The sequence below is a fragment of the Kribbella sp. NPDC051137 genome (assembly GCF_040682535.1).
In the GTDB taxonomy this organism is placed as follows: domain Bacteria; phylum Actinomycetota; class Actinomycetes; order Propionibacteriales; family Kribbellaceae; genus Kribbella; species Kribbella karoonensis.
This window is the reverse complement of the sequence record NZ_JBFBBI010000009.1, coordinates 1-56587: the sequence shown is the minus strand read 5'-3', so window position 1 is coordinate 56587 and position 56587 is coordinate 1. Positions and strand designations below refer to the sequence as shown.

Sequence of the window (56587 nt, the reverse complement as noted above, 5' to 3'; positions counted from 1 at the left end):
CGCATTCGTCGATCGGACGACCCACGCTGAGGTACGGATGCGCTCCGTAGCCGTACGGCGCCGCGGATCGGCCGACGTTGGTGGCGGATGCCGTGACGGTCAGCCGGTCTGTCAGGTGGTAGGTGAGGCGGAGGTCGAGCTGGTGCGGGTAGCCCGGTTCGCCGTGGAGGCGATGGGTGAGTTCGACGGTGGACTCGTCGGAGGCGTCGTCGGCGCGCTGCCAGTTGGCCCAGCGGGTGAGGCCGTGGATGGCGTTCCGGCGCGCCGATTCGCTCAGCGGGAGGTGCTGGGTGACGCCGTCGAACGTGTACTCGCCGTCCGTGATCCGGTTCGGCCACGGGAACAGGTGCTGGCCGATCCCGGCGTGCGCCAGCTCGTCCTCGCCGTACCCGAGCAGCACCGGACGCCCCTCGTAGGTGAGCCCGCGCATCCCGCCGCCGACACTCACCACGGTCCCCTCGTACCCGCCGCCGCGCAGACCCCACTGATCACCTGAAGGCAAGACACTCATGCGGCAATCCTCACCCAACCTGTCCACAGAAGGCGAACCCGTTCGTGGTGATGGTGTAGACAGCCACCAAGGAGGTACGACGTGAAGTACATGCTGCTGGTCAACGCCGGGGAGCTCGACGAGCGGAACGCGCCGGTCGGGTGCGAGCCGGAGGACTGGATGCGGTTCGACAAGGAGATTCGGGACTCGGGCGTGGTGGTCGCGTCCGAGTCGCTGGCCGACCTCGTCACCTCGACCCGGGTGCAGGTCGCCGGCGACGGGAAGCGGACCGTGGTCGACGGGCCGTTCGCGGAGACCCGGGAGGTGCTCGGCGGGTTCTACGTGATCGACGTACCGGATCTGGACGTCGCGCTCGACTGGGCCGCGAAGTGCCCGGGGTCGCGAGGCGGCGGTTCGGTCGACGTCCGGCCGGTCGCGGAGTTCCCCGGAGCCTGACGATGGACCGGGTCGAGCACGTCTTCCGGGAGGAGCGCGGCCGGTTGCTGGCCGCGCTCTCCCGGCGGTTCGGCGACCTCGACCTGGCCGAGGAGGTGACGTCCGAGGCGATCGAGGCGGCGCTCACCCGCTGGCCGGTGGACGGCGTACCGCCGAACCCGGGCGGCTGGCTGATGACCACCGCCCGGCGCAAGGCGGTCGACCGGCTGCGGCGCGACCAGGTGTACGCCGCCAAGCTCGCGATCCTGCAGGTCGAGGCTGACCGCCCCGCGCCGCAGGCCGCCGGCGACGAACTGCCCGACGAACGGCTGCAGCTGTTCTTCACCTGCGCGCACCCTGCCCTCGCGCCGGAGGACCGTGGCGCGCTGACACTCCGCTGCCTGGCCGGACTGACCACGCCGGAGGTGGCCCGGGCGTTCCTCGTGCCGACCGCGACGATGGCGAAGCGGATCGTCCGCGCGAAGAAGAAGATCCGCGAGGCACGGATCCCGTTCCGCGTCCCCGGCCCGGACGAGCTGCCGGAGCGGCTGCCCGGCGTACTGCAGGTGATCTATTCGGTGTTCACCGAGGGGTACGCCGCCAGCTCCGGGCCGTACCTGCAACGGCTGGACCTCGCCGAGGACGCGATCCGGCTGGCGCGCATCCTGCACCGGCTGATCCCGGCCGAACGTGAGGTCGGCGGTCTGCTCGCGCTGATGCTGCTGATCCACGCCCGCCGTGACGCCCGCAGCGGGCCGCACGGCGCGATCGTCCTGCTCGAACACCAGGACCGCACCCGCTGGGACCCCGACCTGATCACCGAAGGCCGCGCGCTGGTCGTCTCCGCGCTCACCGGTGGCCCTGCCGGACCGTACGCCGTCCAGGCCGCGATCCAGGCCGTCCACGACGAGGCCCCCGACTTCGCCGCCACCGACTGGCCGCAGATCGTCCAGCTGTTCGACGTCCTCCTCGACATGGACCCCTCACCCGTGATCGCGCTCAATCGGGCGGCCGCGATCGCCTTCCGCGACGGACCCGGGGCAGGGCTCGCGCTCCTCGACGAACTGGCCGCCGAACCGCGGCTGCAGGAGTACCACCCGTACGCCGTCGCCCGCGCCGACCTGCTGGGCCGGCTCGGCCGTTTGCCCGAGGCAATCACCGCCTACGAGCAGGCTCTCGCGCTCGCGGGATCCGAACCGGAGCGTGCGCACGTCCGTGACCAGCTCGCCGAGTTGGGGCAGACTGCCGACATGGAGACCGTTTACGAAGCGGCGGGTGGGTCCGAAGGACTGTTGCGGCTGGCCGCCGCGTGGCACGAGCTGGTGATGGCCGATCCGGTCGTCAGCCACGCGTTCCACGGCGGGGCGAAGCCCGATCACACCGAACGGCTGGCGGCGTACTGGGGCGAGGCCCTCGGCGGACCGCCCGCGTACACGACGACGTACGGCACCGAGGCGGAAGTACAGCGCCGGCACGCCGGCAACGGCGAGCACGACGAGATGAACCGGCGGGCGATCGACTGCTTCGACCAGGCGATGACCAACGCGGACCTGACCGACCCGCGGGTCCGCCAGGTGCTGCACGACTACTTCGCCTGGGCGACGTTCAACACCATGTACCGGCACCGCACCGAGGACATCGACGACGGCCAAGCTGTCGTCCAGTGGTCGTGGGACGGGCTGCGGGCGTGACCGACCGGCTCTCGCGGCTGGCCCGCAGCTGGGACGAGGCCGCCGAGGGCTATGAGCAGTACTTCGTCCCGCGGTTCGCGCCGTGGGTCCGGGCCGCGGTGCAGACGATCGGTACGTCGCTGCCGGACGGCCCGATCCTGGTCCCGTGCTGCGGCACCTTCCCCGAACTCGACCTGCTCGCCCCACGCTTCCCCGACCGCAAGCTCGTCGGCCTCGACCTGTCCGCCGAAATGGTTCGCCTCGCCCGCGCCCGCGCGGCTGGACGAGCAGAGGTGGTGCAGGCCGATGCCACCGAGCTCGACCCGGCCTGGGCCGCGGCCGGCGTGGTGTCGGTCTTCGGTCTCCAGCAGCTTCCGGACCCGGCGGCCGGCATCCGGTCCTGGTACGACGTCCTGCGCCCCGGCGGCCGGCTCTGTGTCGTCTACTGGCCGGAGGTCGCCGAAGAAACCGGCCCGTTCGCGCTCCTCGACAAGGTCGTCGGCCGCGGCGACAGCACCTGGGAGGACACCCTCGTCCCCGCCCTCCACGGCGCGGTCATCGAGCGCGACGAACTCGTCTCCTTCCCGATGGTCCACCCCGACGCGGCCGCGTACTTCGACGCCGCCAACCTGCACGGCCCGCTCCGGGCGCGCGCCCTCGCCCACGGCGACGCCTACATCGCCGACCTCCGCCGGCGCTACCTGGCCGAAGCCCCCGCCGGGGAGTGGACCCACCACCCGCAGGCGCGCCTGATCGCGGTCAGGCGATGAATCTCAGGAGGCAGCCGAGTCGTGAGGCGGCAGCGCCACCGAGGTCGTGACCAGCTCGAGGGCCGGGTCGAACGGGAGCGACGAGTTGCCGTCCACGATCACGTGCGCCCGGGACCGGGTCGCCTGCTCGGCGAAGTGGTCGCGCTCCCAGCGCATCCACTCCAGCCAGTGGTCGCGGAGCGCCTCGCCGTCGCGTTCGATCCCGCGGTCCAGGCGGACCTGGTTGGACGTCTCCACCCACAGCCGGAGTGACTGCCAGTGCGCGGCGTCCCGGTCGCAGGCGGTGACCCCTTCGACGATCAGCAGGTCCACGGTGTTCGGTACGACGTGGAGCTCGTCGTACGCGCGCTTGTACCAGTCGTACCGACGGTAGCGTCCCTCGCGGCCGTCGGCCAGCCGCTGCAGGACGTGGTCGCGGAGCAGGGCGAAGCCGCGCTCGGCTCCGGTCCAGCCGTCGTACAGGTCGTCCATGTGGATCACGTACGTGTTCAGGTCGCGCAGTTTCGCGCGGGCCTCGAGGCGGGCGGCGACGGTGGTCTTGCCGGAGCCGGCCGGTCCGTCGACGCCGATCAGCCGGGTCCTGCCCAGGCGTGGGGGGCCGGCCTGGACGTTGTCCAGCAACGAGTCGATGGTCAGGGGGGAACCGTGGTCAGCGGTCTTCTCAGTTGATTCCATGGCGCTTCAGGATGTCCTCGATCTCGTCGAACTCCGACGATTCCTGCTGCTTGGCCTTCCCCTTTGACGGCCCCTTTGAGGGCGCAGCAGCTTGTGTGGTAGTCGCCGACGCAGGCGCTGGGCCTGTGCTGGTCAGCTCTCCCGCGGGCGAGGCGGGCTTCTTCGGTGCCTTCTCCTTCGGGGTGCGCCCACGAGCGACGCCGGAGACGACGTACAACACGACCGAGACGCCGAACAGCGCGACCCCGGCCCAGACGGTCGGTGAGAAGATCAGGTGGGCAGCCCAGCTCACGACCGAGCGGACTACTTCCCAGAGCACCTTGAGCAGACCGGTCATGTACAGGGACACCGGAAGCAGCGACCAGGCCACTCCGCGCGTCCCCGCCGCGATCCCGCGGCGCCGCCAGGCGAACCAGGAGCCGATCAGTCCGAGCAGCGTCAAGCCTGCGCAGAGCGGCAGGAGCGTCGAAGCGTCGTAAGTAGGCACATGTCCAGGCTCGCACAGATGGCCCGTGAACCAAGAGGGGAACAGCCCTGACGTACCCCTGAAACAGTGGACCGGGGAGAATGCTGGTGTGCAACCAGAGCGGCGTTTGGCATTCACCGGGTTCGACAACGACGACGGTACGGCGGATCCGGCGCTGGCGGCGGCGCTGGCCGCGGGGGACGACGGTGCGATGCTGGCGGCGCTCACCCGGGCCCGGCTGCTGGTGCCGGTGGTGGCGATGCTCGGCGAGGTCGAGCACGACGAGAACGGGCTCGCCCACGACAAGACGTCGGACATGGCCGTCGTACTGCTCCAGGGCCAGGACGGGCGGAACGCGCTGCTCGCGTTCACCGGCACCGAGAGCCTGGCCCGCTGGAATCCGGCGGCCCGCCCGATGCCCCAGCACACCCAGCTGGTCGCGACTGCGGCGGTCCAGGAGGGCGCGGCCGCGATCGTCCTGGACATCGCCGGTCCGGCAACGGGCGTGATCGAAACCGACGACGTACGGCGCCTGGCCGCCGGCCTCCAGGTGGTACGCCTGGAAGACGGCGGCTACGCGTGGGTCGAACCGTCACCCGACCGGTGAGCTGAGCGCGTCCATCGGCTTCGCGCGCATCGCGATCCGGCCGGTGATCGCGGTCGTCGGCAGCACCAGCAGCAGTACGACGGCCACCCAGGCGAGCAGGATCCACACCGGCCCCGACGGGATCGGCCAGCCGCGGGTCGCCATCGCGATCGGGAACACCGTGAACGCCGCCGTGACCAGTCCCGCGACCAGCCCGAGCGCCGCGATCAGCAGCCCTTCCAGGCCGAGCATCCGGGACACCTCGCGCCGCGTCGCCCCGGTCAGCCGCTGCAGGCCGAACTCGCGCCGCCGGTCCAGGACCGCGACCGCGATCGTGTTGATCGAGGCGATCGCCGTGTAGGCGATCGCGATCGCCGCGAGCAGGTAGCCGATCCAGGCGTCCACGCCGAGCCCGGTGTCCAGCCCGTCGGCGAGCCCGACCCGGCCGCCGATCGACGTACCGGGCCACTTGGACAGGTCGGTCTTGAGCGTGGCCTTCTTGTCGTCCGTCTTGAGGAGCAGTTGACCGGGGAGACCGGTCGTGGTGTGGGCGGCCAGCAACTGTGCGGGCAGCAAGAGGGACTCGTAGCCGGACGGTCCTTCGGCCAGCGCCACCACCTTGAGCTTGACCAGCGCGCCGTCGCCGAGTCGTACGCCGAGCTCCGAGCCGACGTCGACCTTCAGCTTCTTCGCCGTGCCGGGCGGGATCGCGACCGTGTCGCCGGTGAGGTCGTCGAGCGAGCCCTTCTTCACCTTGCCCTTGTACACCGGGCCGCTCAGGCCGAGCAACGGCCAGGCGTCGCTGGTGTGGGACTTGTCGTACGGCTCCTCGATCCAGCCCTTGCTGCGGACCAGTTCGGAGACCTTGGTGACGCCCGGCAGGTTCTTGGCCGCGGCGGTCAGCGAGGCGGGGACGCCGCCGGTGGTGGAGCTGATCACGACGTCGCCGTCCAGGTTCTTGGTGAAGGCGTCGACGGCGGCCTGTTGCTGGGTGGTCTGCGAGTAGATGTTGCCGATGGCAATCGCCGTGGCGATCGTGATCGGCACCAGGATCGCCCCGAACTGCACGGCGCGGACGCGGAGGTTGATCACGGCGAGGGTGCCGCTGGTACCGCGCTTCTCCACCAGCCGGGTGATCCGGGGGAGCAGGGCGCGCCGGATGACGAGCGGGGCGAGCACGGCGACCGCGATCGAGCCGGTCAGGCCGGCCGGGCCGCCGATCGCCGCGGCGTTGGCCGGACCCATGAACGGGGTGGACAGCGCGATCGCGACGGTCCCACCGGCGAAGATCAGGCCGACGATCAGCCGCACCCGGCCGAGGGCGACGTTCGGTACGGCGGCCTCGGCGAGCGCCTGGATCGGCCGGATCCGGGCGGCGCGGGCGGCGGCGAACCCGACGGTGATCCGGAGGACGGCGAAGGTCAGTACGGCGGCGCCGGCGAACGGGAGCGGGCCCTGGTCGAAGCGCAGTTGCGGCGGGACGATGCCGCCGTCGGCCAGCATCCCGAAGATCCAGGTTCCGGCGATCCGCCCGCAGAGCAGGCCGAGGACGAGGCCGAGGACGCCGACCACCATGGTCTCGGCGATCACCATCTTGCCGACCTGCCGCGGGGTGGCCCCGGAGGCGCGCAGGAGGGCGAGCTCGCGGCGGCGCTGGCGGACCGAGAGACCGATCGTCGCGGACACGACGAGCGCCATCACCACGGCGACCATGCCGCCGAAGACACCGGACATGATGATCAGCGGAAGGCTGGTCGCAATGCCGGAGAACTCCGCGACACCTCGCTCGTCGCCGGTGTACGCCTTCACGCCGGCCGGCAGGTCGAGCCGCTTGGCGAGGTCGCGCACCGACGTACCGTCCGCCGGGAACACCCCGATCGCGTCCACGCCGGCCGGCACGTCGGCGTCGGCGAAGAAGATCGCCGGTACGTCGACCTGCTGCTGAGCGACCGCGACACCCGCGAGCGTGTACGTCCGCGGCTCACCCCCAACGGTGACCGTCACCCGCTCACCAGGCTTCACGTCTCCGGCCAACCGCTCGTCGAGCACAACTTGCCCGCTGGTCGGCGCATGCCCGCTGACCAGCCGGTACGGCGTCAACGCAGCTGACCCCCATCCGTGCCCCGCAAGCGCACCCGAGCCCGCTGCGGGGGTGAGAGCTGCTGGGAACGAACGGTCGGGGACCGCCTTCGCCACGCCTGGGGTGTGGGTGAGTTCGGTGATCAGGGAGGGGTCCACGCGGTGCCGTTCCGGGAAGGCGGCTGAGCCGCTGCCGTCCGGTGGGTGGTAGGCCGGGTCGCCGGTGACGACGATCGGGGCCGCGCTGAGGCGTTGGGGCGGGGCGTTCAGGCGGAGGCCGGTTTCCAGCAGTCCGCCGGCGGCGCTGAGCAGGGCTCCGCCGAGCAGGACCGCGACGAAGATCGCGAGGAACGCGGCGGTCCGGTACCGCAGGGTGGTGACGGCAAGGCGGAACATGAGTCAGATCTCCCTCAAAGGCTCAAAGAAATGTCAGTGGGCGCGGGTGGTGCTGAGGTGGGCCAGTTCGGTGGCGACGGTGTCCGGGGTCGGGGTGGTCGACTCGGACACGATCTGGCCGTCGACGAGGAACACGACGCGGTCGGCGTACGACGCGGCGACCGGATCGTGGGTGACCATCACGATCGTCTGGCCGACCTGGCGGGACTGGTCGCGGAGCAGGCCGAGAACCTCGAGGGCGGTGGTCGTGTCGAGCGCCCCGGTCGGCTCGTCGGCGAACGTGATCGCGGTCCGCCCGGCCAGCGCCCGGGCGATCGCCACCCGCTGCTGCTGTCCACCGGACAGCTCACTCGGCCGGTGCCGGACCCGCTCGCCGAGCCCGACGCGCCGGATCACCTCGCTCACCCAGGCGTCGTCCGGCTGTCTGCCGGCCAGCGTCATCGGGAGTACGACGTTCTGCCGCACGGTCAACGCCGGCATCAGGTTGAACGACTGGAAGACGAACGCGACATGCTCCCGCCGCAACTCCGTCAACGCGGTCTCGTCGAGCCCCTGCAACGACTGCCCGGCCAACTGGACCGAACCGGCCGTCGGCGTGTCGAGCCCGGCCGCGCAGTGCAGCAACGTGCTCTTGCCCGACCCGGACGGCCCCATCACCGCGGTGAACGTGCTGGCGCCGAACCCGTAGGTCACCCCGGCCAGCGCATCAACCGCGCCAGGCCCGGTGCCGTGCACCTTCCGGACGTCGGTGAGCTGAACCGGCGCACTCACGACGCCACCAGCACGTCGCTCTTGCGGTGGTACGACTCGTTCGTCCACCACAGCATCGCCACGATCGCGCCGAGGCCGAGATCCGACCACAGCCACCACGGACCGTCGAAGTGGCCGAAGACGGCCAGCGCCAGCCAGACCACGAACTGCACCACGCAGGCGACCAGCCAGACGCCGGTGACGGCCTGCAGTGCCGTCGTCAGCCCGCGCGGCGGGGCGGCGTTCGCGACGCCGGACAGGACGTTCCGGAGCTCGCCGCGAGTGCGGGCCGTGAGCACCCGGTCCTGCCGGTCGCTCGCCTGCGACGGAGTGAGGGCGGCCTGCCGTACGGCGCTGTCCAGCCGGGCGATGGCTGCGCTCCGGTCGGCGTCGGTGAGGGCGACGTGGTCGGGGGTCAGGAGGGCTTCGAGCAGGTTGTTCATGGGAGTGCGTCCTTTCCAGCGGGTTTCGATGTGAAAAGCGTAGGGGTTGAACAGTTTCTCCCACCCGGTGCTCAGAACCCGTTTTCGAGGTGGTGCTAGCACCCCTGTTCGCGGCCGTCCGGCGTACGTCAGGATGGGAGGTATGACCGAGGACCGCGGGGAACTGCCGCCGGGGCTCGCCCTCTCCTGGGGCGTGCAGCCGGTGCAGCGGCGCGGGCCGAAGCCGGCGCTGACGATCGAGCAGATCGTGGACACCGGCATCGAGTTCGGTGACCGGGACGGGTTCGAGGCGATCTCGCTGCAGCGGATCGCCGGCCGGCTCGGCGTCACCACGAACGCGATGTACCGGTACGTCCGCTCCAAGGAGGAGCTGATCGTGCTGGTCCACGACAAGGCGATCGGCCTTCCGCCGGAACTCCCGGACGGATGGCGGGCGGCCGCGATCGCGTGGGTCGATGCCCAGGTCAAGCAGTACGCCGAGCGTCCGTGGCTGCTCGACGTACCGATCCGTGGCGCGCCCACCACCCCGAACATCCTGCGCTGGGTCGAGGTGATGCTCGCCGCGCTCGCGGAGACCGGGCTGAGCCAGCACGACAACCTCGGCTGCGTGCTGCTGCTGGACGGCTGGGCGCGCAACTACGCCGGTCTCGCGCGACAGCTCGGCAACCGCGAGGGCACCCCGGTGCAGGCCGAGCAGGTCGGGCGATTCCTGGTGCCGAGGCTCGTCGAGGGCGGCTACCCGACGGTCGCGTCGCTGTATCTGAACGCCGAGTACGAGGACGAGCTCGACGACGACCTCGAGTTCGGCCTGGCCCGCATCCTCGACGGCATCGACGTACTGATCGGCAAGCGGTAACGCTCGCGAAACAGCCTGGTGGGTTGGATCTCAGTGGTCATCGATCACGTGAGGAGCACTCCCTTGGCAGAGCAGAGCAGCAGGCGCACGTTTCTCCGGCGGTCCGGGCTGGCCGTCGTACCGGCGGTCGTCGCCGGCGGTGCCTGGGCCTACCCAAGCGCGGCCCAGCAGACCGGCGGCCGAGGGGCCCTCGGTGAGCTCGAGAAGTACCTCGACAAGCTCCAGGCCGACGACTCGTTCTCCGGCACTGTGCTGGTCCTGAAGGACGGCCGTCCGGTGCTGTCCCGCTCGATGGGATACGCCGATCAGGCGCGGCGGATCCGCAACCGGGACGACACGATCTTCTGCCTCGCCTCGGTGACGAAGCTGTTCACCGGGATCGCGATCGGCCAGCTCGCGCAGCGCGGATCGCTGAGCCTGACCGATCCGATCGCGAAGTACCTGGGCGGTTTCACGTCCGGGATCGGCGACAAGGTCACGATCCACCACCTGCTCACGCACACGTCGGGCCTCGGCGACTACATGCAGCTCGACGGGTACTGGCAGGAGTCCGCGACCTGGACGACGCCGCAGCAGACCATGGACGGCGTCCTGCGTTTCATCCGCACCGAGCCGCTCGCGTTCGCGCCGGGCACCGCCGCGAAGTACAGCAACTCCGGCTTCCACGTCCTCGGCTGCATCGTGGCGAAGATCGCGGGCGTCTCGTACTACGACTACATCCGCGCGAACATCTTCCGCCCGGCCGGAATGGCGTCGTCGGACTTCACCCTGCTCGGCCAGTGGAAGACCGACCGCCGGTTCGCGCATCCGTACCCCACCGACCGGTCCGGCAAGCGGTACGACGCGCTCACCACCGACGCGTTCGGCCTGATCGGCACCCCGGCTGGTAACGCGTTCGCGAACGCGCCCGACCTGGTGCGGTTCATCACGGCGCTGACCGGCGGCAGGCTGCTGAGCCCGACCTACCGCGACGTCTTCGTGACGCCGAAGTTCTCGCTCGGGAGTCTGCCGGCCAAGCCCGGGCTGCCGGAGATCGTCAACTTCTTCGGGTACGGCGTGGACAGCTCGATCCTCAACGGCGGACTCGTCACCGGCCACACCGGCGGCGCACCCGGCATCAGCACGAGCGCCGAGTGGTACCCGGAGCTCGGATACACCGCCGTACATCTGGGCAACTACGACCCGGCCCCGGGCGCGAACGTGAACCAGGAGCTGCGTCAGGTGCTCACGAGCTGAACGAGCTGATTCGCACCGGACCGGCCGCGCGAGCCGCGACCCACTGCAGGTGGAACTCGCTGCCGGGGGCAACTTCCGCGCGCCGGTCCGGTTCGGTCCGGAGGTCGACCGGCGCGGTCAGCGTGGTTACCGGCGGCTGCTGCGGTACGCCGTTCAGCCGGACGTCGGCGATCATCTCCGCGAACGCCTGCGCGGCCGGCTTGCGCTGATGGTCGACGGTGAACAGCCCGAGGTCGTACTCACGGTCCGGGAAGTCCAGCAGCCGCCGGTCGATGTCGTGCGACGACCACCAGGTCACGCCGTACAGCGCCGGATTCGTCAGCACGTTGGCGACCGTACGGCGGGTGAACTCGGCCTGCAGGTCGACGGGAATGTCCGGCCCGGGTACGCCGACCTCCTGCAGCCAGACGGGCCGCTCCGGTGCGAGCGAGCGCGCGAGCTCGATCAGGTAGTCGGCATGCGTGAGCGTGGCCGGCCCGAGCGGCCCGTCCAGTCGCGAGACCCCGTTGAAGACCCACGAGTGCACGGTCGTCAGGTCACCCAGGTCCACCGCATCCGTCGGGAGGAACGGGTGGTCGCCCTTGTACCAGGCGTCGTCGAAGACCGAGTGCAGCCCGAGGACGTTCGGCGCCGCCTTCTTCAGCGTGATCAGCAGCTCGTGCGCCCACGCCGTCGAGGTCCCGGCGCTGGTGGAGCTGTCCGGCCAGAGGTTGTTGACCTCGTTCCCGAGCGTGATCGCGAAGACGTTCGGCCTGCTCGCGACCGCGCGCGCCACGGCGTCGACGTACGCCGTGAGGCCCTCGCGAACCGTCGGGTCCTCGAACAGGCTGCTCTTGTGCCAGGTCAGCACCCACGACGGCAGGAAGTCGAAGCTGGACAGGTGCCCCTGGATCAGGTCGACCGCGACGGTCAGGCCGTGCTCCGCGGCAGCGTCGATCGTGTCCAGCAGGTCGGCGATCGCGCGCTCGCGGATGATCGCCCGGTTCGGCTGGATCCATGGCCAGACCGGGAACACCCGGACGTGGTCGAGACCCATCCCGGCGAGGTCCGCGAAGTCCCGCCGGACCGCGTCGCCGTCGTAGTCGAGCCAGCTGTAGAACCACCCCGCCGACGGAACGTAGTTCGCACCGAATCGGGGCGCGGTGGTCTGCAATGCCATGCGGTGGATGCTAAATCGGTTTAGGCCGGTAGTGCAAACATTACCCGGGTGGGGCCGTCGACTCGCGGACCGTGAGCACCGGGTCGGCGGTCCGGCGGTTGACCACGGTGCCCGGGTCGGCGATCGTGTCCAGCAGCACCTCGGCGGCCTGCCGGCCGAAGTCGAAGGTGTCCCGGGACAGCGCGGTCAGCGCCGGGTGCATCAGCTGGGTGAGGATCGAGTCGTCGAACGCGACGATCGACAGCTCGCCCGGCACCGACACGCCCATCTCCATCGCCACCCCCAGGCCGGCCACCGCCATCACGTCGCTGTCGTAGACGATCGCGGTCGGCCGGTTCGGCTGGGAGAGCAGCTTGCGGGTGATCGCGGCGCCCTCCGCGTCGCTGAAGTCGGTGGTCAGCGACGGCGCGTCGAGCAGCCCGAGCCGGGGCGCCGCGTCCCGGACCGCGCGGATCCGGCGCTGCGTGTGCTGGAAGTTCGGCGTACCGGCGACGTGCGCGATCCGCCGGTGGCCGAGCGCGGCCAGGTACTCGACGATCGCCAGCATCGCGTCCCGGTCGTCGGCCCAGACCGAGGCGAGCGCGCCCTTGCCGCCGCGGCCGCCGATCACCACGGCCGGCAGTTCGAGCGCCCTGAGCTCGTCGACCCGCGGGTCCTTGACGGTCAGGTCGACCAGGATCACGCCGTCCACCCGGTGCTCCGACGCCCACCGCCGGTAGACCTCGATCTCGGCGGCGGTGTCCTCGACGATCAGCAGCTGCAGCGAGATGGACTCCGCGGACAGGCCGGACTGCACGCCGGACAGCAGGTGCGCGAAGAACGGCTCGACGCCGAGCGTCCGGGCCGGGCGCGCGATCACCATCCCGACCGAGTCCACCCGGGACGCGCCGAGCGCCCGCGCCGCGCTGTGCGGCCGCCAGCTCATCTGCTCGGCGATCTTCAGGATCCGCTCCCGGGTCGCGTCGCTGACGCCCGGCCGCCCGTTCAGCGCGAACGACACCGCGCCCTTCGACACCCCGGCCCTGGTCGCGATGTCCGCGATCGTCGGTCTCGCCATCGTGGGTTCCTCCTGCCCTTGACAGCGGATTCTACGATGTGGATAGTTCGGGAGCTATACCGGTTTATCAAATCCAGGAGATCCCATGCGTAGACGCCGTCCGGCGCTGGTGGCACTTCTTGCCGCCGCCGCTCTCACCCTCGCCGGCTGCGGCCTTGGTTCGGAGGACTCCGGCAGCAGCGGCGCGAAGCCGACCGTGGACTCGAGCGCCAAGGTGACCGGTGAGGTCAGCTTCCAGACCTGGGCGCTGAAGCCCAAGTTCACGTCGTACGTCGAGGGCGTGATCAAGGCGTTCGAGGCCAAGTACCCGGGCACCCACGTCACCTGGCTGGACCAGCCGGGCGACGGTTACGACAAGAAGGTGCTGAGCCAGGCGTCGGCCGGGCAGCTCCCGGACGTGACCAACCTGCCGCCGGACTTCGCCTTGTCGCTGGCCAAGCAGAACATGCTGCTCGACGTCGGCGCCGCGGACCCGAAGATCAAGGACGAGTACGTCGAGGGCGGCGTCCAGGCGTACGAGTACCAGGGGATGGACGGCACGTTCGGCTACCCGTGGTACCTGAACACCGACATCGACTACTGGAACGCGACCAAGTTCGCCGCGGCCGGCCTGGACGTGAAGAACCCGCCGAAGACCTTCGACGAGCTGCTCGCGGCCGCGAAGACGATGCACGACAAGACCGGCGGCAAGGAATACCTGATGAGCCGGCTGCCGGGGATCGGCGACTTCACCAACGCCGGCATCAAGATCCTCTCCGACGACGGCAAGAAGTTCGTCTTCAACACCCCTGAGGCCGCGGCGCTGCTGGACAAGTACCGCGACGCCTACAAGGCCGGGTACATGCCGCGCGACATCCTGACCAACGAGTACCTGGGCAACTCGAAGCTCTTCACCCAGGGCAAGGTCGCCTGGACCACCGGCGGCGGCAACGCGATCCAGGACTTCGTCAAGGACAACCCGTCGCTGAAGGGCAAGGTCGTCCCGTCGCCCGCGCTGGACACCCCGCCGCTGTACGTGCAGGGGCTGTCGGTGTCGGCGAAGACCAAGAACCAGGCCGCCGCGATCGCGCTCGCCCGGTTCGTCACGAACGCCGAGAACCAGGCCGCGTTCGCGAAGATCGTGAACATCTTCCCGTCCACCAAGGCCTCCGCGCAGGACCCGTACTTCTCGAAGTCCGACGGTACGCCGGAGAGCGACGCGAAGGTGCTCGCGTTCCAGTCGCTGGCCAAGGCGAAGAACCTGCAGCCGCCGGTGATCAGTGGCGCGACCAACGACTTCATCGGGCAGCAGATCTCGCTGGCCATCTCCGGCAAGATCTCCTCGAAGGCAGCCCTCGACGCCGCGGTGGCGAAGGCCAACCAGCTGCTCACCTCCTGATGCGTTACAACCGGTGGTTCACCCCGTGGGTGCTGGTCGTCCCAGCACTCGCGTGGTTGCTGGTGTTCAACCTGTGGCCGTCGATCAACACCGTCATCCTGTCGTTCACGAACGCCAGGCCGATCGGCGGCGGCCACTTCGTCGGGCTGAAGAACTTCGAGACCCTGCTGCACGACGAGCAGTTGCGCTGGGCGTTGCTGAACAGCGTGATCTACATGGTCGTCTGTCTGCCGTTCCTCACGGTCCTGCCGCTGCTGCTCGCCGTACTGGTGGAGAAGAAGCTGCCCGGGATCACGTTCTTCCGGACCGCGTTCTACACGCCGGTGGTGGCGTCCGCGGTCGTGGTCGCGCTGATCTGGCAGTGGATCCTCGACGACCGCGGTCTGGTCAACGGGCTGGCCGAGAAGCTCGGGTTCATCTCCGGCCCGCTGCCGTTCCTGTCCGACCAGTGGCTGTTGCTGCTGAGCGCGATCAGCCTGACGATCTGGAAGGGGCTCGGGTACTACATGATCATCTACCTGGCCGCTCTCGGGAACGTCGGGCGGGAGCTGCACGAAGCGGCCGCGGTCGACGGCGCCTCGCCGCTGCGCCGGTTCATCCACGTGACGATCCCCGGCGTCCGGGGGACCATGATCCTGATCTCGATCCTGATCTCGGTGTCCGCGCTGCGGGTGTTCTCGGAGCTGTTCATCCTGAGCGGCGGCAAGGGCGGTCCGGGCGGCCGGGACAACTCGGTGGTGATGCTGATCCAGCAGTACAGCCAGGGCTTCGAGGGCAACCTCGGGTACGCGTCCGCGCTGTCGATCGTGCTGTTCTTCGTCACCGTCGTACCGATGCTGGTGCTCGCGCGCCTCAACCGCCGAGGAGCTGAAGCATGAGTGTCGTCACCGACCCGGCGCGTCCGGCCGTGTCCCCGGAAGCCTCCGGTACGCCGAAGCGGCGGCGCGGATCGTTCGGGTTCAACTCGGTGTCGCCGCGGGAGAAGGTCGCGCGGTACGTGCTGCTGGTGTTCGTGCTGCTGATCACGATCGGGCCGTTCCTCTGGCAGCTGTCGACGTCGCTGAAGGGATCCGGCGAGGACATCTACACCCGGATCCCGCGGCTGCTCCCGGCGCAGCCGACGTTCGCGCACTACAAGGAGGTCACCGACACCATCCCGGTGCTGGACTACGCGCGGAACTCGCTCGTGGTCGCCGTTCTGGTTGTCGGCGGCAACATCATCGGCGCGTCGCTGGCCGGGTTCGCGATCTCGCGGCTGCAGTTCCGCGGGCGCAAGATCGTGCTCGGGCTGTTCCTCGCGACGCTGGTGCTGCCGGGCGAGGTCACGATCATCTCGCAGTACGTGACGGTCCGCGAGTTCGGGCTGGCGAACACGCTGTTCGGCGTCGCGCTGCCCGGGATGATCGGCGCGCTGAACGTCCTGCTGATGTACAACGCCTTCCGCGCCCTGCCGCTGGAGGTCGACCAGGCCGCGATCGTGGACGGCGCGAACGCCTGGCAGCGGTTCGTGTACATCGGGCTGCCGTCGGTGCGCGGGACGATCAGCGTGATCGCGATCTTCGCGTTCATCGGCGCCTGGGACGACTTCCTCTGGCCGTTGATCGTGCTCACCGATCCGAACAAGTACACGCTGACCGTCGGCCTGCAGTACCTGTCCGGCACGTTCAGCAACAACCCGCGATTGATCGCGGCCGGCACGATGATCGCGTTCATCCCGATCGTGATCGTGTTCGCCACCCTGCAGCGCTTCTTCTTCAAGGGCGTCGAGGAAGGCGCGGTCAAGGGATAGGTACGGCGAACTCCAGCCAGTGCGTGACATCGGCCGCCGTGTGATGACGGATCGACCAGTCCACCTGGCGGAGCGCCATATGGGCCCAGTAGAGGCGCAGCACGTCGGGCTCGAGGACGGTGCGGAGCAACTCGTCGAACCAGGCGAGGTCCGCGCCGGGTAGCCCGACGTGCGCGCTGAACCGCAGCGTGACCAGGCCGAAGTGCCGGTCCCCGCGGCCGATCCCGTCCCAGTCGACGATGCCGGTGATGACGCCGGCATCGTCGACCAGCACGTTCCCGGGGTGGAAGTCGAGGTGCACCAGATCGTCGCCGGTCATCCCGCCCGGCTCGGCGCGCCCGACCTCGTGGATCCAGCCGAGCAGCTTGCGGGTGCGGTCGTCGTACCGCTCGAGCGACTCGTGCAGGCAGAAGCCCGGCCCGCTCTCCAGCAGGTACATCGACGGCACCGGCACCTCGGGTGCGACTCCGGCGAACCGGTCCGCCATCGCGATCATTGCCTCCAGCAACGTCCGGTCGACCCGCTGCGGCGGCCGTCCCGGCAACCGCTCCTGCGCCACGCCGACGGCGTCGCCGACGTCGGCCAGCAGCTGGTACTCCGGAACCGGCAGCCCGCGGGCCCGCGCAGCCGCCAGCGCCTCCGCCGTACGCCGCAGCTCGTCGATCCCGCCGGACCCGCGGGTCAGGACCCCGTCCCGCCCGTCCGGCCACCGGACGAACGCCGCCCCCACCTCACCGTCCGCCGCCCGCCCGACGAACTCCAGCCCGGCCCCGGTCCGGCGATTCACCGCGTCCAGCAGTTGACGCACGTCGAGCTTCGGCACAGGCGGCGGCAGTTCGGTCATCCGCCGACCGTACCGACCCAGAGCGCCTGGGGCGCCCCGATTTCTCGGGGCGCCCCAGGCCGGGGACGGTTGGAGCATCCACCGGTGGCGGATCGACGAGCTCTGACTGGACGAACTTGTTCGTAACGAACATGTTCGTTATCGTGGAGGCGTGAGCGAAGAACCGAGGAGCAGGCGAGAGCGGCCGGCCAAGGCGGCGCTGTCGCGGCGGGCGATCGTTGCGGCCGCGGTCGAGGTGATGCGGGCCGAGGGAATGGACCGCGTGACGATGCGGCGGCTGGCGAAGGAGCTGGATACCGGGCCGGCGTCGCTGTACGTGTACTTCCGGAACACCGCGCTCCTGCACGGCGCGGTGCTCGACGACCTGCTGGCGGCAGTGGACCTGTCGGCGGTGACGGCCGCGGGCGGCTGGCGGGAGCGGATCGCCTCGGTGCTCACGTCGTACACGCGGGTGTTGTTCGAGTATCCGAGCCTCGCTCAGTCGGCCGTGGCAGCGAGGCCGGCCGGCGAGAACTATCTGCGGCTGGTCGAGGGTCTGCTCGCCTTGCTGGACGAGGGCGGCGTGCCGTCGGCGCAGGCCGCTTGGGGTGTGGATCTGCTGCTCCAGTTGGCAACGGCGACTGCGGCCGAGCATGCCGGTGGGGACGACCCGGAGGCGTGGGGTGCGGCGCGGGCCGCGTTGCTCGCCGTGCAGCCGGAGACGCATCCGCGGATCGCGGCGCTCGGTGAGGACCTGTTCAGCGGGCCGGGCGAGCGGCGGCTGGCCTGGGGGATCGACGTACTGCTCAACGGGGTGCTCGGCACTCCACGCACGGGAGGTGAATCGGCATGATCGCAATCGTCGGCGCCGGGCTCGGCGGACTGATGCTGGCCCGGATTCTGCACGTCAACGGCGTCGAGGCCGTGGTCTACGAGGCCGACGCGACGCCGGAGGCGCGGACGCAGGGCGGGATGCTCGACATCCACGAGGACTCCGGCCAGCGGGCGCTGCGCGCTGCCGGCCTGTACGACGATTTCCTTCCGCTCGTGCTGCCCGGCGGCGAGGCGATGAAGGTGTACGACAAGCATGGCGTACTGCGGCACGCGGACGACGGCGGCAGCGGGCGGCCCGAAGTGCACCGGAAGGCGCTGCGGGACCTGCTGATCAACAGCCTGCCCGACGGCATGATCCGCTGGGGTTCGAAGGTCGACGGTCAGCTGCCGGACGCGGACCTGGTCGTCGGAGCGGACGGCGCGTGGTCGAAGGTACGGACGGTGGTGTCGGACGCGGTCCCGCGGTACGCCGGGATCTCGTTCGCGGAGCTGGACCTGCTCGATCCCGATGTCCGGCATCCGGAGAGCGCGGAGCTGGTCGGCGGCGGGTCGATGTTCGCGCTGTCGGACGGGCGCGGGCTGCTCGCGCACCGCGAGCCTGATCGGCTGCACGTGTACGCCGCCTACCGCGCGACCGAGCATGCGCCGATCACGGCCGAGGTCCTGGCGGCGACCTTCGCCGGCTGGGACGACAGCCTGCTCCGGCTGATCCGCGAGGCCGACGGCGAGCTGATCCCGCGGCCGATCCACGCGCTGCCGATCCGGCACCAGTGGAAGCCGGTGCCAGGCGTCACCCTGCTCGGGGACGCGGCACACCTGATGTCCCCGTTCGCCGGCGAGGGCGCGAACCTGGCCCTCCAGGACGCCGCCGAACTGGCCGCGACCCTGCTCGCGGGCGACCCCCTGGACTCCTACGAAGCAGCCATGTTCGCCCGGGCGGAGCAGTCGGCCCTGGAGTCCGCTCAGAACCTGGAGGTCTGCTTCGCCCCGGATGCCCCGGCCGGCCTGGTCCGCTTCTTCGCCGGTCTTTAGGTCCGCCCCAACTGCTGACGGGGCAGTGAAGTTTGCGCAGATGGATACCGGGTATGCATACTCAGTATCCATGGTGAAGCTGCTCAATGACTGGGTTGTCGCGTTGCGTCTGGCCCGCCGTACGGCGCGGCGCACCCTGGGGCGGACGTTGCTGATCGCTGCTCTCGTCGGCCTGCCTGTGCTCGCCGGTAGCTGGTTCAGCGTCGTGCACCGCGGTACGCATCCCAGGGGCGAGCTGCTGGCGCGGACAGTGCTCGGGCCCTCGGACGCGCGGCTGACAGTGCCGTCTGCGCAGACCGACGTACGCCGTGCGCTGCCGAGCGGGTCGCACTACGCCAGAGCGAAGTCGATCAACGGTGACCTTGAACTGCGCGGCAACGGGACCGCCCTGAACGTCGGGCTCGCCACGGGCGACTTCACGAACACCCTGCTTGGTGGGACGTTCCGCCTGGACGCCGGACGGATGCCTGCCAAGGCGAGTGAGGTCGCGCTGTCACCGGTGCTGGCGGACCACCTAGGGCTGCATCCGGGCAGTGTGCTGACCGCTGCCAACGGTACGAAGTACCAGGTCGTGGGCATTGCTCGCACACTCGATCTCCCGAAGGCGCGCATGGTGTTCGCTACACCGGCTTTGGGCGACCCGGCCGCGCAAGCGGAGTACCTGGTCGACCTACCGAACGGCGTGGACGTCACAGCCCTGGCTGAGAAGCTCAGCAAGCAGGGGATCACCCTTGAATCCAGGGCCTCCGTCATCGACCCGCCGGCGATGCCGCGCGGCCCGGTGGGCGGTGCGGCGGCACGGGTGCTCATCGTCGGCTTCGGCGTACTGGAGCTCATGCTGCTCGCCGGTACTGCGTTCGCGGTCGTAGCCCGCCGGCAGACCCGGGAGCTCGGTCTTGTCACGGCAGTCGGCGGTACGTCGGCCGACGTACGGCGGGTCGTGCTGGCGCAGGGCCTGTACGCCGGACTGCTCGGCGCGGGCGGTGGGCTCGTGATCGGCGTACTGATTGCGCTGGCCGGGAAATCTTGGTGGGAGGATGCGACCTCGACGCTGATCACCGGCTGGCAGATCCCCTGGGTGCAACTGCTCGGGGTGGTTGCCGTCGGGCTGGTCGCAGGGCTCGGTTCGGCGCTGGTCCCGGCGATCGGCGCGGCGCGACGGCCACCGTTGGCCGCATTGGCCGGCCGGTTCAACGCGGTCGTGGCCGGAGTCCGGCTGCGACGCGTCGCACTCGTGCTGGTGGCGTCCGGGCTGGTCCTGTCCGTGGTCGGCAACCTCCAGTTGGCGTCCGCGCTCGGCACCGCCCGGCAGGAGCGCGCTGCCGCCGACCCCGCCCAGATCTCCCGCGTCGCCTCGGCCTCGCCGACGCTTCCGGTCGCGGTGGTCGTCGCAGGCATCACGCTCGTCGTCGCCGGGCTGGTGTGGATGCTGCCGGCGTTGGTCGGCAAGGTCGCCGGGAGGTTCCGCACCCTGCCGCTGAGCATCCGGCTGGCGCTCCGGGACGCGTCCCGGCACCGCCATCGCACCGGCCCGGTCACCGCGGCGATCATGATCGCGGTCGCCGGTACGACGGCGCTTGCTTTCGCCGTGGTCAACCAGTCCGCCGCCAAGGCGCAGAACTACGAGCCGGCCGGCCGGATCGGCGACGCGGTCCTGCGGTTCGACGGCGACGTACCGTACTCGGCGGAGCTCGTCGATCGCGTCCAGAGCCTGCTGCCGGTGGAGCACCGCTACGAGGTCGGCACCGTCGTACTGAAGGGCACGAAGGCGACCGACGGGTACGTCGCGAACGGCAGCGTCTACTCGACCGGGTACTCGCTGACGGCGGTCGATCCGGCGTACGTGGCGCGGTTCCTCGACTGGGGTCGCCGGGCGGCTGCGGCACTGCGGCAGGGCGAGGTCGTCGTACCGCTGGCGACGCTCGCGCACGACGGGAAGGTCGAGCTTGCGCGCGGGGACGACATCGACGGGCGTCAGACGTTCCGGTACCCGGCTGTGGTCGTGCCGTCGCCGCCGAAGGCCGGTGTGCTGGCCCGGTCGGCCCTGATCAGCACCGACGCAGCACGACAGCTCGGGACAGCCGGCGTGGATGCGGTCCACTTCAGCTTGCGGGAGGAGCCGAGCGCGGCGCAGCTCGCCGCGGTCGCGAGGCTGCTCGGTCATGAGGACGCGTTGCAGGTCGAGCACGGCTACCAGAGCCCGGTGCGCAAGGCGTCGATCGGGCTTCTGGTGGCAGGACTGGCGGCGACGTTGCTCGGCGTCGCGATGTCGGTTGCGTTGTCGATGTCGGAAGGGCGTGCGGACTTCGCGACCCTCGCTGCGGTCGGTGCGCCGCCCCGGTTGCGTCGAGGTCTCGCGGCTGCCCAGGGCTGGTTCCTGGGGCAGCTCGGTTGTCTGCTCGGTGTTGCAGTGGGCGCTTTGTACGGCTTCACCGCGCACAGCGTCGTCGGGTCGCCGACGGTCGTGGTGCCGTGGGCGGTGATCGCAGGGGTCGCCGTACTGGTGCCTTTGTTCGCTGGTGCGGTGCCTTACGCGCTGACGCGTTCCCAGTTGGAACTGGTCCGCCGTACGGACTGAACAAATACCTCCTGCTGATCCAGGTGGTCCTACTTGGTGGCAGCCGGGTAGACGGCGCCGGTGTACTTCTCGCCGGGGCCCTGGCCCGGCTCGTCCTGGATCGAGCTGGCCTCCCGGAACGCCAGCTGCAGCGAACGCAGTCCGTCCCGCAGTGGCGCCGCGTGGTGGTGCCCGAGGGACGGTGAGGCCGCGTCCAGCAGGCCGGCCAGCGAGTCGATCAGCGATCGCGCCTCGTCGAGGTCCTTGTGCTCCGGCAGGTCGGCGGCCAGGCCGAGGTTGACGGCGGCCGCGCTCATCAGGTGGAGTGCGGCCGTGGAGATGATCTCCACGGCGGGCACCTCGGCGATGTCGCGGGAAGCGGTCGCGAGCGGGTCGGGCTGCGGAGTGGCATCTGGGTCGGTCATGCTGCTACTCTTGCATGGCGACCGACTTGGTCCGTTGGTGACCCCTGACCGGAATAGTCAAGGGACGCCGAGGGTTCAAGTCTAAGCGGAGGGCCACCTCCCACCCAGTCGATGAACAGTCGGCGGGTCCCGGTCAAGGTACGGCGTACTTCCCGTTGGCGGGGCAGGACGTCGTACTGCTGGGAATTGGGCCTTCGTGTGATCGCACGAGGGCCTTCGTGTTTTTCAGGAGGCTCTGGGATCACGAGGTGGCACCCAGTACGAGTTCAACCCAGGAGGACCCATCACCACTGATTTGCGCGTCAACGAGCGCATCCGCGTTCCCGAGGTGCGGCTGGTCGGACCGAACGGTGAGCAGGTAGGCATCGTCCGGATCGAGGACGCACTGCGGCTGGCCCAGGAGGCCGACCTCGACCTCGTCGAGGTCGCGGCGACCGCCCGGCCTCCGGTCTGCAAGTTGATGGATTTCGGCAAGTACAAGTACGAGACCGCGCAGAAGGCGCGCGAGTCCCGCCGGAACCAGACCAACACCATCATCAAAGAGATGAAGCTGCGGCCGAAGATCGACCCGCACGACTACGAGACCAAGAAGGGTCACGTGGTGCGGTTCCTGAAGGCCGGGGACAAGGTCAAGATCACCATCATGTTCCGCGGACGTGAGCAGTCCCGGCCCGAGCTCGGGTTCCGGTTGCTGCAGCGGCTGGCCGAGGACGTCAGCGAGCTCGGCTTCGTCGAGTCCTCGCCGCGCCAGGACGGCCGGAACATGATCATGGTGCTCGGACCGCACAAGAAGAAGTCCGAAGCGCGCGTGGACGTGGAAGCCGAGAAGGCGCAGCGGAAGGCCGAGCGAGAGGCCGAGGAGGAAGCGGAGCGCAAGGAACGCGCCGAGCAGGCCCAGGCTCACGAGGCCGAGCGCGCCGCCGGTGTTGCCAAGAAGCCGAAGGGTCCGGCCGACAACCTCGACCCGGAGTGACCGATCGCTCCGGCCGCAACCGAACGACCGGCGGCCGGAGCCGGCACACCGAAGATCGAGTCAACGAAGAAAATCAGGAGCACAACAGCCATGCCGAAGATGAAGACCCACTCGGGGATGAAGAAGCGGGTCCGGGTCACCGGGTCGGGCAAGATCCGTCGTGAGCAGACCGGTATCCGGCACCTCGCCGAGGCGAAGTCGTCGAAGCGCAAGCGTCGCCTGTCGGGCACCACGGAGGTCGCCCCGGCGTACGTCAAGAAGGCCAAGAAGCTGCTCGGCATCTGACGCACTTCCCCTCCCGAACCATCCCCCGTCGTCGGCAGTCCGTCCACGGCGCAGAAATACAAGGAGTAACACCTCATGGCACGCGTGAAGCGGGCAGTCAACGCCCACAAGAAGCGCCGGGTCGTACTCGAGCAGGCCAGCGGTTACCGCGGCCAGCGCTCGCGGCTGTACCGCAAGGCCAAGGAGCAGGTCACCCACTCGCTCGTCTACGCCTACCGTGACCGCAAGGCGCGCAAGGGCGACTTCCGCAAGCTGTGGATCCAGCGCATCAACGCCGCGGTCCGCGCCGAGGACCTGACCTACAACCGCTTCATCCAGGGCCTGCGGCTGGCCGAGGTCGAGGTGGACCGGAAGATCCTCGCCGACCTGGCCGTCAACGACCCGGCGGCGTTCTCCGCGCTCGTGCAGGTGGCCAAGGCCGCGCTGCCGGCGGACGTGAACGCGCCGAAGTCCGACGCCGCAGCCTGAGCAACACCCGTAGTCCACAAGTGGCGAGCCCTGGTCTGTTGACCGCGCAGTCCGCGCGGATCAAACAGGCCCGGCGGCTCGCCACTCGTGCGTTCCGGCGCAAGGCCGGCCGCTTCCTGGTCGAGGGCCCGCAGGCCGTCCGGGAGGCGCTCGAGCATCGCGAACTCGTGCTCGAGGTGTACGCCGAGCCCGGCGTCGCGACCCGGCACCGTGATCTGCGCGACCTGGCCGCGGTCGCCGGCGTCCCGTGGTTCGAGGTCGACCGGGCCGCGATCGAGGCGCTCAGCGAGACCGTGACGTCGCAGGGCGTGGTCGCGGTCTGTTCGCTGGTGACCGTTCCGCTGCGGACCGATGCGTTGACGCTGGTCGCGGCCGGCGTCCAGGTCCGCGATCCCGGCAACGTCGGCACCTTGATCCGTACGGCGGACGCGGCCGGCGCGGATGCCGTCGTACTGTCGTCGGAGTCCGTCGACCCGCACAACCCGAAGGCGGTCCGGGCCAGCGTGGGCAGCATCTTCCATGTGCCGATCAGCACCGACGTCGACATCCTGGACGCCGTCCGGGCGTGGCGCGAGCAGGGACTGCAGGTGCTGGCCGCGGACGGGTACGGCGCGACCGACCTGGACACGTGCATCGACGACGGCACGCTCGCGAAGCCGACCGTGTGGCTGTTCGGCAACGAGGCGCACGGTCTGCCGGACGGCATCAACGCCGTCGTCGACCATTCGGTGAAGGTGCCGATCTACGGCCGCGCCGAGTCGCTCAACCTGGCCACCGCCGCGGCCGTCTGCCTGTACGCCTCGGCCCGGGAGCAACGCCGATGACCTTCGACCTGCCGGGCCGGTTCTGGCGTGGAAACCTGCACACGCATTCGAACCGCTCCGACGGGTTCCTGTCTCCGGCCGAGACCGCGCAGGTGTATCGGGACGCCGGGTACGACTTCGTGGCGATCACCGACCATTTCCGGCCCGAGTACGACTATCCGATCACGGATACCCGCGACCTGCGGACGGCGGACTTCAGCACGCTGATCGGCGCCGAACTCCACGCGCCCCGCACCGAAGCCGGCCAGTCCTGGCACATCGTCGCGGCCGGCCTCCCGCTCGACTTCCCGCCGCCGTCCGGCTCTGAAGACGGTCCTGGTCTGGCACGCCGAGCCCGTGCCGCCGGAGCATTCGTGGGCATGGCACATCCGTCAGCCTCTCTGTTGACTGCCGCGGACGCCGAGAGTCTCGACGCCGCCCACTCGATCGAGGTCCACAACGCGTTGGCCGACCGCGAGAACCGCGGCGACAGCTGGCACCTCACCGACGTCCTCCTGAACCGGGGCCACCGCCTCACCACGTACGCCGCCGACGACGCCCACCTGCAACCCCAGGACCCGCCACCGTGCCAGGCCTGGGTCCACGTCCGCGCCGAATCCCTCGACCCGGACGCGCTCCTCACCGCCCTGAAGGCCGGCCACTTCTACTCCAGCACCGGCCCCGAGCTGTACGACGTACACCTGGACGGCGAGGAGATCACGGTCCGCTGCTCACCCGCCACCAAGATCCTCCTCACCGGCGGCCACCCCGGCGCCGAGGTCGCCCAAGGCACCGACCTCACCGGGCACACCTTCCCCCTGCACCTCTTCCGCGGCACCCACTGCCGCATCACCACCGAAGACACCACCGGCCGCCGAGCCTGGACCAACCCGATCCACCTCGGCTGACGCCTAACTCCTGGCGCCTAACTCCTGGCGCGGGTCTGGAGGCCGTCGAGGAGGGCGTCGAGGCCGTAGACGAAGTTGGCGGTCAGTGCGGTGTCCAGTTGCTGGGTGGTGCGGCGGCGGACCGAGGCGCGCATCTCGGGGTAGTCGGCGGAGACCTGCTGCGCCCGCTCGAGCATCTCGGCGGTCCACTCGCCCTCCGACCGGCCGGAGTTCCGGACCATCTCGCGGGTCGCGACCTCGGCGCTCGCGCAGCCGAGCACGTACGACATCACGCTGCTCACGGCGTGGTCGAGGTCGAACTCGGTGAACCCGCCGCCGCGGAACAGCATCAGGCTGCGGGAACCGAGGACCATCCCCTTCGGCCCCATGCTCGGCCGGGTGTACATCACCTCGGGCAGCCACGGATGCCGCAGCACGGCCGCCCGCAGGCTGTGGGCGAACAGCAGCGCACCGCTCCGCCATCCGGCCAGTTCCGGTTCCGGTACGTCGATCTCGCCCCAGACCTCGTCGATCAGCAGGTCGATCAGGTCGTCCTTGGTCGGCACGTGCCAGTACAGGCTGGTCGCGCCGGCGTCGAGCTTGGCCGCCAGCTTCCGCATGCTCAGCCCGGTCACGCCCTCGGCGTCCAGCACCTGCATCGCGGCGGCCACGATCTGCTCCCGGCTCAGTGTCTCGCGCGCGGGTGACGCCTTCCGTTCCCGGGTCCAGATCGGCTCTCTCATGCGCCCATCCTACTAACCACTCGCACGCTGTACGAGTTCGTCGTACAGTGTGCGAGTGACTAGTACACCGTTCGAGTCCTCCGAATCGGCGACCGGGCATCCCCGGCGCTGGTGGATCCTGTTGATCCTGTGCCTGAGCCTGATGGTGCTCGTCGTCGACAACACCGTCCTGAACCTGGCGATCCCGTCGCTGATGCGCGACCTGGACGCGACGCCGGCGGACATCCAGTGGGTGATCGACGCGTACATCCTGGCGTTCGCGGGGCTGCTGCTGACCGCGGGCAGCCTGTCCGACCGGTACGGGCGCCGCAAGATGCTGCTGGTCGGGCTCGTGCTGTTCGGCGCCGCCTCGCTGCTCGCCACGCTCGCCGCGAACCCGTGGCAGCTGATCGCCTGCCGCGGGCTGATGGGTGTCGGCGGTTCGCTGCTGATGCCGAGCACGCTGTCGCTGCTGTTCACGGTGTTCCCGCCGGAGGAGCAGCGCAAGGCGATGGCGGGTTGGTCGATGGTCGCGATGGTCGGCGTGGTGGCCGGTCCGACCGTCGGCGGCGTCCTGCTGAACCACTTCTGGTGGGGCTCGATCTTCCTGCTGAACGTGCCGATCGCGGTACTGGCGATCATCGGCACACTGGCGCTGATCCCGGAGTCGAAGGGACCGGCCCGCGACGTCGACCCGGCCGGTGCGGTGCTGACGATCGTCGGGATGGCCTCGATCGTGTGGGCGATCGTGTCGATCCCGGGCAACGGCTGGGGGTCCGCGAAGGTGCTCGGCGGGCTGGCGGTCGGGATCGTCGCGCTGGCGGCGTTCGCGCTCTGGGAGAAGCGCAGCGTGCATCCGATGGTGCCGCTCGCACTCTTCAAGGACCGGCGGTTCAGCGGTACGAGCTTCTCGATCGTGCTGCTGTCGTTCACCGCGGGCGGGCTGATGCTGGCGTTGACGCAGTACCTCCAGTTCGCCCTCGGGTACTCGCCGTTGAAGGCCGGGCTGGCGCTGATCCCGTACGCCGTGGCAGCGACCGTGTTCAACGTGCTGGGCGCGACGCTCGGGAAGAAGCTGGCGGACCGGACGCTGATCGCGCTCGGGCTGATCGTCATCGCGGGCGCGTTCGGGATCCTGACGCAGGTGTCGGACTCGACCGGGTACGGCCTGCTGATCCTCGGGCTGCTGGTGATGGGGATCGGCGGCGGCCTGGCCGGTCCGGCGGCGTACACGTTGCTCATGCAGGCCGTTCCGCCGGAGCACCGGGGCGTCGGCTCGGCGATGAACGACACCGTCCAGCAGACCGGCGCCGCGCTGTCGGTCGCCGTACTGGGCAGTGTGCTCGCGGCGGCGTACTCGTCGGCGCTGCCGGACTCGGTGCCGGAGGGCGCCCGGAAGTCGATCGCCGACACGCTCGCCCTCGGCCCGGACTTCTTCGCGGCCGCCAAGCACGCGTTCGTCGACGCGATGTCGATCGCGATGACGGTCGGCGCCATCGGCGCGGTCGCCGGAGCAGTGGTCGCACTCACCGTCCTCCCGAAGGTCCAGGACGAGGTAGCACCCGTGGACGACCCGGTCCACTGACAGCATGCAGGCGTGCCTGCGTTCCAAAAGGTCGCCAACGCCGTTCTGTTGGCGCTGCTGATCCTGCTGCCGTTCGCCCTCGGGACGATGCTGAGTGGGCGGTCGCGGGGGAGCCGCCGGGTGCTGAAATGGGCCCGGCGGCTGGCGATCACCGCCGTTCTGCTGGGGATCGCGTACGACGTGACCGGAGCGGTCTGCCTGATCCTCGCCGAGCCGACCCCCGGCCACGAACCGTGGACCGACCCGGCCGCGGTCGTCGACTACCCGACCTTCTTCCTCCCGATCGGCGTCGCCGCCTTCCTCGCCGCCCTCGGCACCCTCATCGGAGCCATCCGGGCCCGCCACCGGCTCGGCTGATCCAACCTGGGCCTGGGGGTGGGGGTGGGGTTGTGGACAGCCGATTCACGGTCTTGGGGTTCGGGTTTCTAGACTGCAATCCGCAGAAGTTCCGAATTGAGAGCGAGCCATGTCCGGTCCCAACACTGATTACGACCCGGTCGAAGTGACGCCGCTGCATGCCGAAGAGGTGGAGCGGACCCGCGACGAGGCCCTCAGAGCGTTTACCGGGGCGGCCGATCTGGCCGCCCTGCAGGAGGCGAAGTCCGCTCATCTCGGGGACAAGTCGCCGATCGTGCTGGCCAACCGGGAGATCGGCGCGCTGCCGCCGCAGGCCCGCAAGGAGGCCGGACAGCGGATCGGCGCCGCGCGGAAGGCGATCAACGAGGCGTTCGCGGCCCGGCTCGCGGTGCTCGAGGCCGAGCACGAGGAGCGGATGCTGGCCACCGAGCGCGTCGACGTGACGCTGCCGTGGCACACCCCCGAGCTCGGCGCCCGGCACCCGCTGTCGCTGATCTCCGAGCAGGTCGCGGACGTCTTCACCGCGCTCGGCTGGGACGTCGCCGAGGGGCCCGAGGTGGAGGCCGAGTGGCTGAACTTCGACGCGCTGAACTTCCAGCCCGACCACCCGGCGCGGCAGATGCAGGACACGTTCTTCGTCGAGCCGGCCGGCTCCGGCAAGGTCCTGCGGACCCATACCTCGCCGGTGCAGGCGCGGTCGATGCTGAGCCGCAAGCCCCCGATCTACGTGATCTGCCCGGGCCGGGTGTTCCGCACCGACGAGCTCGACGCGACGCACACGCCGGTCTTCTACCAGGTCGAGGGCCTGGTGGTGGACGAAGGCATCACGCTCGCGCACCTGAAGGGCACGCTCGACCACTTCGTCGTGTCGATGTTCGGTGAGGGCCTCGAGGCGCGGCTGCGGCCGAACTTCTTCCCGTTCACCGAGCCGTCGGCCGAGGTGGACCTGAAGTGCTTCGTCTGCCGCGGCGCGTCCGTCGGCAACCCGGACCGTCCGTGCCGCACCTGCGGCAGCGAGGGCTGGATCGAGTGGGGCGGCTGCGGCGTGGTGAACCCGCGGGTCCTGCAGGCCAACGGCATCGACACCGAGCGGTACTCCGGGTTCGCGTTCGGCATGGGCCTGGAGCGGACGCTGATGTTCCGCAACGGCGTCGAGGACATGCGGGACATGGTCGAGGGTGACGTGCGGTTCAGCCGCCAGTTCGGGATGGAGATCTGATGCGGGTCCCACTGTCATGGCTTCGTGAGTACGTCGAGCTGCCCGCCGACGTGACCGGCCGCCAGGTCGCGGAGCAGCTGATCCGGGCCGGCCTCGAGGTGGAGACCGTCGAGGAGTCCGACCTGACCGGCCCGCTCGTGGTCGGCAAGGTGCTCACGTACGAGAACGAGCCGCAGAAGAACGGCAAGACGATCCGCTGGTGCTCGCTGGACATCGGCAAGGACGAGCCGCAGTGGGTCGTCTGCGGTGCGCACAACTTCGAGGTCGGCGACCTGGTGATCGTGGTGCTGCCGGGTGCGGTGCTGCCCGGCGGGTTCGCGATCTCGGCGCGGAAGACGTACGGGCACGTGTCGAGCGGGATGATCTGCTCGAGCTCCGAGCTCGGTCTGGGTGACGACGGTACGCACGGCATCGTCGTACTCGAGCCGGGCGAGGCCACGCCGGGTGACGACGCGATCGCGCTGCTCTCGCTCGCCGATGACGTGCTCGACATCGCGGTGACGCCCGACCGTGGGTACTGCCTGTCGATCCGCGGGGTCGCGCGTGAGGCGGCGACGGCGTACGGCGTGCCGCTGAAGGACCCGGCCGACCTCGCGCTCTACGGCTCCGGCGAAGGCGGTTACCCGGTGCGGGTGGACGACGCGGCCGCGTGCAGCGCGTTCGTCACGCGGACGGTGACCGGGATCGACCCGAAGGCGTTGTCGCCGCGGTGGATGCAGAAGCGGCTGCTGGCGTCCGGGATGCGGCCGATCTCGATCGGGGTCGACGTCGCGAACTACGTGATGCTGGAGCTCGGGCAGCCGATCCACACGTACGACGGGGCCCGGCTGGCCGGCGAGATCGTCGTACGCCGGGCGACCCCGGGCGAGAAGCTGATGACGCTCGACGACCAGACGCGGGAGCTGGACGCCGAGGACCTGCTGATCACCGACGACTCCGGGCCGATCGGCGTCGCCGGGGTGATGGGCGGTGCGTCGACGGAGATCTCCGAGAACACCTCGGACGTCGTGATCGAGGCCGCGCACTTCGACCCGATCGTGATCGCACGCGCGTCCCGGCGGCACAAGCTGTCGTCGGAGGCGTCCCGCCGGTTCGAGCGTGAGGTGGATCCGGCCCTGCCGCGGTACGCCGCCCAGCGGGTCGCGAACCTGCTGGCCGAGTACGCCGGCGGCACGATCCTCCCGGACGAGACGGTCGTGGACACCCACCCCGCCCCTGCCCCGGTCAACCTCCGCGCCGACCACGCCGCCCGCGTCGCCGGCGCGCCGATCACCCTCGCGGAGACGCTCCAGCACCTCCGGTCGGTCGGCTGCACCGTCGAACGAGCCGCCGCCGGCGCCACCCCCGCCCCCCTCGCGGTGGGCGTCCACGCCCCGGCGCTGACGATCGCGGCCGGCACCGGCGGCCCGACCACCCCGAGCGCGACCGCCGCCGGCCCGACCACAGCCAGCGCGACCGCCGCGCCGACCGTGGCGGGTGGGAGCGGCGCCGAGGGGCTGGGGTCGGTTGCGGCCGCCGACCTCGTCGGCGACGACCTGTTGACGGTTACGCCGCCGTCGTGGCGGCCGGATCTGCGGGATCCCAACGACTTCGCCGAGGAAGTCATTCGGCTGTTCGGGTACGACAACGTGCCGTCGATCCTGCCGGCCGCCCCGGGTGGGCAGGGCCTGACCGTGTCGCAGAAGCGGCGCCGGAAGGTGGCGACCGCCCTGGTCGGCGCCGGACTGACGGAGGTCGTGTCCTACCCGTTCACCGGCGAGGCCGACTTCGACGCGCTGGGCCTGCCGGCCGGCGACCCCCGGCGTACGACGGTGAAGCTCGTCAACCCGATCTCCGACGAAGAGCCGTCGATGCAGACCACCCTGCTCGCGACGTTGCTCCGGACCGCCGAGCGGAACGCCGGCCGGGGCGCGAACGACCTGGCGATCTTCCAGACCGGCCTGGTCTTCCTGCCGAAGGCCGAGACGAAGCCCGCGCCGCTGCCGTCGGTCGCGCAGCGCCCGAGCGACGCCGAGATCCAGGCCCTGTACGACGCGCTCCCGGACCAGCCGCTGCACGTCGGCGTGGTGCTGACCGGTTCGCGGACTCCGGCCGGCTGGTGGGGCAAGGGCCGCCCGGCGGGCTGGGCCGACGCGGTGCAGATCGCGCGCCTGATCGCGTCCGCGGTGGGCGTCGAGCCGGTCGTGCGGAACGCCGAACTCGCGCCGTGGCACCCGGGGCGGTGCGCGGAGTTCGTGGTCGACGGCAAGTCCGTCGGGTACGCGGGCGAGCTGCACCCGAAGGTCTGCCAGGCGTTCGGGTTGCCCGCTCGGTCGAGCGCGGTCGAGCTCGACCTGGACGCGTTGATCGCGGCCGGTCCCGAGTCGATCGCGGCGCATCCGTTCTCGTCGTACCCGGTGGCCAAGGAGGATGTGGCGCTGATCGTCGCGGCCGACGTACCGGCGGCGGATGTGCAGGCGGCGCTGGCCGAGGGCGCGGGGGAGCTGCTGGAGTCGGTGCGGCTCTTCGACGTGTACACCGGTGAGCAGATCGGCGAGGGCAAGAAGTCGCTCGCGTTCGCGCTCCGGTTCCGCGCCCCGGACCGCACCCTGAAGGAGAACGAGGTCGCCGACGCCCGCCAGGCCGCTGTCCAGGTCACCGTCGACCGCTTCAACGCGGTCCAACGGGTCGGCTGAGAATCATGAACGGCAGTCACCCGCGGGTGGCCGTCGCGGCGCCGAACGCGGCGGCCGCGGATGCGGGTGTGCGGGTGGCTGCCGAGGGTGGGAATGCGGTGGATGCGGCGATCGCCGCGACGCTGGTGACGATGGTGAACGAGATCGGCGTGGTGTCGCCGGCGTCGGGCGGGTTCGTCACGCTGCAGGTGGCGGGCGCGGAGCCGGTCACGATCGACGGCTGGGTGGAGATGCCGGGCCGCGGCCTGCCGGGGGAGCGGTTCGGGCAGGGCGTCTGGGACGTGACCACCGACTACGGCGGCGGTACGACGACCACGGTCGGCCACGGCTCGGTCGCGACGCCGGGCGGGATGAAGGCGCTCGACCTGGCGCACCGCCGTTCGGGCAAGGCGCCGTGGCGGGAGGTCGTCCAGCCCGCGATCGACGTCGCCCGCAACGGCTTCCCGCTGAGCCGGACCTCCGGCTACTACCTGGGCTTCACCCACGAGATCATCTTCGGCTGGCACCAGCCGAGCCACGGCGTCGTGCACGACCCGGAAGGCACCGTGATCAAGGCCGGCAGTACGGTCGTGATTCCGGAGCTCGCCGAGGCGCTCGAGCTGATCGCCCGCGACGGCGCCGAGACCATGTACACCGGCGAGCTCGCGCGACTGCTGGTCGAGGACATGGCCGCGAACGACGGCATCCTCACCGCCGAGGACCTCGCGGCGTACGAGGCGATCGTCCGCCCGGCCCTGGTCGTCAAGCAGAACGGCTGGAGGCTGGCCACCAACCCGCCGCCCGCGGTCGGAGGAGTCGCGGCGGCCGCGATGCTCGCGTTGCTCGACGGTGTGCCGGCCGACGGCAGCTGGAGCCAGGCGGAGCTGGAGCGGCTCATCGACGTGCAGTACGCCGTGCTCGGCCGGCGGCTCGCCGAGCTCGACGCGGAGGACGTCCGCCGTCTCGAAGGGCAGAAGCTTCTCGACCTGGCCGCGTCCGGCGACCTGCGCGCGCTGACCTCGCCGAGTACGGCGACGGTGTCGGTCGTCGACGACGAGGGTGACGCGTGCGCGATCACGGTCTCGTCCGGGTACGGATCGGGTGTGCTCACGCCCGGCACCGGCATCTGGCTGAACAACGCGCTCGGTGAGCAGGAGCTCCTGCACGGCGGCCCGCACAGCCTCGCCCCGGGCACCCGGCTCACGTCGAACATGGCGCCGAGCGTCGCGAGACGGGACAGCGACGGCGCGGTGCTCGCGATCAGCTCGCCCGGTTCGGACCGGATCCCGACCGCGATCGCGCAGGTGTACGCGCTCGCCACCCACGGCGGCCTCTCGCTCCGGGAAGCCGTCGAGCACCCGCGGCTGCACGTCCGCGTCCGCGAGGACGTGACCGTCGACTACGAGGACGACCTGCCGGTCTCCGGCTCGACCGCGCTGCCGACCCGGCCGATGCCCCCGCACTCGATGTACTTCGGCGGCGTGGCGGCCGCGTTCTGGGATCCGGCCGACGGACTGCTCGCGGTCGGCGACCCACGGCGTACGGGTGCGGTGGCGATCTCGCCGGCGTAGCTCGCGCTAAGGTCGATCCCTGATCTGAAGGAAAGGTAGCCAATGCGGGACAAGCCCGAGCTTTCCGTCGTCGTACCGATGTACGACGAGGAAGAGGTGCTGCCGATCTTCTTCGAGCGGATGCATCCGCTGCTGGACGGACTCGGGACCAGCTACGAGCTGCTGGTCGTCGACGACGGCAGCCGGGACCGGACCGCCGCGCTGCTGCTGGACGCGGCGAAGGACTGGCCGCAGTTGCGTGTCGTCCGCCTGCTCCGGAACAGCGGTCACCAGGCCGCGCAGTCGGCCGGCTTCCGGCGCGCCCGCGGCCGGTACGTGGTCACGATCGACGCCGACCTGCAGGACCCGCCGGAGGTGATCGCCGAGTTCCTGCGCGCGGTCGAGGAGGAGGACGTCGACGTCGTGTACGGCGTCCGCTCGGACCGCTCGAGCGACTCGTGGGCGAAGCGCACGACCGCCCGGCTGTACTACCGGTTGATGTGCCGGCTGGTCGGCAAGGAGATCCCGTTCGACGCGGCCGACTTCCGGCTGGTGACCCGCCGGGTGGTCGACGCCGTGAACGCGCTGCCCGACGACGGCCGGGTGTTCCGGCTGGTGATCCCGTGGCTCGGGTTCCCGAGCACCGAGGTGAAGTACGTCCGGGCGGAGCGGGCCGCCGGGACCACGAAGTACAGCGTGTCGAAGATGGTGCGGCTGGCGTTCGACAGCGTGACCGCGTTCTCGGCGGCTCCGTTGCGGCTGGCGACCTGGCTCGGGCTGCTCGGCGGCGCGATGTCCGGCGTGTTCGTGATCGGCGCGCTGGTGATCAAGCTGACCGGCCGGAGCATTCCCGGCTGGACGTCGACGGTGCTCGCGGTGAGCGTGATCGGCGCGATCCAGTTGCTGTGTCTCGGCCTGCTCGGTGAGTACGTCGCGCGGCTCTTCCAGTCGAGTCAGCGCCGTCCGCAGTTCCTCGTCGGCTACGACAGCCTCGACGACCACGGGCACCAGGAGCCCATCCACGAAAGCACCAGATGAGGCGGTCCGCCCCTTGGCTGCTGCCGATCCTGGTGGCGGTCGGCGGGTTCGTCTCGCTGGGTGATGTCGGCGCCGGCCCGATCCTCAAGTACGCCGCGTACTTCGCCGGCGCGATCGCGCTCCCCGGGACGTTGCTGCTGCGGGCCGTGTGGCGCAGTACCGGCAACTGGGCCGAGGATCTCGGGCTCGGGTCGGTGGTCGGCGCGACCTGGCAGCTGATCGGCTGGGCGATCTTCACCGCGCTCGGCTGGCAGCGCTGGCTGATCGTCTGGCCGGCGTTGGTACTGGTCGGGTTCGCGGTCGCCGGGCGACGGTACTTCCGGATCGCCGACCCCCAGCCGCTGCCGTTCGCGTGGACCGTCGGGCTGGCGGTGTCCGCGGCGGTGATGGTCGCTGCGACGACGCTCGGCGTGATGGCCTACCACCCGATGCCGCCGCACGGCGAGGCGTACTACCCGGACCTGCTGTACCACCTGTCCATGGTGCACGAGCTGACCCGTGCCGTGCCGCCCGAGCTGCCACAGGTCGTCCACGAGCGCCTCGACTACCACTGGTTCGCGAACGCCGACATGGCCGCCGCCGTGGACGTCACGCGCCTCACACCGCTCGTCGTACTGTTCCGGCTCTGGATCCTCCCGTGGCTGGTTGTCTCGCTGCTTGTGTGTGCAACACTCGCCAGAATCGTCAGCCGTACTTGGTGGACCGGCGTACTCGCGGCACTGGCCTTAGCCGCGCCGCAGTTGTTCCTGCTCGTGGACACGAGTGTGAACCTCGCACCACCGGTCAGTCTGCTCAGCCCGTCCCAGACGTTCGGCATGGTCGCGGCTGTCGCGGTAGCGGTGTTCTTGATCGAACTGCTCTTCAGAAACGGCAGCCACCGGCTCTGGCTGCTCATCGTCCCGGTAGCCGTTGTCGGCGGCGGTTCCAAGCCGACAGTGCTGCCACTGCTGGTGGCAGCCGTCGGCCTCGCCGCCCTGTACCTACTGGTGACAACACGGCGCATCCCGTGGCGTCTTGTCGGTACGGCGTTTGTCCTGCTCGTTGTCGGTGCTACGACGCTCCTGACAGTTGCCGGCAGCACCAGCGGCTCCGGTGTGCAGTTCCTGGCCGTACTGAAGTCCCTGCCCGTCTACACGGCCGCGACTGGTGACAAGACGCAACCGGGTGACGGTGGGCTGATTCTCCCAGCGCTGGCACACGGTGAGGTGCTCGGAACGCTCAGCCTGCTGCTAGGGCTGCTCCTGACCCTGCAAGCGATGTCCTGGGCCGGTTTCGGTGTCATCGGCAAACGGGACCCGATTGCCTGGTTCCTGCTCGGCGCGATGATCGCGGGCTGGGTAGGGTACCTGCTGATCGACCACCCGTCGGTGAGCGAGTCGTACTTCGTCTACTCCGCGGCGCCGTTCAGCCTGGCCGGTGCGGGCTGGTTCGCTGCGACCAGTGCGCGCGCCTCGGGACGCCCGCTCCCGATCGCGGTCGCCGCGTTCATCCTCTCGATCGGGTACGCCGGTCTCGTCGTCTGGGCGCGCGGTGTCCCGGCCGCCTCGACCGGACGGCAGCTGTGGCTGACCACCCGGATGCTGCTGGTCGTCCTCGGGATCACGCTGTTCCTGCTGCTCGTGTGGCGGCTGACGTTGCGGCAAGCCGGTGGCGGCATGTTCGTCGTACTCGTGCTGCTGTCGACCGCGCCGATCAGTTCGTTCGCGCAGAGCGCCGTCCACGGCGACACCGAGAAGGCGCCGACGTACCGCGCGGCGCGCTGGTGGGTGTACCCCGACGAGGCGGAGGCCGCGCTGTGGCTCGGGCAGCACTCGGCGACGTACGACGTGGTCGCGACGAACACCTGGTGTCGTCCGGCCGGCTCACTGGCGCCGGGGTGCGACGCCCGCGGCTATCTGGTCAGTGGCATCGCCGGCCGCCGCACCCTCGTCGAGGGCTGGGCGTACACGAACCAGGCGATGGCCGCGCAGGGCGACGGCGGCCGCCGCTACACCGAGCAGCCGTCGCCGTGGCCGGACCGCGTCGCGCTCACCGAACAAGCCCTGACCGCACCGACCGCGGACGTGCTGCGCCGGCTGCGCGACGAGTACGGCGTCCGCTGGCTGTACGCCGACGGGCGCAACGGGCCGATCGCGCCCGCCCTCGACCGGCTCGCGGTCCGGCGACACAGCATCGGCGAGGTCCGGATCTACGACCTCGGAGCGTGAATCTCCCGTAACATCGGGTGCGCAAGGCTCGCCCGCCCGCGGCCGCAGCGTCGATCGTGATTGCTCGGGAGGGCTGGACACATGCGGGCAACCCGACCGGGGGCCATTCTTCTTGTCACCGGCCTGCTGAGCCTCGGCACTCTGAGTGCGAACGCCTACGAGGTACCGGCCGCGCCGTTCAACGCCGGCGCGACCACCGTGATGCCGGGCTCCGGGCTGCGGCAGACGATCACGGTCAGCGGGCAGACCGAGCTCGGCGACCCGACGAACGCGGGCTTCCGCGGGATCGGCCCGACGACCTATCGGCCGGCGATCGCGACCGGCACGCCCGCGCAGGACGTGGTGGTGAACACCGGCGACTGCGCGTCCACCGGTGGCTGCGGCGACCGCGGCACGGTGACGATCGCGTTCTCGCAGCCGGTCCGCAACCCGGTCCTGCACCTCGGTGGCCTCGGTGGATCGGTCACCCGGACCGTCAGCGGCACGACCGTCGCGCAGTCGGAGCTGCACGCGGTCCTGAAGCTCGGCACCGCCGGCCTCAGCCTCACGAAGGTCGGCACCGGCAACAACCTCGCGGTCACCAGCGACACGATCACCGCCGCGAACCACGACACCGGCCCGAACTGCGTGAACACCAAGTCGCCGTCCGGCCTCGACACGTCCGCGACCGCCGCGTGCGGCTCGGTCCGCGTGAACGGCGTCGTCACCGAGGTCAGCTTCGACGTCTCCGCGGTGTTCACCAAGCACCCGAAGCTGCCCGCGCTGAACAACGGCTCGTCCGGCGACGTCTTCTCGATCGTCGCCTCCGCGCCCGAGAACTTCAGCCACGCGCCCGCGTCGTACGGCAGCGCCTGGTCCGTACTGAGCGACGTACGCCTCGGCGCGGATGCTCCGGAGGACAACGCGGACGTCCCGAACGGCACTGCCGGCGCGGTCACACCGCGGCCCGGCGACGGCGTCGTGTTCAAGCCGCTGCACACCGGGCGGACGTCGTACGCCGCCGACCTGCACCTCACCGGTGCGTCGAAGGCCGGGCGGGCGTGCGGGTGGATCGACTTCAACGTCAACAGGATCTTCGACCAGGGCGAGCGGGCCTGTGCGGCGTTCGCGGCGAAGCAGTCGACGGTCACGCTGCGCTGGTCCGAGATCGCACCGAAGGCGGGTACGTCGTACGCGCGGGTGCGGGTCGGCTACAACGAGGCGCAGGTCGAGAAGCCGACCGGTGCGGCGGACGCCGGTGAGGTCGAGGACTACCCGTTCGCGATCACGCCGCCGCCCTCGCCGGTGCTGATCGACGACACCGCCGCAACCGGGTTCGGTGCCGCTGTCGTGGTCAAGGTGCTCGCGAACGACAAGCCCGGCGATCCGGCTGCGCAACTCGTCCCCGGGACGCTGTGCATTGTCGACAGTCAACAATGCGCGCAGATGCTGAACGTGGTCGGCCAGGCGAAGTACGTCGCGAACTCCGACGGCACGGTCCGCGTCGAGCCTGTGCCTGGCTTCGTCGGTCCGGCGAAGCCCGTTACGTACCGCGTTGCCGACAGCAACGGTACGACGGCGACCGCGAAGCTCACCGTGACCGTGTCCCTGCCCGACCACCCGGTCGCTCTGCCGGACACCGCGACCACCCCGCAGAACGTCAGCGTGTCCGTGAAACCGCTCGCCAACGACCACGCTGCCGCGGGCGTGCAGCTCGTCCCGGGCTCCGTCGTACTGCGGGATCCCGCCGACGCCACGTTCAAGAAGCAGGTGGTGATCGCGGGCGAGGGCACGTACGTGGTGAAGCCGGACGGCGGCGTGGACTTCGTCCCGAAGCCGCAGTTCACCGGCGTCGGCACGTCGCTCGGGTACCGCGTCACCGACACCACGAAGCAGACGGTCGAGTCCACGCTGACCGTTACGGTCACCCCGGTGACACCGACCGCGAACGGCGACTCGGTCTCGACCGCGTTCGACACCGCGATCGTCGTACCGGTGCTCGACAACGACCTGCCCGGCTCGCCGGACGCGCCGCTGGTGCCGGCGACGTTGCGGCTGGTCGATCCGGTCGGCAAGCAGATTGTCGACAAGCTGACGATCCCCGGCCAGGGCCAGTACCTGGTGGCCGACGGCAAGGTCACGTTCGACCCGCTGCACGGCTTCACCGGTGTCGGTACGCCGATCACCTACCAAGTCCTCGACAAGAACGGTACGGCGGCCCGCGCCGAGCTGACGGTCTCCGTCGCCGCACCCGGTCCGCCGGTCGCGAACCCGGACACGATCACCACCCTGCAGGGTCGGACCGTCGCAGTACCCGTCCTCGACAACGACGAACCCGGACCGACCGGCGCCGCCCTGCGGCCCGGGACGGTCCGGCTGCTGACCGCGACCCAGCCGGTGCTGTCGCTCGTCGTCCCCGGCCAGGGCAAGTACATCGTGAAAGCCGACGGCAAGGTGCTGTTCGACCCGCTCCCGTCCTTCAGCGGTACGGCGTCCCCGGTCGGCTATCAGGTTGCCGACAGCAACGGCGCGGTCGGGCGCTCGACGCTGACGGTCCGCGTGACGAAGGTCCAGCCGGACGCGTCCGACGACACCGCGGGCACGGCGTACGGCACCCGGGTGACCGTTCCGGTGCTCGCGAACGACGATGCCGGCGACCCGTCGGTACCGCTGGTGCCGAGTACCGTGCGGCTGATCGACCCGACCACGAAGCTGCCGACGGCGACGCTGGTGATGCCGGGCCAGGCGAAGTACACGACAACCGCGGACGGCACGATCGAGGTCACCCCGGCGCCCAAGTTCACCGGCGCCGCGACCCCGGTCACCTACCGGGTCGCCGACGTGAACGGTACGACGACTACCGCGACGCTGACCGTCACCGTCGCCAAACCGGCCCCGCCGACCGCTGAGCCTGACACCGCGACCGGCAAGCAGAACGTCCCGCTGCGGCTGAGCCCGCTGGCCAACGACCTGCCCGGTGTCGGCACCGCCCTCGACCCGCACAGCCTCACGCTGGTCGATCCGTCGGACGGTTCGCTCGACAAGCTGGTGAAGATCCCGGGCCAGGCGACGTACCAGGTCAACCCGGACGGCACGGTCACGATCGATCCGCTGCCGGCGTTCACCGGTGCGGGCGCCAAGGTGACATACCGGGTCTCCGACGAGTTCGGGCAGACCGCGCGCTCGACGATCACGGTCACGATCGCGCCGGTCACCCCGGTCGCGGCCGACGACACCGCGCGCACGCCGTACGGCAAGCGGGTCACGGTGAGTGTGCTCGCCAACGACAAGCCGGGCGATCCGACCGCACCGCTGGTGCCGGGCAGCCTGCAGCTCGTCGACCCGGCCGACGGATTGGCGAAGGAAGCAGTGCGGATCCCGAACGAGGGCGAGTACACCGCCGCCGGGGGAGCGGTGCAGTTCGATCCGAGTGCGACGTTCCGCGGTCCGGGTACGCCGCTGACGTACCAGGTGGCCGACACGAACGGGACGAAGGCGAGCGCCCGGTTGACGGTCACCGTCGGACAGCCGCCGATCGCGATCGCCGACACCGCCTCCACGCTGCAGAACGTGACCGTGACGGTGAACGTGCTGTCCAACGACCGCCCGGGTACGGACGCGACACTCGACCACGCATCGGTCGGCCTGAACGGATCCGCGAAGCAGGTGACAGTTGCCGAGCAGGGCACGTACGCGGTGCGGCCGAGTGGTGCGATCGAGTTCGACCCGTTGCCCTCGTTCCGCGGCAAGGCGACCCCGATCGCCTACCGGGTCGCCGACTCCGACGGGAACTACGCCGCTTCGACGTTGAGCATGACCGTCACGCCGGTCACCCCGGTAGCTGCGGACGACTCCGCGATCACGCCGTACGGGCGGGCGATCACGGTGAACGTGCTGGCGAACGACAAGCCCGGCGATCCCTCGGCCCCGCTGAGGCCGGGCAGCGTCGTCCTGAAGGACGCGTCCGGTCGGTACGGCAAGACACTGACCCGAGCGGGCGAGGGAACGTACGCCGTGGACGCGTACGGGGCGGTGAAGTTCACGCCGGCGAACGGGTTCCACGGCGTGACCACGCCGACGACGTACCGGATCGCCGATGCGAACGGGACGACCGCGGACGGCCTGCTGCTGGTGACGGTCGGCGAAGGCCCGACGGCGTCGCCTGACCCGGTCGGAACCAAGCAGAACGTGACGGTGACGATCGACCCGCTCGCCAACGACAAGCCCGGGACCGGCGCGCAGTTCGACCCGGCGTCGCTCCAGCTGTACGGCGCGGCGTGGGGACCGAAGGTGGCGATCCCCGGGCAGGGCGTGTTCACGGTGAAGGCCGGCAAGGTCACCTTCGACCCGGAGCCGGCGTATCGCGGGGTCGTCTCGGTCGCGTACCGGGTCAAGGACACGACCGGGAACCTCGCCGGCGCCACGGTCACCGCGACCGTCGCGCCGGTCGTCCCGGCGATCAAGGACGACCTCGCGACCACGCCGTACGAGACCGCGACCACCGTCGGCATCCTCGCGAACGACGCGCCGGGCGACCCGAGCGCACCGCTCGTGGCGGGCAGTGTCCGGTTGATCGACCCGGTGACAGGCTCCCCGCTGCCGGCTCTGGTCGTACCGGGGGAGGGGACGTTCACCGTGCAGCCGTCCGGCGCGATCCGGTTCGCGCCGCTGGACGGGTACGCCGGTGTCGCGGTCCCGGTCGGCTACCAGGTTGCCGACCGCAACGGAACGGTCGGCTCCGGGACGCTGACGGTCACCGTCCAGGCCCGGCCGATCGCGATGCCGGACGTGGCGCGCACCAAACAGCACGTCGCGGTGACCGTCGATCCGCTGGCGAACGACCGGCCCGGCCCGGGCGCGAAGCTCGATCCGGACTCACTGCTGCTTGTCGGCCCGGACGGAGCGCTCGTCGACCAGGTGGCCGTGCCGGGCCAGGGGTCGTACGTCGTCGGGAGCGGCAAGGTGACCTTCAGCCCGGAGCCGACGTTCTCCGGGACCGCGCAGCCGGCCGCGTACGAGATCAAGGACAGCGACCGGAACGCGGCCCGCTCGACCGTCACCGTGACGGTGCAGCCGGTACGCCCGGTGGTCGTCGACGACAGCGCCGAGACGGCGTTCGGCACGGCGGTAGTCGTGAACGTGCTCGGCAACGACAAGCCCGGTGACCTGTCCGCGCCGCTGCGCCAGGATTCCGTCGTACTGCGGGATCCGAAGGACGGCAAGGAGAAGAAGTCCGTCACGGTGCCACGCGAAGGCACCTTCGTGGTCGGCGACGGCGGCGCCGTCACGTACACCCCGGCGAAGGGTTTCGCCGGGACGACGCGGGCGCTCGTCTACCGGGTGACCGATGCGAACGACACCTCGGACACCGCGCTGCTCGACGTGACCGTCGCCGGTCCGTTGCTCGCCAAGGCGGCGCCGGACGCGGCGACCGGTACGCCGGGCAACCCGGTCACGGTGAACCCGTTGCTGAACGACAGCGGCACGATCCGGCCGAGCTCGGTCTGCCTGCGGACGCCGACCGGCACGTGCTCGAAGAACGTCACGAACGGCGCGGGCACCTGGACGGTCGGCGCCGACGGCACGGTCACGCTGAAGCCGGTGGCCGCGTTCACCGGGACGGCGAAGATGACCTACCAGACCGACGGCACGACCGCCGCCCCGGTGAAGTTCACCGTCGGCGCCGAGCCGGTCGACCAGCCGCTGCGCTACAACCGAGCCGACCTACCTCCGACCGGCGGCCCGCCCGCCGTCATCCTCACGCTCGGCACCCTGCTGGCCGCCCTCGGCGCCACCCTCCTGGTCCTCGCCCGCACCCGGAAGTGAGTCAGAGGTCGGTCACCATCATGATCTCGTCGCGGTAGTCGTCCGGGGCGACGCGGACCGCGCGCGGGTGCGTGCCGACGACGCGGTAGCCGAGCGGCCCGTAGAACTTCTCCAGCCCGAGACCGCCGCGGATCGTCAGCTGCAGCTGCTCCAGCCCGAGATCGTTCGCCGAGCCGCGCAGCCCTTCCATCAGCAGCCGCCCGGCGCCCTGCCCCTGGCAGTCGGGGTGCACCATCACCCGCAACACCGTCCGCCAGTGCGGCTGCAGCGTGCTGTCGCGGGTCACCAGCATCCCCATCCCGACGTACCGCTCCCCGTCGTGCAACACCCCGAGCACATCCAGTCCGGCGGCCACCCGGCCGAGGGCGCCGTCCAGGTTCTGCGCGATCTCGTCCACCGGCGCGGGCGCCGTGTAGCCGACCGCGCCGCCCGCGTTGGTGGCCGCCACCCACGTATCCAGCAGGTCCGCCCGCAATCCCGGATCGAGTGCCTCGTCCGGTTCTGCCTCCAGGTACTTCACCGCACCTCCATCTGCGACTGAGTTGCAGATAGCTTACGGCTCCAAGTCGTGCATCAACGGCACGGTCCCGAGTTTGTCCGGGTTCCGGATCAGGTACAGCTCGGTGATCCGGCCGTCCGCGCTCGTCATGAACGTGACGGTGTCCGGCTGGTCGTCGAAGTACGCGACGTAGGCGAGCTCGTCGTTCAGCGTCGCCATCCGGATCTCGAACCCCGGGTTGTCCGCGAGCACCGCGAACAGCCAGCGGGCGATCTTCTCCGCGCCCTGGATCGGCCGCAACGCGGCCCGCTTCTTGCCGCCGCCGTCGCTGATCAGTACGGCGTCCGGCGCCAGCAGCGCGACCACCTCGTCGAAGTCGCCGGACCCGGCGGCCTGCATGAACCGCATCGTCAGCTCGTCGTGCCGGGCCTTGTCGACGCGGTGCCGCGGCTGCCGGGCGTGCACGTGCTCCCGGGCCCGGTGGGCGAGCTGCCGTACGGCGGACTCCGACCGCCCGAGCGTGTCCGCGATCTCGTCGTACGGCAGCTCGAAGACCTCCCGGAGGACGAACGTGGCGCGCTCGAGCGGGGACAGCGTCTCGAGTACGACGAGCATCGCCATGCTGACCGAGTCCGCCAGCTCGACCGCGGCGGCCGGATCGTCGTCGTCGACCGCGAGCGGCTCGGGCAGCCACGGGCCGACGTACTGCTCCCGCCGGGCCTTCTGCTCGCGGAGCTTGTTGAGCGCGAGCCGGGTGGTGATCCGGATCAGGTAGGCGCGCGGGTCGCGGATGTCGTCGTGCTCGACGGCGGACCAACGCAGCCAGGCCTCCTGGACCACGTCCTCCGCGTCGCTGACACTCCCGACCACCCGATACGCCGCCCCGACCAGCACCTGGCGGTGCTCGGCGAACTCGGCCGCGAGCTGGTCGTCGGTCACCGCACCGGCCTCAGTTCGCAGTACTCCTTGAAGCCTTGGCTGGTCAGGCCGAGCGCGGCGTTCGTCCGCGAGCGGTAGTTCTCCAGCGAGACGATCGCCGTCAGCTCGACCAGCTGCTCGTCGGTGAGGTCGGCGCGCAACCGCTCGACCTGCTCGTCGGTGACCTCCGGTGGGGTCGCCGTCATGGCTTCGGCGTAGTCCATCACCGCGCGCTCCAGATCCGAGTAGACGTCGCTGTCCCGCCACCCTGGCACCTCCCGCAGCTTGGCCTGGTCGACACCCTGGTGATGGAACTCCCAGTACCCGAAGTCCATGCACCAGGTGCACCCGATCCGCGCCGACGTCACCATCACCGCGAGCGCCTTCAGCCCCGGGTCCAGCGTGTTCCACCGGGCGGCGGACCCCTCCATCATCAGCATCGTGGTCAGCACCCGCCGGTTGTGCAGCGCCGCCTTCCCCGGATCCAGCACCTCCCCGTACTTCCGCCGGCTGCCCCACTCGGCCAGCCGGACGAACCACGTTCGTTTGTGCTCCATCCCGATCCGCGCCATCTCACCCTCCAGTCGTCGTCCCTCTTACGGACACGCGACTGTGGAAGGCTGTGACATGAGCCGGGTCACAACACATCCGTCGTTGGATATTCTTCCGGATCATGGCATACTCATTCACATGAGCGTCAAGGTGGCGGTGGCCGGTGCCAGCGGATATGCGGGGGGCGAGCTGCTCCGGTTGCTGAGCAGCCACCCGGAGGTGGAGATCGGCGCGCTGACCGCCGGCGGGAACGCCGGTACGGCGCTCGGCGCGCACCACCCGCACCTCGTGCCGCTGGCCGGGCGCATCCTGGTCGAGACCACGGCGGAGAACCTCGCCGGTCACGACGTGGTGTTCCTGGCCCTCCCGCACGGACAGTCCGCCGGAATCGCCGAGCAACTCGGGGATGACGTCACCGTGATCGACTGCGGCGCGGACTTCCGGCTGGTCGAGGCCGAGGCGTGGATCGAGTTCTACGGCGGCGAGCATGCCGGCTCGTGGCCGTACGGGCTCCCGGAGCTCCCAGGTCAACGGGACAAGCTCCGCGGGTCGAACCGAGTCGCCGTACCGGGTTGTTACCCGACCGTCTCCACCCTCGCCCTGCTCCCCGCCGTACAGGCCGGGCTCGTCGACGCCACGCAACTGGTGGTCGTCGCGGTCAGTGGTACGTCGGGCGCGGGCAAGGCCCCGAAGGCGCACCTGCTCGGCGCGGAGGTGATGGGATCCGCCTCGGCGTACGGCGTCGGCGGCGTCCACCGTCATACCCCGGAGATCGAGCAGAACCTCACGCCGTACGCCGACGTACCCGTGAGCGTCTCGTTCACCCCGGTGCTGGCGCCGATGGCCCGCGGGATCCTCGCGACCTGCAGCGCGCCGGTCACCTCCGGCACCGACGAGAGCACGCTTCGGAAGGCCTACGAGGACGCGTACGCCGACGAGCCGTTCATCCACCTGCTCCCCGAGGGACAGTGGCCGCAGACGCAGGCCACCCTCGGGGCGAACACCGTGCAGTTGCAAGTAGCCCTGGACCAGCGCACCGGCCGCGCCGTTGTCGTGGCCGCGATGGACAACCTCACCAAGGGCACCGCCGGCGCCGCCGTGCAGTGCATGAACCTGGCCACCGGTCTGGACGAGACCCTGGCCCTGCCCCTCGTAGGAGTAGCCCCGTGACCGTCGCAGTCACCCCGACCACTCAAGTCGATCGGAGCGCCGGGGTCACCGCGCCGGCCGGCTTCCGCGCGGCCGGGGTGATCGCCGGGATCAAACCAGCCGGTACGCCGGACCTCACCGTCGTGGTCAACGACGGCCCGCACGACGTCGCCGCCGGCGTCTTCACCACGAACAAGGTGAAGGCCGCGCCGGTGCTGTGGTCGCAGCAGGTGCTGACCGCCGGCGCGTTGAAGGCCGTCGTACTGAACTCCGGTGGTGCCAACGCGTGCACCGGACCGGAAGGTTTCCAGGACACCCACAAGACCGCCGAGAAACTGGCTGCCGTGCTCGGCGTCGGTGCGGCGCAGATCGGCGTCTGCTCGACCGGCCTGATCGGCGAACGGCTTCCAATGGACGAGCTTCTGCCGGGTGTCGACGCAGCCGTCGCGGCCCTCGGCGACGATGCTGCCGCCGGGCTCGCCGCGGCGACGGCGGTGATGACCACCGACAACGTCCCGAAGCAGGCCGCGCTCACGCACCCGGACGGCTGGAGCATCGGCGGCTTCGCGAAGGGCGCCGGCATGTGCGCGCCGAACATGGCGACGATGCTGAGCGTGATCACCACCGATGCCGTCCTCGACCAGCCGCACCTCGACCACGCGCTGCGGAACGCGGTCGGCAAGACGTTCAACCGGCTCGACGTCGACGGCGGTACGTCGACCAACGACACCGTGCTGCTGCTCAGCTCGGGCGCGTCCGGGATCACCGTGACGCCCGAGGAGTTCGAGGCTGCGCTGACCGCCCTGGCTGCTGACCTGGTGAAGCAGTTGCAGGCGGACGCGGAGGGCGTCACCAAGCACGTCAGCATCACGGTCCAGGGCGCGGCGTCCGAGGCGGAGGCGCTGGCCGCCGCGAAGATCGTTGCCGAGGACAACCTGTGCAAGACGGCGTTCTTCGCCTCCGATCCGAACTGGGGACGGATCGCGATGGCGGTCGGTAACGCGCCCACCGCGTTCGACCCGGCGCTGCTCGACATCACGCTGAACGGCGCGGCCATCTGTGTCGCGGGCGGCAAGGGCGTCGACCGCTCCGAGGCGGACCTCAGCGGGCTCGAGATCGACGTGGTCATCGACCTGCACGCGGGCCCGGCGTCCGCGACCGTGCTCACCACGGACCTGTCGCACGCGTACGTCGAAGAGAACTCGGCGTACTCCTCATGATTCCCGCGGATCCGATCGAGAAGGCCGCCGTCCTCACCGAGGCACTGCCCTGGCTGAAGGAGTTCCACGGCAAGACCGTCGTGGTCAAGTACGGCGGCAACGCGATGATCGACGAGAAGCTCAAGCGCGCGTTCGCCGAGGACATCGTGTTCCTCCGGTACGCCGGGGTCCGGGTCGTCGTCGTGCACGGCGGCGGACCGCAGATCAGCGACATGCTCGGCCGGCTCGGCATCGACAGCGAGTTCCGCGGCGGGCTTCGGGTCACCACGCCCGAGGCGATGGACGTCGTCGGCATGGTGCTGGTCGGCAAGGTGGGCCGGGAGCTGGTCGGGCTGCTGAACGCGCACGGCCCGTTCGCGGTCGGGATGTCCGGCGAGGACGCGGGCCTGTTCACGGCGGAACGCCGTACCGCGCTGGTCGACGGTGAACAGGTCGACATCGGCCTGGTCGGTGACGTCGTCGAGGTCCGGCCGGAGGCGGTGATCGACCTGATCGACGCGGGCCGGATCCCGGTCGTGTCGACGATCGCGCCGGACGAGGACGGCCTGGCGCACAACGTCAACGCCGACACCGCGGCCGCTGCGCTCGCGGCGGCGCTCGGGGCCGAGAAGCTCGTCGTACTGACCGATGTCGCCGGGCTGTACCGCAACTGGCCGGACAGCGACGAGATCATCACGCAGATCGACACCGACGAACTCGCCGAGCTGCTGCCGTCGCTGGCGTCCGGCATGGTCCCGAAGATGGAGGCCTGCCTGCGCGCGGTCCGGTCGGGCGTGTCCCGGGCGACCGTGATCGACGGGCGCGTCCCGCACTCACTGCTCCTCGAGATCTTCACCGACGCCGGAAGTGGAACCCAGGTGATCCCCTCATGACCGAATTGCTCACTGTCGACGGCACGCAGGCCGCGCTGTCGGAGCGCTATTCGAGCGCTTTGATGAACACCTTCGGAGCTCCGAAGCGGGTGCTGGTCCGCGGCGAGGGCGCCTACCTGTGGGATGCCGACGGCAACAAGTACCTCGACCTGCTCGGCGGGCTCGCGGTGAACTGCCTGGGCCACGCGCACCCGTTCGTGGTGTCCGCGGTGACCTCGCAGCTCGCCACCCTCGGCCACGTGTCGAACTTCTTCGCCTCCGCGCCGCAGATCGCACTGGCCGAGAAACTGCTCGGTCTTTTCGACGCGCCGGGCAAGGTCTTCTTCACGAACTCCGGCACCGAGGCGAACGAGGCCGCGTTCAAGATCACCCGGCGCACCGGCCGGACCAAGATCGTCTCCACGATCGGCGCCTTCCACGGCCGGTCGATGGGCGCACTCGCGGTCACCTGGAAGCCGGCGTACCGCGAGACGTTCGCGCCGCTCCCGGGTGACGTCGAGTTCGTGCCGTACGGCGATGCCGAGGCGCTGGCCGCCGCGGTCGACGACGAGACGGCGGCCGTGGTGCTCGAGCCGATCCAGGGCGAGAACGGCGTCGTCGTACCGCCGGACGGGTACCTGCAGGCAGCCCGGCGAATCACCTCCGAGCACGGCGCGCTGCTGTGGATCGACGAGATCCAGACCGGGATCGGGCGGACCGGCGACTGGTTCGCTTTCCAGCGGGACGGGATCACGCCGGACCTGGTGACCGTGGCGAAGGGCCTCGGCGCCGGCATCCCGATCGGCGCGTGCATCGGGCTCGGCGCGGCCGCGGACCTGCTGCAGCCGGGGAACCACGGGACCACGTTCGGCGGCAACCCGGTCGCGGCGATCGCCGGGCTCGCGGTACTGACCGTGATCGAGCGGGACGGCCTGCTCGACCAGGTCAATGCCATCGGCAACCACCTGATGTCCTCGATCACCGCACTCGACCACCCGAAGCTCGCCGGCGTCCGCGGCCGGGGGCTGCTGCTCGCGATCGAGCTGACCGCGCCGGTGTCCGACCAGGTCGCGGCGCTCGCGCTGGAGGCCGGGTTCGTGATCAACAACCCGGTACCGAACGCGTTGCGGCTGGCGCCGCCGTACATCCTGAGCAAGGCTGACGCAGACAGTTTCGTCGCGGCCCTCCCCGGGCTGCTCGACAAGGTGGAGGGCTGATGGTGCGGCAGCCGGGCGAGCGGAGCGAGTCCGCCATTAGACACTTCCTGCGGGACGACGACCTTTCGCCGGTCGAGCAGGACGAAGTACTCACGCTGGCTGCGCAGCTGGCCGCCGATCGGCACGGGCACAAACCGCTCGAAGGGCCGAAGACCGTCGCGGTGATCTTCGACAAGACGTCGACCAGGACGCGGATCTCGTTCGCGGTCGGGATCGCGGAGCTCGGCGGGTCGCCGCTGATCATCGACGCGCAGACGTCGCAGCTCGGCCGCGGCGAGCCGATCGCGGACACCGCGCGGGTGCTGGACCGGCAGGTCGCGGCGATCGTCTGGCGGACGTTCGCGCAGACCCGGATCGAGGAGATGGCGGCCGCGTCGTCGGTGCCGGTCGTGAACGCGTTGACCGACGAGTTCCATCCGTGCCAGATCCTCGCCGACCTGCAGACCGTCCGCCAGCACAAGGGCTCGACGGCCGGGCTGAAGCTCGTGTACCTCGGCGACGGTGCGAACAACATGGCGCACTCGTACCTGCTCGGCGGCGCGACCGCCGGCATGCACGTCGTGGTCGGCTCGCCGGACGAGTACCAGCCGGACCCGGCGATCCTCGCCCGGGCCGCGGAGATCGCCGCCTCGACGGGTGGATCCGTTGCGTGGACCGCGGATGCCGCGGCGGCCGTGGACGGTGCTGATGTGGTCGCGACCGACACCTGGGTGTCGATGGGGCAGGAGGCCGAGGCGGCCGACCGCGAGGCGCCGTTCGTGCCGTACGCCGTGACCGAGCAACTGCTGGCGAAGGCGAAGCCGGACGCGATCGTGTTGCACTGCCTGCCCGCCTATCGTGGCAAGGAGATCGAAGCGGCCGTCATCGACGGACCGCAGTCGGTCGTCTGGGACGAGGCCGAGAACCGGCTGCACGCGCAGAAGGCGCTGCTGTCGTGGCTGTTGGCGAGGAGTTTTCAGGGATGAGCGTTGCCGTACCGACCACCAAGACCGCGCGGCAGCAGCGGATCGTCGATCTGCTCGGGCGGCAGCCGGTGCGGTCGCAGACCGAGCTGGCCGACCTGCTCGCCGCGTCCGGCCTGGTGGTCGGGCAGGCGACACTGTCGCGGGACCTGGTGGAGATCGGTGCGGTCAAGGTCCGGGACGCGACCGGCCAGCTCGTGTACGCCGTACCGGGGGAGGGCGGCGACCGTACGCCGCGTGCCGGTGAGGCCGCTGCCTTCGAGGCGCGGCTGGCCCGGGTCGCGTCCGAGCTCCTGGTGTCCGCGGAGGGCAGCGCCAACCTGGTGATTCTCCGAACCCCGCCGGGAGCGGCCCAGTACTTCGCGTCGGCGATCGACCACGTGGGTCTGGACGACGTTCTCGGCACCATCGCCGGCGACGACACCGTCATGGTCGTCTCCCGCAACCCCACCGGCGGCCAGGACCTGGCCGCCCGCTTCCTGTCCCTCGCCGCCCGCGAACCGAAGTAGAGGATCTTGTTGTGAGTAGTGCAGACAACGCCGCCCGGGACACCGCCCTCTGGGGGGCACGCTTCTCAGGCGGTCCGGCCGACGCGCTGGCGGCGCTGAGCAAGTCGACGCAGTTCGACTGGCGGTTGGCGCCGTACGACATTGCGGGGTCGAAGGCGCATGCGAAGGTGCTGCACCGCGCGGGACTGCTGTCGGACGACGACCTGGCCGCGATGCTGGCGGGGCTCGACGAGTTGCTGGCGGACGTGCTCGCTGGTCGCTTCCTGCCTGCTGAGGCTGACGAAGACGTACACACGGCGCTGGAGCACGGTTTGCTGGACCGCCTCGGGCCGGAGCTCGGGGGGCGGCTGCGCGCCGGCCGGTCCCGCAACGATCAGGTCGCGACGCTCTTCAAGAGCTACCTCCGGGACCACGGGCGCATCGTTGCTCGGCTTCTCGTCGACCAGATCTCCACGCTCGCCGACCAGGCTGAGCGGCACCTCGGTGTGGCGATGCCGGGGCGTACCCACCTGCAGCACGCACAGCCCGTCCTACTGTCGCACCACTTGCTGGCGCACGCCTGGCCGTTGATCCGCGACCTCGACCGGCTGGCCGACTGGGACGCCCGGGTCGCGGCGGACTCGCCGTACGGCTCGGGTGCTCTGGCGGGGAGCTCGCTGGGGCTGGACCCTGTTTTTGTTGCTCAGGAGCTTGGTTTCACGAACTCGTCGGCGAACTCGATCGACGGGACCTCGTCGCGGGACTTCGTGGCCGAGTTCGCGTTCGTGCTGGCGCAGATCGGCGTCGACCTGTCCCGGCAGGCCGAAGAGGTGATCATCTGGGCGACGAAGGAGTTCGGGTTCGTCGAGCTGGACGACGCGTTCTCGACCGGGTCGAGCATCATGCCGCAGAAGAAGAACCCGGACATCGCGGAGCTCGCCCGCGGCAAGGCGGGGCGGCTGATCGGCAACCTCAGCGGCCTGCTCGCGACGCTGAAGGCGCAGCCGCTCGCGTACAACCGCGACCTGCAGGAGGACAAGGAGCCGGTCTTCGACTCCATCGACACGCTGGAGGTGCTGCTGCCCGCGTTCACCGGGATGATCCGCACCCTCCGCTTCAACACCGCCCGCCTCGAGGAACTCGCACCCCAGGGCTTCTCGCTGGCGACCGACATCGCCGAGTGGCTGGTCCGCCAGCGGGTGCCGTTCCGCGTCGCCCACGAACTGGCCGGCGCCTGCGTCCAGGAGTGCGAAAAGCGCGGCATCGAACTCTGGGACCTCACCGACGAAGACCTCGCCGCGATCTCCCCCCACCTCACCCCCGAGGTCCGCAGCGTCCTCACTGTCCAGGGCTCCCTGGCTTCCCGCAACACCCGCGGCGGCACCGCCCAACCCCAGGTAGCAGCCCAGCTGACCGAACTCCACACCCGCCTGACCGAACACGCCACCCGCCTCGCTTAAGGTGCTGCGCATGCGGCGTTCTGTTCTGGCTGGGCCTGTGTTGGAAGTGGCGCCGAAGCTTCTGGGGATGGTGCTGCGAAGCACCACCCCGGACGGGACAGTCGCCGTACGCCTCACCGAAGTAGAGGCGTACGACGGCGCCAACGACCCCGGCTCGCACGCCTACCGTGGTGAAACCGCTCGCACCGAGGTGATGTTCGGCCCGCCCGGACACCTGTACGTCTACTTCACCTACGGCATGCACTTCTGCATGAACGTCGTCGCCGGCCCCGACGGCAAACCGTCCGCCGTGCTACTGCGAGCAGGCGAGGTCGTCGAAGGTCTCGACCTCGCCCGCGCCCGCCGGGGCCACCCCGTTGAGCAACCCGCCGCCTTCAACCAGTCCGCTGTACGCAAAGGCCCCGTCGCGAAGCTCCCCAAGCCGAACCCCGACCGCGACCTGGCCCGCGGACCCGCCCGCCTCTGCGTTGCCCTAGGCATCGGACGTGAAGGCAACGGCACGGACCTCCTGGCGAAGAACGCCCCCATCCAGCTCCTCGACGGCCCGGGCTACGACGGCGTACCGGCAACCGGCCCCCGCGTCGGCCTCCGCGAAGCCGCCGACCGCCCGTGGCGCTTCTGGATCCCGAACGACCCCACGGTCTCGCCGTACCGGCCGCACGTCCCCAAGAAGCGGGCCTAACGCCGCGCCAACTCCAGCACGTAGTCCAGCTGCGGCATCCCGTGCTCCACCTCCGGATCCGGGAACAGCCCGACGTGATCCACCCCGGCCGCCTCCAATCCGTCGAGATGCGCGGCCGCGTCCTCCACCGTCCCGATCGCGCCGATCGCCGTCCACCAGTCGCGCGGCATCCCGACGAGCGCGGCCTCACCGCCGGCCTCGTACAACTTCCGCAGCTCGTCGAAGAACGGCAACGCGGTCAGCTGCGGCGCCTTGTCCGCGATCCGCCACCCGAGCCACGGCGCGGTCCACTCGTACGCCGCCTTCCGGTCGTCCCGCACGCACATCGCCGTGAACGTCGCCACCACGAACCCTTCGGGCGATCCGGCGTACTCCACCGACTGCCTGACGTACGCCGCCGTCGCGGGCTCCGCGAGTACGACGCCGTCGGCGACCCGTCCGGCGAGCGCCATCGACTTCGGCCCCTGGACGCCGAGCAGGATCGGCGGCACCACGGCCGGCGGGGCGTCGAGCTTCACCTTGTCGAGGTACACCTCCTTGCCCTCGAAGCTGACCTCCTCGCCGCGCAGCAACCGGGTGACGCTCGTCGTCACCTCCTCGAGTGCCGTCAGCGGCGACTTCGGCCGCACCCCCATCTGGCCCATCCACGACTGCACCCCATGACCGATGCCGGGCAGGAACCGCCCCGGCCCGAGGGCCTCCAGCGTCGCGAACTCCATCGCGGTGACGGCCGCCGTCCGCACCACGCCCGGCACGATCCCGAGCCCGACGATCAACCGCTCGGTCGACGTCAGCGCGGCCGACACCAGCGACGGGCCGGCGGTGAAGAAGCAGTCCTCGATGATCCACAGCTCGTCCGCGCCGCCTTGGTCGAGGCGACGCGCGACGTCGGTGACGAGCGCGGCCGGATAGGTACGCGGGAAGCACATTCCGATGGCGGTCATGGATAGACGGTAGGCGGTGCTCCCGACACTTTGTGAAGGCCAGGTCAAAGGTGTCCACGGCCCGCGGGGGAGGAGGACCGGCGGCCCGTGCTCCAGGTAGGTTTCTGGTATGGCCCGTCCGCACTACGCATCCCGTCTCGAGGACTGGTTCAACGCCGGGGTGCAGGTGGTGTTGCGGCGGCGTGGCTGGCAGGAGCGGATCATCCCGCAGGTCGGGTACGGCAACACAGAGTTCGTCCGCGTGCTCGCGCGCGTGGTGCTCGGCCGGGACCCGCGCAACCAGCCGCGGTACGACGAGGACCAGGTGGTGCGCGGCTGGCGCGCGTTCGTGACGGCGCCGGCGACGAAGGTGCCGGTCACGGTGACGGTCGACGGCCAGACGTTCGACACCGTCACCGACCGCGGCGGCTTCATCGACCTGACGGTCCCGGTGGTACTGCCACCGGGGTGGCACGAGATCGTGCTGGGCGTGCACGGCGACCGGCAGGCCCGGGCGCGGATCTTCGTACCGGATCCGGACGCGACGTTCGGCCTGGTCAGCGACATCGACGACACGGTGATCCTGACGATGCTGCCGCGTCCGCTGATCGCCGCCTGGAACACGTTCGTCCGCGACGAGCAGGCACGCCGCGTCGTACCGGGGATGGCAGGGCTGTACGAAGAGCTGCTGGCGGACCACCCTGGTGCGCCGATGTTCTACCTGTCGACAGGTGCGTGGAACACGGCACCGACGCTGACCCGCTTCTTCGCACGGCACGGGTACCCGCCCGGGCCGCTGCTGATGACGGACTGGGGACCAACGAACACAGGCTGGTTTCGCAGCGGACAGGAGCACAAGCGGACTGCCCTGCGCCGGCTGGCACGTGAATTCCCGAAGGTGCGGTGGGTGCTGGTCGGTGACGACGGTCAACACGACCCCCAGCTGTACGGCGACTTCGCACAGACGCACCCGGACCACGTGCTCGCTATAGGCATCCGCCAGCTGACACCGGCGGAGCAGGTCCTGTCGCACGGTCTACCCGTGCCCAACACGGACCCTGGCGCTCACGATCCGCACCGGCCGACGGCGGTCACGGTGCAGGGGCCGGACGGGCATGCGCTCCGTCCGCAACTGCGGTCGGTGCTCACGCGTCCTGAGACCACCTGACCGGTCGCTTCTCGCCGTACAGGACACTAGTAGTGACCGACGTACTCGAGGAGAGAACTAGTGACCGAACGCCGCACTCAGGTACTTGACGACCTGGAGAGCCGTGGCCTGATCGCCCACTCCACCGATCCAGATGCCCTCCGGGCCTCGATGGCGGCGGGGCCGATCACCTCGTATGTCGGTTTCGACCCCACCGCGCCCAGCCTGCACATGGGGAACCTGCTGCAGCTGCTGACACTGCGCCGGCTCCAGCTCGCCGGCCACAACCCGATCGGACTCGTCGGCGGCGCCACCGGGCTGATCGGCGACCCCAAGGAGACGTCCGAGCGGGTGCTGAACCCCAAGGACCTCGTCCACGAGTGGGTCGAGCGGGTGCGCGGGCAGGTGGAGAAGTTCATCGACTTCGACCAGTCGCTGCCGAACCCCGCCCGGATCGTCAACAACTACGACTGGACCAAGGACCTCAACACCCTCGACTTCCTGCGGGACATCGGGAAGCACTTCCCGGTGAACCGGATGCTCGGCCGTGAGGTGGTGAAGGCGCGGCTGGAGCAAGGCATCAGCTACACGGAGTTCAGCTATGTCCTGCTGCAGTCGCTGGACTTCCTGGAGCTGTACAGGCGACACAACTGCACGCTGCAGACCGGTGGCAGCGACCAATGGGGGAACCTGACGGCCGGCGTCGAGCTCATCCGCCGTACCGAGCAGGGCAAGGCGCACGCCTTGGCGACCCCGTTGGTCACCAAGGCGGACGGGACCAAGTTCGGGAAGACCGAGTCCGGGACCGTGTGGCTGGACCGCGAGCTGACGACGCCGTACGCGTTCTACCAGTTCTGGTTCAACAGCGACGACCGCGACGTGATGCAGCTGGTGCGGTACTACACGTTCCGTACGCCGGAAGAGATCGCCGCACTGGAGCAGGCAACTGCCGAACGCCCACAGGCCCGCGAAGCGCAACGCGTACTGGCGGAGGACGTGACGACGCTGGTGCACGGCGCCGAGGAGACGCGGCGCGTGCAGGAAGCGTCGAAAGCGCTGTTCGGCCAGGGGGAGCTGGCGTCGCTCGACGGCGCCACACTCGTCGCGGCGTTGCGCGAGGCGCCGCACGTGGAGCTGGGCGCGGGTGAACAGATGCCGACGTACGGCGACCTCCTGGTGAAGTCCGGGCTGGTCGCGAGTAAGTCGGCGGCCCGGCGGACGGTGTCCGAGGGCGGGGCGTACTTGAACAACGAGAAGGTGAAGGACGCGGAGTACGTGCCGGCCGCGGACGACCTGCTCCCGGGCGGCGTGCTGGTGCTGCGGCGTGGGAAGCGTTCATTTGCAGGGGTTCTGGCCTCACCCACCCAGGGCTGAAGCCTGTCGCTGCCCGGACGCGGGATGGGGAGTCCACTCCCACATCCGGGCCGCCGATGGCAAATTGCACGGCTGTGATTCAGCGCACCGGGGGCCGATTTGACCGGCCACCTGCGATCCACGTAATGTTCTTCTTGTTGGAAGCGAGGCGCGGGACGCGAAAGCGGCCGGTCGCTCCAAAACCCCCAAAGGCTAGCTCAGCCGGATCGTGTCTTCGGACTCGGGTCGGCCGACTGGACGCGGGAGGGGATCGAGAAAAACTGGGTCTTGACTCGGTGGATCTGGTCCGGTAGAGTAACGCAGGTTGCCCCGGGAGCCTGGCTGCAAGGCCAAGCTGCGGTGTGCGTCCGATTCTTGAGAACTCAACAGCGTGCCGAAAGTCAATGCCGAAAGATGCATTAACCCCGTCCACAGGCGTTGAACGATCTTCCTAAGCCCCCCTGGTTTCAGGGATGGGTGCGGGTGGTTGTTGTCTGTGGCGGATTCCTTTGAAATATTTCTGGATTCAAGTCAGTTTGATTTGTTTCTGATGTTCAAAGGATCTACTCAAAGTAGTCTGTTTTCCACAGCTTGCTGTGGTTGACATATAGATTTCAACGGAGAGTTTGATCCTGGCTCAGGACGAACGCTGGCGGCGTGCTTAACACATGCAAGTCGAGCGGTAAGGCCCCTTCGGGGGTACACGA

The 56587-nt window shown here is 70.1% G+C and carries 50 protein-coding genes and 1 rRNA gene (1 of these 51 cut by a window edge); 36 read left to right on the top strand and 15 right to left on the bottom strand.

The features are described 5' to 3' along the window. Nucleotides 1-511, bottom strand: the 5' portion of a protein-coding gene (locus tag AB0M51_RS40175; protein ID WP_363753928.1) for an aldose 1-epimerase family protein. 371 nt of this gene lie to the left of the window's left edge; 511 of the gene's 882 nt are visible here — the first part of the coding sequence; its start codon is at nt 509-511; its stop codon lies beyond the left edge, outside the window. Between the two features lie 90 nt (nt 512-601). On the opposite strand from AB0M51_RS40175, the gene AB0M51_RS40170 reads away from it, so the two are divergent. Genes AB0M51_RS40170 through AB0M51_RS40160 form a run of 3 tightly spaced genes read left to right on the top strand, consistent with a single transcriptional unit; the run spans nt 602 to nt 3365 of the window. Next, complete coding sequence (locus AB0M51_RS40170) at nt 602-946, top strand: YciI family protein (protein WP_344198300.1); 345 nt, start codon at nt 602-604, stop codon at nt 944-946. 2 nt (nt 947-948) lie between these two features. Further along, complete coding sequence (locus AB0M51_RS40165; RefSeq protein ID WP_363753925.1) at nt 949-2616, top strand: DUF6596 domain-containing protein; 1668 nt, start codon at nt 949-951, stop codon at nt 2614-2616. Then, the gene (locus AB0M51_RS40160) at nt 2613-3365 is read left to right on the top strand and encodes a class I SAM-dependent methyltransferase (RefSeq protein WP_344198262.1); all 753 of its coding nucleotides are present in this window, start codon (nt 2613-2615) and stop codon (nt 3363-3365) included. Before AB0M51_RS40165 ends, AB0M51_RS40160 begins: the two co-directional genes overlap by 4 nt. A 3-nt stretch (nt 3366-3368) precedes the next feature. Here AB0M51_RS40160 and AB0M51_RS40155 read toward each other — a convergent pair whose 3' ends face one another. Together AB0M51_RS40155 and AB0M51_RS40150 are read right to left on the bottom strand one after the other, a co-directional pair. After that, nucleotides 3369-4040, bottom strand: a complete 672-nt coding sequence (locus AB0M51_RS40155) for a hypothetical protein (RefSeq protein WP_344198260.1) — start codon at nt 4038-4040, stop codon at nt 3369-3371. Next, entirely contained in the window at nt 4027-4527 is a 501-nt protein-coding gene (locus AB0M51_RS40150) for a hypothetical protein (protein ID WP_344198258.1), read from the bottom strand. Before AB0M51_RS40150 ends, AB0M51_RS40155 begins: the two co-directional genes overlap by 14 nt. Before the next feature lie 88 nt (nt 4528-4615). On the opposite strand from AB0M51_RS40150, the gene AB0M51_RS40145 reads away from it, so the two are divergent. Next, nucleotides 4616-5113 carry an SseB family protein gene (locus tag AB0M51_RS40145; RefSeq protein ID WP_344198256.1) on the top strand — a complete coding sequence of 166 codons (498 nt, stop codon included), beginning with the start codon at nt 4616-4618 and terminating at the stop codon, nt 5111-5113. Here the strand turns inward: AB0M51_RS40145 and AB0M51_RS40140 are convergent. From AB0M51_RS40140 to AB0M51_RS40130, 3 genes are read right to left on the bottom strand one after another with little or no spacing between them, the layout of a single operon-like run. Further along, nucleotides 5099-7567, bottom strand: coding sequence for an ABC transporter permease (locus AB0M51_RS40140; RefSeq protein WP_363753918.1), 2469 nt, complete (start codon nt 7565-7567; stop codon nt 5099-5101). The genes AB0M51_RS40145 and AB0M51_RS40140 overlap by 15 nt on opposite strands. A gap of 33 nt (nt 7568-7600) precedes the next feature. Beyond that, a complete protein-coding gene (locus AB0M51_RS40135; protein WP_344198252.1) occupies nt 7601-8338 on the bottom strand; it encodes an ABC transporter ATP-binding protein in 738 nt (245 codons plus the stop codon). Then, a complete protein-coding gene (locus AB0M51_RS40130; protein WP_344198250.1) occupies nt 8335-8760 on the bottom strand; it encodes a DUF1707 domain-containing protein in 426 nt (141 codons plus the stop codon). Before AB0M51_RS40130 ends, AB0M51_RS40135 begins: the two co-directional genes overlap by 4 nt. Nucleotides 8761-8902: 142 nt before the next feature. Between AB0M51_RS40130 and AB0M51_RS40125 the strand changes: the two genes are divergently transcribed. Together AB0M51_RS40125 and AB0M51_RS40120 are read left to right on the top strand one after the other, a co-directional pair. Beyond that, nucleotides 8903-9616, top strand: a complete 714-nt coding sequence (locus AB0M51_RS40125; RefSeq protein WP_344198248.1) for a TetR/AcrR family transcriptional regulator — start codon at nt 8903-8905, stop codon at nt 9614-9616. 63 nt (nt 9617-9679) lie between these two features. Next, a complete protein-coding gene (locus AB0M51_RS40120; RefSeq protein WP_344198246.1) occupies nt 9680-10852 on the top strand; it encodes a serine hydrolase domain-containing protein in 1173 nt (390 codons plus the stop codon). On the opposite strand, the gene AB0M51_RS40115 is transcribed toward AB0M51_RS40120, so the two are convergent. Both AB0M51_RS40115 and AB0M51_RS40110 read right to left on the bottom strand, forming a co-directional pair. Next, on the bottom strand, nt 10842-12011 hold the full coding sequence (locus tag AB0M51_RS40115) for a glycosyl hydrolase (protein WP_344198244.1): 1170 nt from the start codon (nt 12009-12011) through the stop codon (nt 10842-10844). The two genes, AB0M51_RS40120 and AB0M51_RS40115, sit on opposite strands and share 11 nt — an antisense overlap. A 40-nt stretch (nt 12012-12051) precedes the next feature. Next, nucleotides 12052-13068, bottom strand: a complete 1017-nt coding sequence (locus AB0M51_RS40110) for a LacI family DNA-binding transcriptional regulator (RefSeq protein WP_344198242.1) — start codon at nt 13066-13068, stop codon at nt 12052-12054. Between the two features lie 85 nt (nt 13069-13153). On the opposite strand from AB0M51_RS40110, the gene AB0M51_RS40105 reads away from it, so the two are divergent. From AB0M51_RS40105 to AB0M51_RS40095, 3 genes are read left to right on the top strand one after another with little or no spacing between them, the layout of a single operon-like run. Then, a complete protein-coding gene (locus AB0M51_RS40105; RefSeq protein WP_344198240.1) occupies nt 13154-14446 on the top strand; it encodes a sugar ABC transporter substrate-binding protein in 1293 nt (430 codons plus the stop codon). After that, nucleotides 14446-15324, top strand: a complete 879-nt coding sequence (locus AB0M51_RS40100) for a sugar ABC transporter permease (RefSeq protein ID WP_344198238.1) — start codon at nt 14446-14448, stop codon at nt 15322-15324. Before AB0M51_RS40105 ends, AB0M51_RS40100 begins: the two co-directional genes overlap by 1 nt. Further along, nucleotides 15321-16235, top strand: a complete 915-nt coding sequence (locus AB0M51_RS40095) for a carbohydrate ABC transporter permease (RefSeq protein ID WP_344198236.1) — start codon at nt 15321-15323, stop codon at nt 16233-16235. The genes AB0M51_RS40100 and AB0M51_RS40095 overlap by 4 nt, the downstream gene beginning before the upstream one ends. Here AB0M51_RS40095 and AB0M51_RS40090 read toward each other — a convergent pair. Then, a complete protein-coding gene (locus AB0M51_RS40090) occupies nt 16225-17079 on the bottom strand; it encodes a phosphotransferase (RefSeq protein WP_344198234.1) in 855 nt (284 codons plus the stop codon). The two genes, AB0M51_RS40095 and AB0M51_RS40090, sit on opposite strands and share 11 nt — an antisense overlap. Before the next feature lie 151 nt (nt 17080-17230). Here AB0M51_RS40090 and AB0M51_RS40085 point away from each other — a divergent pair, with 151 nt between their 5' ends. The 3 genes from AB0M51_RS40085 to AB0M51_RS40075 all read left to right on the top strand — a co-directional run bounded on the left by AB0M51_RS40085 (nt 17231) and on the right by AB0M51_RS40075 (nt 21502). Beyond that, nucleotides 17231-17911, top strand: coding sequence for a TetR/AcrR family transcriptional regulator (locus AB0M51_RS40085; RefSeq protein ID WP_344198232.1), 681 nt, complete (start codon nt 17231-17233; stop codon nt 17909-17911). Next, nucleotides 17908-18924, top strand: coding sequence for an NAD(P)/FAD-dependent oxidoreductase (locus AB0M51_RS40080; RefSeq protein WP_344198231.1), 1017 nt, complete (start codon nt 17908-17910; stop codon nt 18922-18924). The genes AB0M51_RS40085 and AB0M51_RS40080 overlap by 4 nt, the downstream gene beginning before the upstream one ends. 70 nt (nt 18925-18994) lie before the next feature. Then, nucleotides 18995-21502, top strand: a complete 2508-nt coding sequence (locus AB0M51_RS40075; protein ID WP_344198229.1) for an FtsX-like permease family protein — start codon at nt 18995-18997, stop codon at nt 21500-21502. 29 nt (nt 21503-21531) lie between these two features. On the opposite strand, the gene AB0M51_RS40070 is transcribed toward AB0M51_RS40075, so the two are convergent. Further along, on the bottom strand, nt 21532-21906 hold the full coding sequence (locus AB0M51_RS40070; RefSeq protein WP_344198227.1) for a DUF1844 domain-containing protein: 375 nt from the start codon (nt 21904-21906) through the stop codon (nt 21532-21534). Nucleotides 21907-22201: 295 nt separating this feature from the next. On the opposite strand from AB0M51_RS40070, the gene infC reads away from it, so the two are divergent. From infC to AB0M51_RS40045, 5 genes are all read left to right on the top strand, one after another. After that, nucleotides 22202-22879, top strand: coding sequence for a translation initiation factor IF-3 (infC, locus tag AB0M51_RS40065; RefSeq protein WP_344198225.1), 678 nt, complete (start codon nt 22202-22204; stop codon nt 22877-22879). 90 nt (nt 22880-22969) lie between these two features. Continuing rightward, on the top strand, nt 22970-23164 hold the full coding sequence (rpmI, locus tag AB0M51_RS40060; protein ID WP_344198224.1) for a 50S ribosomal protein L35: 195 nt from the start codon (nt 22970-22972) through the stop codon (nt 23162-23164). A gap of 75 nt (nt 23165-23239) precedes the next feature. Beyond that, nucleotides 23240-23632: a 50S ribosomal protein L20 gene (rplT, locus tag AB0M51_RS40055; RefSeq protein ID WP_131367113.1), complete on the top strand. Its 393-nt coding sequence runs from the start codon at nt 23240-23242 to the stop codon at nt 23630-23632. A gap of 20 nt (nt 23633-23652) precedes the next feature. After that, on the top strand, nt 23653-24456 hold the full coding sequence (locus AB0M51_RS40050; protein WP_344198222.1) for an RNA methyltransferase: 804 nt from the start codon (nt 23653-23655) through the stop codon (nt 24454-24456). Next, entirely contained in the window at nt 24453-25343 is an 891-nt protein-coding gene (locus AB0M51_RS40045; protein WP_344198220.1) for a CehA/McbA family metallohydrolase, read from the top strand. The genes AB0M51_RS40050 and AB0M51_RS40045 overlap by 4 nt, the downstream gene beginning before the upstream one ends. A 17-nt stretch (nt 25344-25360) precedes the next feature. Here the strand turns inward: AB0M51_RS40045 and AB0M51_RS40040 are convergent, their stop codons facing one another. Next, nucleotides 25361-26065, bottom strand: coding sequence for a TetR/AcrR family transcriptional regulator (locus tag AB0M51_RS40040; protein WP_344198218.1), 705 nt, complete (start codon nt 26063-26065; stop codon nt 25361-25363). A gap of 55 nt (nt 26066-26120) precedes the next feature. Between AB0M51_RS40040 and AB0M51_RS40035 the strand changes: the two genes are divergently transcribed. The 8 genes from AB0M51_RS40035 (at nt 26121) to AB0M51_RS40000 (ending at nt 42459) form a co-directional block, all read left to right on the top strand. Next, a complete protein-coding gene (locus AB0M51_RS40035) occupies nt 26121-27629 on the top strand; it encodes an MFS transporter (RefSeq protein ID WP_344198216.1) in 1509 nt (502 codons plus the stop codon). 12 nt (nt 27630-27641) lie between these two features. After that, nucleotides 27642-27986 carry a hypothetical protein gene (locus AB0M51_RS40030; RefSeq protein WP_344198214.1) on the top strand — a complete coding sequence of 115 codons (345 nt, stop codon included), beginning with the start codon at nt 27642-27644 and terminating at the stop codon, nt 27984-27986. Between the two features lie 109 nt (nt 27987-28095). After that, entirely contained in the window at nt 28096-29205 is a 1110-nt protein-coding gene (gene pheS, locus AB0M51_RS40025) for a phenylalanine--tRNA ligase subunit alpha (RefSeq protein WP_344198213.1), read from the top strand. Then, entirely contained in the window at nt 29205-31880 is a 2676-nt protein-coding gene (locus AB0M51_RS40020; protein ID WP_344198211.1) for a phenylalanine--tRNA ligase subunit beta, read from the top strand. Before pheS ends, AB0M51_RS40020 begins: the two co-directional genes overlap by 1 nt. Before the next feature lie 5 nt (nt 31881-31885). Then, nucleotides 31886-33430: a gamma-glutamyltransferase gene (locus AB0M51_RS40015; protein ID WP_344198209.1), complete on the top strand. Its 1545-nt coding sequence runs from the start codon at nt 31886-31888 to the stop codon at nt 33428-33430. A gap of 42 nt (nt 33431-33472) precedes the next feature. Then, a complete protein-coding gene (locus AB0M51_RS40010) occupies nt 33473-34447 on the top strand; it encodes a glycosyltransferase family 2 protein (RefSeq protein ID WP_344198207.1) in 975 nt (324 codons plus the stop codon). After that, the gene (locus tag AB0M51_RS40005) at nt 34444-36654 is read left to right on the top strand and encodes a hypothetical protein (protein ID WP_344198205.1); all 2211 of its coding nucleotides are present in this window, start codon (nt 34444-34446) and stop codon (nt 36652-36654) included. The genes AB0M51_RS40010 and AB0M51_RS40005 overlap by 4 nt, the downstream gene beginning before the upstream one ends. 81 nt (nt 36655-36735) lie before the next feature. Next, on the top strand, nt 36736-42459 hold the full coding sequence (locus AB0M51_RS40000; protein WP_344198203.1) for an Ig-like domain-containing protein: 5724 nt from the start codon (nt 36736-36738) through the stop codon (nt 42457-42459). A gap of 1 nt (nt 42460) precedes the next feature. Here AB0M51_RS40000 and AB0M51_RS39995 read toward each other — a convergent pair whose 3' ends face one another. The 3 genes from AB0M51_RS39995 to AB0M51_RS39985 are packed head-to-tail and all read right to left on the bottom strand — an operon-like array spanning nt 42461 to nt 44448. Continuing rightward, on the bottom strand, nt 42461-42979 hold the full coding sequence (locus AB0M51_RS39995; protein WP_344198201.1) for a GNAT family N-acetyltransferase: 519 nt from the start codon (nt 42977-42979) through the stop codon (nt 42461-42463). A 33-nt stretch (nt 42980-43012) separates the two neighbouring features. Continuing rightward, entirely contained in the window at nt 43013-43897 is an 885-nt protein-coding gene (locus AB0M51_RS39990) for an RNA polymerase sigma-70 factor (protein ID WP_344198199.1), read from the bottom strand. Beyond that, nucleotides 43894-44448: a carboxymuconolactone decarboxylase family protein gene (locus AB0M51_RS39985; RefSeq protein WP_344198197.1), complete on the bottom strand. Its 555-nt coding sequence runs from the start codon at nt 44446-44448 to the stop codon at nt 43894-43896. The genes AB0M51_RS39990 and AB0M51_RS39985 overlap by 4 nt, the downstream gene beginning before the upstream one ends. A gap of 118 nt (nt 44449-44566) precedes the next feature. Here AB0M51_RS39985 and argC point away from each other — a divergent pair, with 118 nt between their 5' ends. From argC to AB0M51_RS39945, 8 genes are read left to right on the top strand one after another with little or no spacing between them, the layout of a single operon-like run. Next, nucleotides 44567-45598 (top strand): N-acetyl-gamma-glutamyl-phosphate reductase, encoded by a 1032-nt coding sequence (gene argC / locus AB0M51_RS39980; protein WP_344198195.1) that lies wholly within the window; start codon nt 44567-44569, stop codon nt 45596-45598. Next, nucleotides 45595-46797, top strand: a complete 1203-nt coding sequence (gene argJ / locus AB0M51_RS39975; RefSeq protein ID WP_344198193.1) for a bifunctional glutamate N-acetyltransferase/amino-acid acetyltransferase ArgJ — start codon at nt 45595-45597, stop codon at nt 46795-46797. Before argC ends, argJ begins: the two co-directional genes overlap by 4 nt. Further along, on the top strand, nt 46794-47669 hold the full coding sequence (argB, locus tag AB0M51_RS39970) for an acetylglutamate kinase (RefSeq protein ID WP_344198191.1): 876 nt from the start codon (nt 46794-46796) through the stop codon (nt 47667-47669). The genes argJ and argB overlap by 4 nt, the downstream gene beginning before the upstream one ends. Then, nucleotides 47666-48865, top strand: coding sequence for an acetylornithine transaminase (locus tag AB0M51_RS39965; protein ID WP_344198189.1), 1200 nt, complete (start codon nt 47666-47668; stop codon nt 48863-48865). Before argB ends, AB0M51_RS39965 begins: the two co-directional genes overlap by 4 nt. Next, nucleotides 48865-49830 carry an ornithine carbamoyltransferase gene (gene argF / locus AB0M51_RS39960; protein ID WP_344198188.1) on the top strand — a complete coding sequence of 322 codons (966 nt, stop codon included), beginning with the start codon at nt 48865-48867 and terminating at the stop codon, nt 49828-49830. The genes AB0M51_RS39965 and argF overlap by 1 nt, the downstream gene beginning before the upstream one ends. Next, complete coding sequence (locus AB0M51_RS39955; protein ID WP_344198186.1) at nt 49827-50336, top strand: arginine repressor; 510 nt, start codon at nt 49827-49829, stop codon at nt 50334-50336. Before argF ends, AB0M51_RS39955 begins: the two co-directional genes overlap by 4 nt. An 11-nt stretch (nt 50337-50347) precedes the next feature. Beyond that, nucleotides 50348-51775, top strand: a complete 1428-nt coding sequence (gene argH / locus AB0M51_RS39950; RefSeq protein WP_344198184.1) for an argininosuccinate lyase — start codon at nt 50348-50350, stop codon at nt 51773-51775. Nucleotides 51776-51785: 10 nt separating this feature from the next. Beyond that, nucleotides 51786-52457 carry a DNA-3-methyladenine glycosylase gene (locus AB0M51_RS39945; protein WP_344198182.1) on the top strand — a complete coding sequence of 224 codons (672 nt, stop codon included), beginning with the start codon at nt 51786-51788 and terminating at the stop codon, nt 52455-52457. On the opposite strand, the gene AB0M51_RS39940 is transcribed toward AB0M51_RS39945, so the two are convergent. Beyond that, nucleotides 52454-53401, bottom strand: coding sequence for an LLM class flavin-dependent oxidoreductase (locus AB0M51_RS39940; protein WP_344198180.1), 948 nt, complete (start codon nt 53399-53401; stop codon nt 52454-52456). The genes AB0M51_RS39945 and AB0M51_RS39940 overlap by 4 nt on opposite strands. 109 nt (nt 53402-53510) lie before the next feature. On the opposite strand from AB0M51_RS39940, the gene AB0M51_RS39935 reads away from it, so the two are divergent. The 3 genes from AB0M51_RS39935 to AB0M51_RS39925 form a co-directional block, all read left to right on the top strand. Beyond that, nucleotides 53511-54548, top strand: coding sequence for a phosphatase domain-containing protein (locus AB0M51_RS39935; RefSeq protein WP_344198178.1), 1038 nt, complete (start codon nt 53511-53513; stop codon nt 54546-54548). A gap of 60 nt (nt 54549-54608) precedes the next feature. Continuing rightward, nucleotides 54609-55901: a tyrosine--tRNA ligase gene (tyrS, locus tag AB0M51_RS39930; protein ID WP_344198176.1), complete on the top strand. Its 1293-nt coding sequence runs from the start codon at nt 54609-54611 to the stop codon at nt 55899-55901. A 593-nt stretch (nt 55902-56494) separates the two neighbouring features. Next, nucleotides 56495-56587, top strand: a 16S ribosomal RNA gene (locus AB0M51_RS39925); the annotation flags it as partial.

What these genes read in the sequence shown, in the direction of transcription:
- AB0M51_RS40170 (WP_344198300.1), top strand. Translation starts at nt 602, where the DNA reads ATGCTGCTGGTCAACGCCGGGGAGCTCGACGAGCGGAACGCGCCGGTC.
- AB0M51_RS40165 (WP_363753925.1), top strand. Translation starts at nt 949, where the DNA reads ATGGACCGGGTCGAGCACGTCTTCCGGGAGGAGCGCGGCCGGTTGCTG.
- AB0M51_RS40155 (WP_344198260.1), bottom strand. Translation starts at nt 4,040, where the DNA reads ATGGAATCAACTGAGAAGACCGCTGACCACGGTTCCCCCCTGACCATC.
- AB0M51_RS40140 (WP_363753918.1), bottom strand. Translation starts at nt 7,567, where the DNA reads ATGTTCCGCCTTGCCGTCACCACCCTGCGGTACCGGACCGCCGCGTTC.
- AB0M51_RS40130 (WP_344198250.1), bottom strand. Translation starts at nt 8,760, where the DNA reads ATGAACAACCTGCTCGAAGCCCTCCTGACCCCCGACCACGTCGCCCTC.
- AB0M51_RS40125 (WP_344198248.1), top strand. Translation starts at nt 8,903, where the DNA reads ATGACCGAGGACCGCGGGGAACTGCCGCCGGGGCTCGCCCTCTCCTGG.
- AB0M51_RS40115 (WP_344198244.1), bottom strand. Translation starts at nt 12,011, where the DNA reads ATGGCATTGCAGACCACCGCGCCCCGATTCGGTGCGAACTACGTTCCG.
- AB0M51_RS40110 (WP_344198242.1), bottom strand. Translation starts at nt 13,068, where the DNA reads ATGGCGAGACCGACGATCGCGGACATCGCGACCAGGGCCGGGGTGTCG.
- AB0M51_RS40105 (WP_344198240.1), top strand. Translation starts at nt 13,154, where the DNA reads ATGCGTAGACGCCGTCCGGCGCTGGTGGCACTTCTTGCCGCCGCCGCT.
- AB0M51_RS40100 (WP_344198238.1), top strand. Translation starts at nt 14,446, where the DNA reads ATGCGTTACAACCGGTGGTTCACCCCGTGGGTGCTGGTCGTCCCAGCA.
- AB0M51_RS40095 (WP_344198236.1), top strand. Translation starts at nt 15,321, where the DNA reads ATGAGTGTCGTCACCGACCCGGCGCGTCCGGCCGTGTCCCCGGAAGCC.
- AB0M51_RS40090 (WP_344198234.1), bottom strand. Translation starts at nt 17,079, where the DNA reads ATGACCGAACTGCCGCCGCCTGTGCCGAAGCTCGACGTGCGTCAACTG.
- AB0M51_RS40080 (WP_344198231.1), top strand. Translation starts at nt 17,908, where the DNA reads ATGATCGCAATCGTCGGCGCCGGGCTCGGCGGACTGATGCTGGCCCGG.
- AB0M51_RS40075 (WP_344198229.1), top strand. Translation starts at nt 18,995, where the DNA reads ATGGTGAAGCTGCTCAATGACTGGGTTGTCGCGTTGCGTCTGGCCCGC.
- AB0M51_RS40070 (WP_344198227.1), bottom strand. Translation starts at nt 21,906, where the DNA reads ATGACCGACCCAGATGCCACTCCGCAGCCCGACCCGCTCGCGACCGCT.
- rpmI (WP_344198224.1), top strand. Translation starts at nt 22,970, where the DNA reads ATGCCGAAGATGAAGACCCACTCGGGGATGAAGAAGCGGGTCCGGGTC.
- rplT (WP_131367113.1), top strand. Translation starts at nt 23,240, where the DNA reads ATGGCACGCGTGAAGCGGGCAGTCAACGCCCACAAGAAGCGCCGGGTC.
- AB0M51_RS40045 (WP_344198220.1), top strand. Translation starts at nt 24,453, where the DNA reads ATGACCTTCGACCTGCCGGGCCGGTTCTGGCGTGGAAACCTGCACACG.
- AB0M51_RS40040 (WP_344198218.1), bottom strand. Translation starts at nt 26,065, where the DNA reads ATGAGAGAGCCGATCTGGACCCGGGAACGGAAGGCGTCACCCGCGCGC.
- pheS (WP_344198213.1), top strand. Translation starts at nt 28,096, where the DNA reads ATGTCCGGTCCCAACACTGATTACGACCCGGTCGAAGTGACGCCGCTG.
- AB0M51_RS40020 (WP_344198211.1), top strand. Translation starts at nt 29,205, where the DNA reads ATGCGGGTCCCACTGTCATGGCTTCGTGAGTACGTCGAGCTGCCCGCC.
- AB0M51_RS40015 (WP_344198209.1), top strand. Translation starts at nt 31,886, where the DNA reads ATGAACGGCAGTCACCCGCGGGTGGCCGTCGCGGCGCCGAACGCGGCG.
- AB0M51_RS40010 (WP_344198207.1), top strand. Translation starts at nt 33,473, where the DNA reads ATGCGGGACAAGCCCGAGCTTTCCGTCGTCGTACCGATGTACGACGAG.
- AB0M51_RS40005 (WP_344198205.1), top strand. Translation starts at nt 34,444, where the DNA reads ATGAGGCGGTCCGCCCCTTGGCTGCTGCCGATCCTGGTGGCGGTCGGC.
- AB0M51_RS40000 (WP_344198203.1), top strand. Translation starts at nt 36,736, where the DNA reads ATGCGGGCAACCCGACCGGGGGCCATTCTTCTTGTCACCGGCCTGCTG.
- AB0M51_RS39985 (WP_344198197.1), bottom strand. Translation starts at nt 44,448, where the DNA reads ATGGCGCGGATCGGGATGGAGCACAAACGAACGTGGTTCGTCCGGCTG.
- argC (WP_344198195.1), top strand. Translation starts at nt 44,567, where the DNA reads ATGAGCGTCAAGGTGGCGGTGGCCGGTGCCAGCGGATATGCGGGGGGC.
- argB (WP_344198191.1), top strand. Translation starts at nt 46,794, where the DNA reads ATGATTCCCGCGGATCCGATCGAGAAGGCCGCCGTCCTCACCGAGGCA.
- AB0M51_RS39965 (WP_344198189.1), top strand. Translation starts at nt 47,666, where the DNA reads ATGACCGAATTGCTCACTGTCGACGGCACGCAGGCCGCGCTGTCGGAG.
- argF (WP_344198188.1), top strand. Translation starts at nt 48,865, where the DNA reads ATGGTGCGGCAGCCGGGCGAGCGGAGCGAGTCCGCCATTAGACACTTC.
- AB0M51_RS39955 (WP_344198186.1), top strand. Translation starts at nt 49,827, where the DNA reads ATGAGCGTTGCCGTACCGACCACCAAGACCGCGCGGCAGCAGCGGATC.
- AB0M51_RS39945 (WP_344198182.1), top strand. Translation starts at nt 51,786, where the DNA reads ATGCGGCGTTCTGTTCTGGCTGGGCCTGTGTTGGAAGTGGCGCCGAAG.
- AB0M51_RS39940 (WP_344198180.1), bottom strand. Translation starts at nt 53,401, where the DNA reads ATGACCGCCATCGGAATGTGCTTCCCGCGTACCTATCCGGCCGCGCTC.
- AB0M51_RS39935 (WP_344198178.1), top strand. Translation starts at nt 53,511, where the DNA reads ATGGCCCGTCCGCACTACGCATCCCGTCTCGAGGACTGGTTCAACGCC.